Source organism: Geodermatophilus sp. SYSU D01105, assembly GCF_054050095.1.
Map to the genome: position 1 here is coordinate 1 of NZ_JBJGYR010000036.1, position 41,967 is coordinate 41,967.

The following is a 41,967-nucleotide window of genomic DNA, read 5'->3' on the forward strand; positions in this document are numbered from 1 at the left end:
GGGGGGGCGGTGATCCGCAGGTGGAGCAGCACCGCGCCGTTCCACCGGGGAACGACGACGGCGCGCGTCCCTGGTCGGGACACGCGCCGTCGTCGGGTGCGGGGTGTCTCAGTTCGGCGCGCCGTGCTCCGTCGCCGCGGAGCCGGTGCCGGCTACGTCGTCGTCCGCGCGGCCGACGTCGGCGCCGGACTCGGTGCCGGGGGCGCCGACCGGCGCCAGCGACCGGAGCAGGAGCTGGCTGACGTCGAGCACCTCGACGTGCTCGCCGGCCTCGCCGTTCTGCTTCTTGGTGGTCAGCGCGTCGGACAGCATCGTGATGCAGAACGGGCACGCGGTGGAGATGACGTCGGGGTCGAGGTCGAGCGCCTCCTCGGTGCGCTCCATGTTGATCCGCTTGCCGATCTTCTCCTCCATCCACATGCGGGCACCGCCGGCGCCGCAGCAGAACCCGCGGTCCTTGCAGCGGTGCATCTCCTGCGTGGAGAGGCCCTGGACGGAGTCGAGGATCTCCCGCGGCGGCGTGTAGACCTTGTTGTGCCGGCCGAGGAAGCACGGGTCGTGGTAGGTGACCTTGCGGTCGATCGGCGTGACCGGCGTGAGCCGGCCCTCCTCCACCAGCTGGCCGAGCAGCTGCGTGTGGTGCACGACCTCGTAGTGGCCGCCGACCTGGGGGTACTCGCGGCCCAGCGAGTTGAAGCAGTGCGGGCAGGTGGTGACGATCTTCCGCATCCCCGGCACGCGACCCTCGAAGACGCCGTCCAGGGTGGCGACGTTCTCCTGGGCGAGCATCTGGAAGACGAACTCGTTGCCCATGCGGCGGGCCGGGTCGCCCGAGCAGGTCTCCCCGGAGCCGAGGACGGCGAACTCCACGCCGGCGGTGTGCAGCAGCTCGGCGACGGCCTTGGTGACCTTCTTGGCCCGGTCGTCGATGGCGCCGGCGCAGCCGACCCAGAACAGGTACTCGACCTCGTAGGGCAGCGGCCCGTCGGCCATCCGGACCTCGAAGTCCATCTCCTTGATCCAGTCCTCGCGGGTGCCGGCCTGGACGCCCCACGGGTTGCCGCGGTTCTCCAGGTTGCGCAGCATCACGCCCGCCTCGGACGGGAAGTTGGACTCGATGAGCACCTGGTAGCGGCGCATGTCCTCGATGTGGTCGATGTGCTCGATGTCGACCGGGCACTGCTCGACGCAGGCGCCGCAGTTGGTGCAGCTCCACAGGACGTCGGGGTCGATGACCCCGCCCTCCTCCAGCGTGCCGACCAGGGGGCGGTGGGCCTGGGCGTCGTTGGTGCCCTCGATGCGGGCGTACCCGGAGGCCCAGACCTGCTCGTCGCTGGGCTTGAGGACGTCGTAGTCCGGCGCGGTCTCGCTCGCGGTCTTCTCACCCAGCAGGTACGGGGCCTTGGCGTACAGGTGGTCCCGCAGGTCCATGACCACCATCTTCGGGCTGAGCGGCTTGCCCGTGTTCCACGCCGGACACTGGCTCTGGCACCGCCCGCACTCGGTGCAGGTGGTGAAGTCGAGCATCCCCTTCCAGGTGAAGTCCTCGATCTTGCCGCGACCGAAGACCGCGTCCTCGTCGGGGTCCTCGAAGTCGATGAGCTCGCCGCCGGAGGTCATCGGCTGCAGCGGGCCGAGTGCCGGGGCCCCGCTGGTGCCCTCGCGCTTGAAGTAGATGTTGAAGAACGCGCTGAACCGGTGCCAGGCGACGCCCATGTTGAGCAGCCGGGAGACGACGACCAGCCAGACCAGCGAGGCGACGATCTTGACGAACGCGATGACGCTGACCAGGTCGGGGCTGCTCGGGAACAGCGTCGACAGCGCGCTGGACACCGGGTGGGACCACGTCGGGGCCTCGACCAGGCCGGCGGCGATCTTGGCCGCGCGGATGCCCAGGATGCAGAGGCCGACGATGAGGACGATCGCCTCGACGAAGTAGCCGCGGCCCTCGTTCGAGCCGGCGAAGCGGCTGGCCCGGCCCTGCCGGCGCGGGTGGTCGAGCTGGCGCCGGACGATCAGATAGAGGATGCCCAGCACGGTGCCGGCGCCGATGACGTCGACGAACAGGTTCCACAGGCTCCACTCGCCGATCAGCGGCAGGTGGAAGGCCGGGTCCCAGACCTCGCCGAAGGCCTCGACGAGGGTGAGGAACAGGCCGTAGAAGCCGACGAACACGAACCAGTGGGCGACGCCGATCGCCGACCACTTGAGCATCCGGGTGTGCCCCAACGACTCCACGACCAGCGTCTTGAGCCGCGGGCCGACGGGCCGGGTGCGCGTGTGGTCCGGCTGCCCGGTCTTGATGATGCGGATCATCGCGCGCACCGCCCGGTAGGCGAAGACGATCGCGACGACCAGGAAGATGACGCTGATCGTCCCGAGGACGACCTGCAAGGGGCCCATCGAATTCCCTCCCGGACGCCGATCGGCGTCCGTTGATCCCCGCCCGCCGGCGCGGCGGGAGGGCGCTCACCGCCGATCGCACGATAGCTGTCGGGACCGCAGGCTACTCGCCGGTAACCCGTGCCGTCGGGGACGCGCGGCGGGCGTCCCCACCCGACCGCGCGGCGTGGTCGCCGGCCTCGCGGTGTGCGGCGTGTCTCGCGACGGCGCGGCGTGGCCGGCCATCGCGTGGGCACGAGGCGGTCGGCGGTCGAGGGGCGCCTGGCGGTCGGGGGCGCCCGGCCGGGCACGGGCGAACTCGACGGGGGGTCCGGGAACACTTCTGCCGGAGGTGCCGTTAGGCTGGGCAGGAAAGTTGAGTGGACCCCGCGCAAGGCGGGACCTCGACTCCCAGGACACCACAGGAACACCCCGGTACACACGGAAGAGAGGCCAGCTCCATGGCTCGAGCGGTCGGTATCGACCTCGGCACCACCAACTCCGTCGTCACCGTCCTCGAGGGCGGCGAGCCGACGGTCATCGCCAACTCCGAGGGTTCGCGCACCACCCCGTCCGTCGTCGCCTTCGCCAAGAACGGCGAGGTCCTCGTCGGGCAGTCGGCCAAGAACCAGGCGGTCACCAACGTCGACCGCACCATCCGGTCGGTCAAGCGGCACATGGGCACCGACTGGAAGTCGCCGGAGATCGACGGCAAGCGCTACACGCCGCAGGAGATCAGCGCCCGCATCCTGCAGAAGCTCAAGCGGGACGCCGAGACCTACCTGGGCGAGCCGGTGACCGACGCGGTCATCACCGTCCCGGCCTACTTCGAGGACGCCCAGCGCCAGGCCACCAAGGAGGCCGGTGAGATCGCGGGCCTCAACGTCCTGCGCATCGTCAACGAGCCGACCGCGGCCGCGCTGGCCTACGGCCTGGACAAGGGCGAGACCGAGCAGACGATCCTCGTCTTCGACCTCGGTGGTGGCACCTTCGACGTCTCCCTGCTGGAGATCGGCGAGGGCGTCATCGAGGTGAAGGCCACCGCCGGTGACAACCACCTCGGCGGTGACGACTGGGACGAGCGGATCGTCAAGCACCTGGTGCAGACGTTCAACGCCTCCAACGGCATCGACCTGTCCAAGGACAAGCTGGCCATGCAGCGGCTCCGTGAGGCCGCCGAGAAGGCCAAGATCGAGCTGTCCGGCGCGCAGTCGACCAACGTCAACCTGCCCTACATCACCGCCGGCGCCGAGGGCCCGCTGCACCTCGACGTCACGATGACCCGCGCCGAGTTCCAGCGGCTGACGCAGGACCTGCTCGACCGCACCAAGGCGCCGTTCAACCAGGCGATCCGCGACGCGGGCATCTCGGTCGGCCAGATCGACCACGTCGTCCTCGTGGGTGGCTCCACCCGCATGCCGGCCGTCACCGAGCTGGTGCGCGAGCTGACCGGCGGCAAGGAGCCCAACAAGGGCGTCAACCCCGACGAGGTCGTCGCCATCGGCGCCGCCCTGCAGGCCGGCGTCCTCAAGGGCGAGGTCAAGGACGTCCTGCTGCTCGACGTCACCCCGCTGTCCCTGGGCATCGAGACCAAGGGCGGGATCATGACCAAGCTCATCGAGCGCAACACCACGATCCCGACCAAGCGCTCGGAGATCTTCACGACGGCCGACGACAACCAGCCGTCCGTGCAGATCCAGGTCTTCCAGGGCGAGCGCGAGATGGCCGCCTACAACAAGAAGCTCGGCATGTTCGAGCTGACCGGTCTGCCGCCGGCGCCGCGCGGCGTCCCGCAGATCGAGGTGGCCTTCGACATCGACGCGAACGGCATCGTGCACGTGTCCGCCAAGGACCTCGGCACGGGCAAGGAGCAGTCGATGACCATCACCGGTGGGTCGGCCCTCCCCAAGGACGACATCGAGCGGATGATGCGCGACGCCGAGGCCCACGCCGAGGAGGACAAGCGCCGCCGCGAGGAGGCCGAGACCCGCAACCTGGCCGAGTCGCTGCAGTACCAGACCGAGAAGTTCCTGGCCGAGAACGGCGAGAAGATCCCGGCCGACAAGAAGGAGGAGCTCGGCGAGGCCCTGACCGAGCTGCGCTCGGCCCTCGGTGGCTCCGACATCGCCGCGATCAAGGCCGCGCAGGAGAAGGTCGCCCGCGTCTCCCAGGAGGTCGGCGGGGCGCTCTACGCCCAGCAGGCCGAGGCGCAGAACGCGGCCGGTGCGGCGGGTGCCGACGCGGGAACCCCGGGTGAGCCCGGCACGTCCGGTACGACGACGGACGACGACGTCGTCGACGCCGAGATCGTCGACGAGGACAACGACCGCCGATGACCGACAGGGAAGAGGAGCCGCGGGTCGTCATCCGCGACAAGCGGCGCATCGACCCGATCAGCGGCACCGTGCGGGAGCCGGCCGGCGAGCAGCCGGCCGGCGCCCGCGCGGGCGCACCCGGACCGACCTCGACCGCGCCCGGCCCGGCGCAAGGGGAGCAGATGAGCGAGCAGGACACCGTCACCGGCCAGCAGCCGGTGGCGGACGACGAGGTCAGCCGCCAGCTGGCGGAGCGGACCGAGGACCTCCAGCGGGTGACCGCCGAGTACGCCAACTACCGCCGGCGGGTGGATCGCGACCGCCAGCTGGTGGTCGACCAGGCCGCCGAGCGGTTCGCCGCGCAGCTGTTCCCGATCGTCGACGACATCGAGCGGGCACGTGACCACGGCGACCTGACCGGCGCCTTCAAGGTGGTCGCCGACCGCGTCCTGGGGCTGCTCGACGGCCTGGGCGTGGAGGCGTTCGGGAAGGCGGGCGACCCCTTCGACCCGTCCCTGCACGAGGCGGTCATGCACGACACCTCGGCCGAGGTCGACGTCCCCACGGCGACGACGGTGCTGCGGCAGGGTTTCCGCCGCGGCGACCGCGTGCTGCGGACGGCGATGGTGGCGGTCACCGACCCGGAGGCCGCGGCCCCCGCGGCCTCGCCCGACGGGGCGGCGGGAGAGGCGGCCCCGGCCGGTCCGGGCGACGGCGCGTCGGCGTCCGACTGAGGCAGGAAGGGGGCGCCCGATGAGCACCCGGGACTTCATCGAGAAGGACTACTACGCCGCTCTCGGCGTCTCCCAGGACGCCGACGCGGCAGCGATCAAGAAGGCGTACCGCCAGCTGGCGCGCGACCTCCACCCGGACAAGAACCCCGGCAACACCGAGGCCGAGGCCCGCTTCAAGGACGTCTCCGAGGCCTACGACGTGCTGTCGGACCCGAAGCGCCGGGCCGAGTACGACGAGGCCCGGCGGCTGTTCGGCGCCGGCGGGGCGGGTGCGCGGGCCGGTTTCCCCGGGGGCTTCCCCGGCGGGAGTGGCGGTGGCCAGCCCTTCGACCTCGGCGACCTGCTCGGGAACGCGGGCGGCGCGCGGGCCGGTGGACTCGGCGACCTGTTCGGCGGGCTGTTCGGCGGCGGTGGGGGAGCGGGCTCGGCCCGGGCCCGCAGCCAGGCCGCGTCCGGCCCGGCCCGCGGCCAGGACGTCGAGACCGAGGCGACCCTGTCGTTCGAGGAGGCCGTCCTCGGCGTGACCGTGCCGCTGCGGATGCAGAGCCCGGGCACCTGCCCGACCTGCGCCGGCAGCGGCGCGCGCCCCGGCACCTCGCCGCGCACCTGCCCGGTGTGCCAGGGGGCCGGCGTCACCAGCCGCAGCCAGGGCGCGTTCGCGTTCTCCGAGCCCTGCCGCAACTGCCGGGGCACCGGCACGGTGATCGACGACCCCTGCCCGACCTGCGCCGGCAACGGCGTGACCACCCAGACCCGCACCATCACCGTGCGGATCCCGGCCGGGGTCAAGGACGGCCAGCGCATCCGGCTGGCCGGCAAGGGGGCCCCGGGGCGGCGCGGTGGGCCGGCCGGGGACCTGTTCGTCGTCGTTCACGTGTCCGAGCACGAGCTGTTCGGCCGCAAGGGCAACGACCTCACGCTCACCGTGCCGATCACCTTCTCCGAGGCGACCCTCGGGACGACGCTGACCGTGCCCACCCTCGACGGGAACGTCTCCCTGAAGGTGCCGCCGGGTACCGCCAGCGGTCAGACGCTGCGCGTCCGCGGTCGCGGCGTGCCCGGCAAGGGGCGGGCCGGTGACCTGCTGGTCACCGTCGAGGTGGCCGTGCCCAAGCGGCTGTCGCCGGCGGCCGAGGACGCGGTCAAGGTGCTCGACTCCGAGCTCGGCGACCCACGGCCGCGGATCACCGCCGCGGTGAAGGGCGGTGCCCGGTGAGCGCGCCGGCCGACGCGGGCCGCGAGCGGCAGGAGGCCGGCCGGGCGGTGTCCGAGGACGCGCCGGTCTTCGTCATCTCCGTCGCCGCCGAGCTCGCCGGCATGCACGCGCAGACCCTGCGCCAGTACGACCGGCTGGGCCTGGTCCGCCCGGGCCGCACGCCCGGTGGCGGACGGCGCTACAGCCCGCGCGACGTCGCCCTCCTGCGGGAGGTCCAGCGCCTCTCGCAGGAGGACGGCGTCAACCTGGCCGGCATCAAGCGGATCATCGACCTCGAGTCGCAGGTGGAGGCGCTGCAGCAGCGGGTGCAGGAGCTGGTCACCGAGCTCGAGGTGGCCGAGGCCCGGCGGATCGCCGCCGAGACCGCCGTCCAGGCCGGGTACGGCCGCGACCTGGTGCCGCTGCGGCCCTCGACCTCGGCGCTGGTCGTCTGGCGTCCCCGGGGGGAGAGGTGACCGAGCGTGCGAGGCTCGGTGACGACGAGCGTCAGCGAGGAGGTGCCGTGACCGCCGTGGACCCGCACGAGGCCATCGTGCGCGTGGAGCGCGAGATCGGCCTGCTGCTGCGCCGCTCCCGTGCCATCTCCGCCCGGCTCTCGCGCGAGCTGCACCCGGACCTGGACGGCGCGGCCTACGGCCTACTCGCCCTGCTGTACGACACCGGTCCGCTGCGCGCCAGTGACCTCGTCGCCCGGCTCGGGCTGGACAAGAGCACGGTCAGCCGTCAGGTCGCCTCGCTGGTCGGCCTGGGCCTGGTGACCCGCGAGGCCGACCCCGCCGACGGTCGCGCGCAGGTGCTGCGCACCTCGGAGGAGGGCACGGCGCGGCTGACCCGCATCCGGGAGGCCCGGCGCGCCCGCTGGGAGGCCGACCTCGCCCACTGGCCGACCGAGGACGTCGCCACCCTCGGTGAGCTGCTGGGCCGGCTCAACCGCCTGGGCGAGGCGCGCGACGGCGCCGAGGCGCTGGACCGGGAGAGCGCCGCCCAGTCCTGACCGCTCTGCGCCGGCGGGGTGTTCCCTGCGCCACAGGAAGTTGCAAGTTGCAACCAACGAGATGTATGGTTGCAGTCTGCACACACCTATGTGGCGAGGGAACCCGTGCCCATCACCTCCGAGACCCGTGACCGGCTGACCGCCGGCCTGGCTCGCGTCGTCCGCAACGGGCGGCGCCTGAGCGCCCGCGTCGCCGACGGCGTCTCCGGTGACCTGCCGTCCTACGGCTGGGCGCTGCTCGTGCCCCTGGAGCAGGACGGCGAGCAGCGCTGCAGCGCCCTGGCGGCGCGTGCGGGCATCGACGTCTCGGTGGCCAGCCGGCAGCTGGCCGTCCTGGAGCGCTCCGGCTACGTGGAGCGCCGTCCCGACCCGGCCGACGGCCGGGCGACCCTGCTGCACCTCACCGACGCCGGTGCTGCCGCCCTCGCGGGCACCCGCGCGGTGCGCGCCCAGTGGGCCACGACCGCGCTGGCCGACTGGGACGAGCGCGACGCCCGGCAGCTGAGCGGGTTCCTCGAGCGCCTCGCCGCCGACCTCGAGCGGTCGGCGGCCGCGGCCTCCCGCCGGGCCGTGTCGTGACCGGCCCCGTCCCCGCCACCGGCGGCGCGCCGTCGCTGCCCCACCTCCAACCGTCCAGGAGAACCGTGACCAGCACCCTCGACCGCCCCGCCGTCGAGACCGCCCCCGCCGAGCAGCAGGGGCGGATGTCCCACCGGCAGATCCTCGAGGCGCTCTCGGGGATGTTGCTGGCGATGTTCGTGGCGTTCCTGTCCTCGACCGTCGTCTCCAACGCCCTGCCGACGATCATCACCGACCTGCGCGGCACCCAGGGGCAGTACACCTGGGTGGTCACGGCGACCCTGCTGGCGAGCACCGCCAGCACGCCGATCTGGGGCAAGCTCGGCGACCTGTTCAGCAAGAAGCTGCTCATCCAGATCTCGATCGTGGTCTTCATCGCCGGCTCGATGCTGGCCGGCCTGGCCCAGTCGGTGGACACGCTCATCGCCTGGCGTGTCCTGCAGGGGCTCGGGCTCGGCGGCATCCAGGCGCTGGTGCAGATCGCGATGGCCGCGATGATCAGCCCCCGCGAGCGTGGCCGGTACTCCGGCCTCATCGGCGCGGTGATGGCCGTGGCGACCGTCGGCGGCCCGCTCATCGGCGGCGTCCTGGTCGACACCGACTGGCTGGGCTGGCGGTCGGTGTTCTACGTCGGCGTGCCGTTCGCGGCCGTCGCGCTGGTCCTGCTCCAGCGGACGCTGCACCTGCCGGTCACCAAGCGCGCGGTCCGCATCGACCATCTGGGCGCGACCTTCCTGACCGCCGGCGTCTCCGCGCTGCTCATCTGGGTCACCCTGGCCGGCGGCACCTTCGCCTGGTGGTCGGTCGAGACGGCGCTGTTCGTGGGCGGCGGGGTGCTGGCGATCGCGGCCTTCGTCGTCACCGAGCTGCGGGCCGCGGAGCCGATCGTCCCGCTGCGGCTGTTCCGCGACCGGACGACGACCCTGGCGATCGTCGCCAGCATCGCGATCGGTGTGGCGATGTTCGGCTCGTCGGTCTTCCTCGGGCAGTACCTGCAGATCTCCCGCGGCTACTCGCCCACGGCCGCCGGCCTGCTCACCATCCCGATGGTGGCCGGGCTGCTGCTCTCCTCGACCGTCTCGGGCATCCTCATCACCCGCTCCGGCCGGTGGAAGCGCTTCCTGGTCGCCGGCTCGCTGCTGGTGGTCGCCGGGTTCGGGCTGCTCGCCACCATCGACCACGAGACCGACATGGTGCTCCTGGGCGTCTTCCTCTTCGTGCTCGGCGTCGGCATCGGCATGACGATGCAGAACCTCGTGCTGGCGGTGCAGAACACCGTCGCGGCCCGCGACCTCGGTGCGGCCAGCTCGGCGGTGGCCTTCTTCCGCAGCCTCGGCGGCACGATCGGTGTCTCGGTCCTCGGTGCGGTGCTCAGCACCCGCGTCGGTGACCTGATCGCCCAGGGCCTGACCGGCGTCCCCGGTGCCGCGCCCGCCGCCGCGTCCGGGGAGGTGGGCCTGGCCGACCTCGCCGACGCCCCGCCGGCGATCCGGACGCTGATCCAGGTCTCCTACGGCGACGCGACCGGCCGGATCTTCCTCATCTCCGCCGTCCTCGCGGTGGTGGCGGTGCTGGCCATCCTCCTCATCCGCGAGGTGGCGCTGCGCACCGAGAGCGGTGACGAGCGGCTGCGCGCCGGCCGCTGACCCGCGTACGACGAGCGGCGGCCCGTCCCCCCGGGGACGGGCCGCCGTCGTCCGTGGACCTCCAGGGTCCTGCCTCAGCTCTCCAGGGCGGCGTCCAGCGTCATCTCCTCCACGCCGGCCAGGGCCTTGCTCACCGGGCAGCCGACCTTGGCCGCCTGGGCGGCCTTCTCGAAGCCGGCGGCGTCGAGGCCGTCGACCTCGCCGCGCACGGTCAGCCGGATGGTCGTGATGGTCGGCGCGCCGTCCTTCTGGCCGAGCGTGACGTCGGCCGACACCTCGAGGGACTGCGGCGTGCCGCCGGCCTTGCCGATCTCGTTGGACAGCGCCATCGCGAAGCAGGCCGAGTGGGCCGCGGCGATGAGCTCCTCCGGACTGGTGGTGCCCCCGGCCTCCTCGGCCGTGCGCTTCGGGAACGACACCTCGTAGGTGCCGACCTTCGAGCTGGACAGCTCGACCTGACCGGACCCCTCCTGCAGGGTGCCGTTCCACGCGGTGCGGGCAGTGCGGGTGGGCATGCGATCTCCTCCGTCTCGTGCTCCTACGGAGGTCGCCCTACCCCGGTCGGTTGCGCGCAACCTCCGCGGACGTCGTGTCAGTCGCGGGTGACCCGCTCGGTGACCAGCTGCAGCTTGGCCCGGAGGTCGGCGAACTCCTCGCGGTCGAGGTCGAGGGCGCAGATGATCTCCCCCGAGATGGCCTCGGCCTCGTCACGCAGCTCCCGGCCCGCGTCGGTGAGCGCGATCGAGACCGAGCGCTCGTCCTCCACGCGCCGGTGGCGGGTCACCAGGCCGGCGGCCGTGAGCCGCTTGAGCAGCGGGGAGAGCGTGCCGCTGTCCAGGGACAGGCGTGCGCCGAGCTGCCCGACGGTCTGGTTGTCGGTCTCCCAGAGCAGCATCATGACGAGGTACTGGGGGTAGGTCAGCCCGATCGCGTCGAGGAGCGGACGGTAGCGCGCCGTCATCGCCCGGGAGGCGGCGTAGAGCGCGAAGCACAGCTGGTCCTCGAGGACAGCGCTCGGTGCCGGCAGTCGGGTCACGCCCCGCAGTCTAGGCCGCCCTCCGGGGGCGCTACCGGGGGTTGCCCCTGTGACGTCCTCGATCGGGCGAGGTCGTCCGGCTCTTGCGGCGAGGACACGCAGCGAGGTTGAGTGGAACAGACTCAACTCCACGTACGTTGGACGAGGCGACAACCCCGGCCGGATCCCCGGCCGCTCCCGGAGAGGACCGTCCCCACCGACCATGCAGAGCAAGCTCACCACCCGTTCGCAGGAGGCGATCGCGGCCGCGCAGCGGCTGGCGGTCGACCGCGGTCAGGCGGCCCTGGAGCCGCTGCACCTGCTCGTCGCCCTCCTCGAGCAGACCGACGGCGTCGCCGGCCCCCTGCTCAAGGCCGTGGGAGCCGACGCTGCCGACGTCCGCGCGAAGGCCGAGGCCGCGATCCGGCGGATGCCCAGCGTCAGCGGTGCGACCGTGCCGGCCCCCTCGCCGTCGCGCGAGCTGCTGCGCGTGCTCAACGCCGCCGGCGAGCAGGCCAGTGCCCTCGGCGACGAGTACGTCTCCACCGAGCACCTCCTGGTCGGCCTCGCGGAGGTCGAGGGGGAGGCCGCCGCGGTGCTGAAGAGCGCCGGCGCCACCCGCGACGCGCTCCTAGCCGCCTTCCGCACCGTGCGCGGCAACCGCAAGGTCACCACCGCCGACCCGGAGAGCACCTTCCAGGCGCTGGAGAAGTACGCCGTCGACCTCACCCAGCGCGCCCGCGAGGGCAAGATCGACCCGGTCGTCGGCCGCGACACCGAGATCCGCCGGGTGGTCCAGGTGCTGTCCCGGCGCACCAAGAACAACCCGGTGCTCATCGGCGAGCCGGGCGTCGGCAAGACCGCGATCGTCGAGGGCCTCGCCCAGCGCATCGTGGCCGGCGACGTCCCGGAGAGCCTCAAGGGCAAGCGGCTCATGGCGCTGGACCTGGCGAGCATGGTCGCCGGCGCCAAGTACCGCGGTGAGTTCGAGGAGCGGCTGAAGGCCGTCCTGCAGGAGATCACCGAGTCCGAGGGCGAGGTCATCACCTTCATCGACGAGCTGCACACCATCGTCGGTGCGGGCGCGACCGGCGACTCCGCGATGGACGCCGGCAACATGATTAAGCCGATGCTGGCCCGCGGCGAGCTGCGGATGGTCGGCGCGACGACGCTCGACGAGTACCGCGAGCACATCGAGAAGGACCCCGCGCTCGAGCGGCGCTTCCAGCAGGTCTTCGTCGGCGAGCCCAGCGTCGAGGACACCATCGGCATCCTCCGTGGCCTCAAGGAGCGCTACGAGGTGCACCACGGTGTCCGGATCACCGACGCCGCGATCGTGGCCGCCGCGACCCTGTCGGACCGGTACGTCACAGCCCGGTTCCTCCCGGACAAGGCCATCGACCTGGTCGACGAGGCCGCGAGCCGGCTGCGCATGGAGATCGACAGCCGGCCGGTCGAGGTCGACGAGGTCGAGCGCGCCGTCCGCCGGCTGGAGATCGAGGAGATGGCGCTGGCCAAGGAGGACGACCCCTCCTCGGTCGAGCGGCTGGTCGCCCTGCGGGCGGACCTGGCCGACAAGCGCGAGCAGCTCGCCGAGCTGACCGCGCGCTGGCAGCAGGACAAGAACGCGATCGTCCGCATCCAGCAGATCAAGGAGGAGCTCGAGCGCGCCCGGCAGGAGGCCGAGCGGGCCGAGCGGGACGGCGAGCTGGCCACGGTCGCCGAGCTGCGCTACGGCCGGCTCCCGCAGCTGGAGAAGGCGCTCACCGAGGCCGAGGCCTCGGTGGAGACCGGTGACTCCATGCTCAAGGAGGAGGTCGGCCCCGACGACATCGCCGAGGTCGTCCAGTCCTGGACCGGCATCCCCGCGGGCCGGCTGCTCGAGGGCGAGACCCAGAAGCTGCTGCGCATGGAGGACGAGCTCGGCCGGCGGGTCGTCGGTCAGCCCGACGCCGTCCGGGCGGTCTCCGATGCCGTGCGTCGCGCGCGCTCCGGCGTGTCCGACCCCGACCGGCCCACCGGGTCGTTCCTGTTCCTCGGCCCCACCGGCGTGGGCAAGACCGAGCTGGCCAAGGCGCTGGCGGAGTTCCTGTTCGACGACGAGCGGGCGATGGTCCGCATCGACATGAGCGAGTACTCCGAGAAGCACTCGGTGGCCCGGCTGGTCGGCGCCCCGCCCGGCTACGTCGGCTACGAGGCCGGCGGGCAGCTCACCGAGGCGGTGCGGCGGCGGCCCTACACCGTCGTCCTGCTCGACGAGGTGGAGAAGGCCCACCCGGACGTCTTCGACGTCCTGCTGCAGGTCCTCGACGACGGCCGGCTCACCGACGGCCAGGGCCGGACGGTGGACTTCCGCAACACCATCCTGATCCTGACGTCGAACCTGGGGTCGCAGATCATCGCCGACCAGTCGCTCCCCGAGGAGCGGCGCCGGGAGGGCGTCCTCGACGTCGTGCGGGTGCACTTCAAGCCGGAGTTCCTCAACCGGCTCGACGACGTCGTGGTCTTCCGCGCGCTGGGCAGCGAGGAGCTGGCCGGCATCGTCGACATCCAGGTCGGCGTGCTCGCCCGCCGGCTGGCGGCGCGCCGGCTGACCCTGCGGGTCACCGACGCCGCCCGGGAGTGGCTGGCCATCAACGGGTTCGACCCGGTCTACGGCGCCCGGCCGCTGCGCCGGCTGGTCCAGTCGGCCATCGGCGACCAGTTGGCCAAGGCGCTGCTGTCCGGCGAGATCCGGGACGGCGACGAGGTCGTCGTCGACGCGCCGGAGGACCTCTCCGTCGACGGGCTGACCGTCTCCCGCGGCTGAGAGGACCCCGTCCTCCTCACCGCTCGCAAGCTCGCGGCGAGCCTCTGGACGGGGCCGCCGTGGCAGCTGCAGGGGGCCGACTGGGCCCGTCGTCCCTCCCCGGGACGGCGGGCCCGAGGCCATCCCGGGCCTCCTCGCGTCGTCGGGGTGCCGCGCCGCCCGGCGGGGCGTTCGTCGCGATCGGGTGTCGATCCGGGGCGGGCGCTGGCCCGGGCGCCGCGGCGTGGGTGATCATCGCGCCGACGTCGAACGGGACAGGAGCGCACGCGATGACCTCAGGGCAGGGCGGTCAGGACCCGCAGCAGGGGTGGCAGACGCCGCCGCAGGGCTGGCAGCCCCCGCCGCCGCAGGGCTGGCAGGCGCCACCGCCCGGGCAGTACGGCTACACGCCCGCGCCGTCCGCACCGGGCTGGGAGCCGCCCCCGGCCCCGGAGCGGCCCACGACGGTGCGCGTGGGGATCGGCGCCTTCCTGGCCACGCTGATCCTCGGCGTCATCTCCTCGCTGGTGCAGTTCTCCGACCTCGACGGGCTGGTCGCCGAGACGGTGGCGGTGGCGAACGACCCAGCCCTGACCGAGGACGTCGTCCGGGCCAGCCTGGTCGTCGGCGCGGTGATCGGGCTGCTGCTGGTGGCGCTGGAGGCGCTGTTCATCTGGTTCGCCTGGAACGGGCGCAACTGGGCCCGCGTGGTGCTCTGGGTGCTCGGCGGGCTCAGCGTGCTGTTCGGCCTGACCGCGCTCGGCGGGGCCGCGGGCGGCGTCGCCGGCTCCGGCTTCCTCGACTCCCTGTCGGTGTTCACGCTGCTGCTCACCGTCGTCGGGATCGTCGCGCTGGCGATGAAGCCGTCCAACGAGTGGTACGCCGCGGTGGGCCGGCGCCGGGCCGCGGGCCTGCGCTGACCGTCGCGGGCCTGCGCTGCGGGGCCGGCCGGGCGGCACGGACAGGCGTGGTGCCCGGCGGGTCGCGGGGAGGCGGGGATGATGACGGGCGTCGAGGACGAAGGAGCTCCATCCCCGTGAAGCGCACCCCCTCCCGCAGCGCCGCCCTGCTCGCCGCCGTCGCGGCACTGGCGCTCCCGCTGGGCGCCTGCGGCTCCGACGACCCCACCCCCGGGAGCGACTCCGCCGCCGAGGGGGCCCCGGCCCCCGCGACGACGACGTCGGCCCCGGCCGTCACCGGGCCGATCGGGGCCGGCTGCGCGACGTTCCCCACCGAGGGCGAGGGCAGCATCCCGGGGATGGCCGACGACCCGCTGGCCACCGCGGCCAGCCACACCCCGCAGCTGTCGCACCTGACGTTCTTCGTCCAGACCGCCACGCTGGTCGACTCGCTGAACACCACCGAGGACGTCACCGTGCTGGCCCCGGCCAACCCGGCGTTCGAGGCGGTGCCCCGGGAGGTCCTCGACGCCCTGATCGGCGACACGGCGCGGCTGACCGCGGTGCTCACCCACCACGTCATCGCCGGCCGGCTCGGCCCCGAGGAGCTGGCGGGGACCCACCCGACGCTGGCCGGCGACGAGGTGACCATCCAGGGGTCGGGGCAGGACTTCACGATCGCCGCGGACCAGACCCTGGTGGGCGCGTCGGACGCCACGGTCACCTGCGGCAACCTGCAGACGGCGAACGCGACCGTGTACGTCCTCGACCAGGTGCTCGCCCCGGCCGCCTGAGGACCGGTGCCGGGCCTGCGAGGGGTGGGCGGAGCGGGTCCTTCTAGGGTCGGGCGCATGACGGCTCCCGCGAGCACCCCCGACCGCGACCGGCTGCTCGAGCTCATCGTCGAGCTCGCCGTGGTGCACGGGAGGGTCACCCTGTCCTCCGGGCGCGAGGCCGACTGGTACATCGACATGCGCCGGCTCACCCTCCACCACGAGGGCGCGCCGCTGGTCGGGCGGGTGATGCGCCAGCTGACCGGCGACCTGCGCTACGACGCCGTCGGCGGGCTCACCCTCGGCGCGGACCCGGTCGCGACGGCGATGCTGCACGCCGCGGCCGCCGGTGAGGGCTTCCTCGACGCGTTCGTCGTCCGCAAGGCCGGCAAGGCGCACGGGCTGCAGCGGCGGATCGAGGGCCCGGACGTCGACGGGCGCGCCGTCCTCGTGGTGGAGGACGTCTCCACCACCGGCTCCAGCCCGCTGACCGCGGTCGAGGCGCTCCGGGAGGCCGGGGCCGAGCCGGTGGCGGTCGCGGTGATCGTCGACCGCGGCGGGCGGGCCGCGGTCGAGGCGGCCGGCCTGGAGTACCGCGCCGCGTACACCCTCACCGACCTGGGCCTGTAGGAGGACCCCGTCCTCCCCACCCTCCGCCGGCTCGGGGCGCGACCCGGGACGGGAGCGGCGGGGAGCCTCGGACGGGGCCGGCCGGGTCGGGCCTCCGACCTGGGCTCCCCGGTGCCGACGGTCACATAGGGTGTGACCATGACCACGGTGACGACGGCGTGGGTGGCCGAGCTGGCCGACGCCCTGGGCAACGACAGCGTCCTGACCGACCCCGACGTCACCGCCTCCTACGCGCGCGACCAGGCCATGCTCGCCGAGGCCGGCACCCCCGCCGCGGTGGTCTTCCCCCGCACCACCGCCGAGGTCGCCGCGGTCATGCGGGTCGCGAGCCGGCACGGGGTGCCCGTCGTCCCCCGCGGGGCGGGATCGGGCCTGGCCGGGGCCAGCAACGCCGTCGACGGGGCGATCACGCTGGTGATGACCCGCATGGACGCCGTCCTGGAGGTGTCCCCGGCCGACCGGCTGGCCGTCGTCCAGCCCGGCGTGGTCAACAAGCAGTTGCGCGACGCCGTGGCCGGCTCCGGGCTGTTCTACCCGCCGGACCCCTCCAGCTACGACTGGTGCACGATCGGCGGCAACCTCTCCACCAACTCCGGTGGGCTGTGCTGCGTCAAGTACGGCGTCACCACCGACTACGTGCTCGGCCTCGAGGTCGTGCTCGCCGACGGGCGGGTGCTGCGCACCGGGCGGCGCACCGTGAAGGGCGTCGCCGGCTACGACCTGGCCCGGCTGTTCGTCGGCTCGGAGGGCACCCTCGGCGTCATCACCGAGGCGACCCTGGCGCTGCGCCCGGCCCCGCAGCGGCCGGTCACCCTGGCCGCCACCTTCGGCACCACCGCGCAGACCGGCCAGGTCGTCGAGCAGGTGGTCACCAGCGGCCTGGTGCCCAGCCTGCTGGAGGTCATGGACAACACCTGCATCTGCGCCGTCGACGACCTGCTGCGTGCCGACCTCGACCGCGACGCGCACGCGCTGCTGGTGGCGCAGTCCGACACCGGCGGGGAGGCCGCCGCCCGGGAGATCGAGGCCCTCGCCCAGCTGTGCCGGGACGCCGGGGCCGACTTCGTGCACACCACCGACGACCCCGCCGAGGGCGACCTGCTGCTGGCCGCCCGCCGCATGGCCCTGCCGGCCCTGGAGCGGCTGGGCACCACGCTGATCGACGACGTCGCGGTGCCGCGGTCGCGGATCGCGGCGTTCATCGACGGCTGCGACGCCATCGCGGGCGAGCGGGGGCTCACCGTCGGCGTCGTCGGGCACGCCGGTGACGGCAACATGCACCCCACCATCTGCTTCGACCCGGTCGACGCCGACGAGCGCGACCGGGCGTTCGCCGCGTTCGACGACATCCTCGAGCTCGGCCTCTCCCTGGGCGGCACGATCACCGGCGAGCACGGCGTCGGCTCGCTGAAGGTCGACTGGCTGGAGCGGGAGGTCGGCCCGGTGTCGCTGGAGGTGCACCGGTCGATCAAGGGCGCTCTCGACCCCGACGGGCTGCTCAACCCCGGCAAGGTGCTGCGCCGCCTGCCAGCCTGAGGCCATGAGCGCAGAACGGCTGCTCGTCGTCGGAGGGGACGCCGCGGGGATGTCCGCGGCCGCGCAGGCCCGACGGCTGCGCGGTGCCGCCGACCTCGCCGTCACCGTCCTCGAGCAGGGGTCCGACGTCTCCTACTCCGCGTGCGGCATCCCCTACTGGGTCGGCGACGTGGTGCCCGACCGGGACCGGCTGATCGCCCGCACGCCGCACGAGTTCGCCGCGCAGGACATCGACGTCCGCACCGGCACGCGGGCCGAGGCGATCGACCTCGACGCCGGCACGGTGCGGACCAGCACCGGCGAGGTCCTCGGCTACGACTCCCTGGTCGTGGCCACCGGCGGCCGGCCGCTGCGGCCACCGGTCCCGGGCCTGGACGCCGCCGGCGTGCACGGCGTCCACCGGCTGGCCGACGGCGCCGACATCCGGGCCGCGCTCGCGGCCGGGGCCCGCCGGGCGGTCGTCCTGGGTGGTGGCTACATCGGCCTGGAGATGGCCGACGTGCTGCACGCCCGCGGGCTGTCGGTGACCGTCGTGCTCGCCGACCCGCTGCCGATGGGCCTGCTGGACGCCGACATGGGCGAGCGGGTCTGCAAGGCGATGGGCGACATGGGCATCGACGTGCAGACCGAGCAGCCGGTGCGGGAGATCGAGGCCGACGCCGACGGAGTGGCCCGGGCGGTGCGCACCGACGCCGGCAGCTACCCCTGCGACCTCGTCGTCCTGGGCCTGGGCATGGGCCCGGAGGTGGCGCTGGCCCGGGACGCCGGCCTGCGGCTGGGCCCGACGGGGGCGATCGACGTCGAGCGCACGCAGCGCAGCCGCTCGCACCCGCAGGTGTTCGCCGCGGGGGACTGCGCGCAGACGTTCTCGCGGCTCACCGGCGACCCGGTGCACGTCGCGCTCGGCACGCACGCCAACAAGCAGGGCCGGGTCGCGGGCTCGGTGATCGGCGGCCGGCCGGCTCGGTTCGAGGGCGTCCTGGGCACCGCGCTCACGGCGATCGGCAGCCTCGAGATCGGCCGCACCGGCCTGTGCACCACCCAGGCCGAGCGGGCCGGCTACGACGTCCGGACCGAGACGATCGAGAGCACGACCCGCGCCGGCTACTTCCCCGGCGCCGAGCCGATCGCCGTGAAGCTGGTCAGCGACCGCGACTCGGGGCGGCTCCTCGGCGCGCAGGTCGTCGGCGGCGCCGGCAGCGGCAAGCGGATCGACGTCCTGGCGACGGCGATCTGGGCCGGCCTGACCGCCGAGGAGTTCGCCGGCTCCGACCTCTCCTACGCGCCGCCGTTCTCCCCGGTCCACGACCCGGTCCTGGTGGCCGCCCGGGTGGCCAGCCGGGCGGAGCGGGGATGACGACCGGTGGGGAGGTGCGGGGTGCGGACTGGTACGGCGAGGACCTCTCCGGTCACGAGCACACCGGCGTCCTCCTCAGCGGCGTCGACCTGTCCGAGACCACCGGTGAGGGGGCGGCCTTCACCGACTGCGTGTTCCGCGACTGCCGGTTCAACCTGGCCCGCTACACCGGCGCGGCGTTCCTGAACTGCACCTTCACCGGCTGCTCGTTCTTCGACGCCACCCTCACCGACTGCAAGCTGGTCGGCTCGCGGTTCGAGCGGTGCACCTTCGACCTGCTCACCGCGACCGGCGGCGACTGGTCGTTCGTCGCCCTGCCGGAGGCCGACCTCCGCCGCGCCGGCCTGCACGGCGTCCGGATGCGCGAGGCCGACCTGACCGGCGTCTCCGCCGCCGGCGCGACGCTGACGCAGCTGGACCTCTCCGCCGCCGACCTGTCCGGCGCCGACCTGTCCGGCGCGGACCTGCGCGGCAGCGACCTGTCCGCGCTCGACCCCCGGCGCGCCGAGCTGGCCGGTGCGCGGGTCGACGTCGTCGGTGCGGTCACGCTGGTGACCGCGCTGGGCCTGCGCGTGGAGCCTGCCGAGTAGCGGGTGTCGCCGCGTGGAGCGGCGGCGGGATACTGGCCGCCGAGCAAGCGCCGTCCCCGACGCAGAGGAGTGCCTCGCATGCCCATCGCGACCCCAGAGGTCTACGCCGACATGATCAGCCGGGCCAAGGAGGGCGGTTTCGCCTACCCGGCGATCAACTGCACCTCCTCGGAGACGGTCAACGCGGCCCTGCGCGGCTTCGCCGACGCCGGCAGCGACGGCATCATCCAGTTCTCCACCGGCGGCGCGGAGTTCGCCTCGGGCACCCGCGTGAAGGAGATGGTGACCGGCGCGGTCGCCCTGGCCGAGTTCGCGCACGTCGTCGCCGAGAAGTACCCGGTCAACGTCGCGCTGCACACCGACCACTGCCCCAAGGAGAAGCTCGACGCCTACGTACGCCCGCTGATCGCCCTCTCCCAGGACCGGGTGGACGCCGGGCAGGCGCCGCTGTTCCAGTCCCACATGTGGGACGGCTCGGCGATCGACCTGCAGGAGAACCTGGAGATCGCCGAGGAGCTGATCGACAAGGCCGCCGCGGCCAAGATCGTCCTCGAGCTGGAGATCGGCGTCGTCGGCGGCGAGGAGGACGGCGTCGCGCACGACATCAACGAGAAGCTCTACACCGCCCCCGGGGACTTCGTCGCCACCGCCAAGGCGCTCGGCCTCGGTGAGCGCGGCGTCTACCTGCTCGCGGCCACCTTCGGCAACGTGCACGGGGTCTACAAGCCCGGCAACGTCAAGCTGCGCCCGGAGGTCCTCAAGCAGGGCCAGGACGTCGTCAGCCAGGAGTTCGGCCTGGGCGAGGGCGCCAAGCCGTTCAACTTCGTCTTCCACGGCGGCTCGGGCTCGCTGCAGTCGGAGATCCGCGAGGCGCTGTCCTACGGCGTGGTGAAGATGAACGTCGACACCGACACCCAGTACGCGTTCACCCGCCCCGTCGCCGGTCACATGTTCACCAACTACGACGGCGTCCTGAAGGTCGACGGGGAGGTCGGCAACAAGAAGACCTACGACCCGCGCACCTACATGAAGCTCGCCGAGACCAACATGGCCGCCCGCGTCGTCGAGGCGTGCGAGGACCTGCTGTCGGCCGGCCAGTCGCAGAGCGCATGACGCACTCACACGTCAACCTGCTCGGCGAGCCCCCGGCCACGCTGCTGCCGGCCAACCCCGAGGCCGACGCCGAGCTGGCCGCGGGCACGCCGGCGGCCGAGGTGGCGTCGCGCCACCCCACGGTGAGTGCGGCGTGGGCGGCGCTGGCCGAGGAGGCGCTCGACCGCCCGGAGCGGCAGCTCCGCGACACCATCGAGGCCTACGCCTACGCCCGTACCGGCTACCACCGCGGGCTGGACGCGCTGCGCCGCAACGGCTGGAAGGGCCACGGCCCGGTGCCGTGGTCGCACGAGCCCAACCGGGGGTACCTGCGCTGCGTGACGGCGCTGGCGCGGGCCGCGGAGGCCATCGGCGAGACCGCGGAGCAGGAGCGGCTCACCGAGCTGCTGCGCGACAGCGACCCCACCCTGGCTCCCTGACCCCGAGGCCCCGGGGGCGGCGACCGCCGTCGCCGCCGCCGGGGACGGGTCGCTCAGCCGCGCAGCAGCTGCCAGGCCAGGCGGACGATCAGCACACCGACGACGACCAGGAAGACGACGCGGACGAAGCGGCTGCCGGCGCCGACGGCGGTCCGGGCGCCGAGGTAGCCGCCGGCCAGGTTGGCCACGCCCATGACCAGGCCCAGCGCCCACAGCACCGACCCGTCGATCGCGAAGACGACCAGCGCGCCGACGTTGGTGGCCAGGTTGACGACCTTGGCGGTCGCGCTCGCCTCGAGGAACGCGAAGCCCAGCAGCCCGACCAGGGCGAAGACCAGGAACGCGCCCGTGCCGGGGCCGGCGATGCCGTCGTAGAAGCCGATCACCGCCCCCACCACGCCGGCGGCCACCGTGTGCCGGTGGCCGCTGAACCGCAGCCGGGTGACGTCCCCGACGGCGGGCCGCACCAGGGTGTAGACGGCCACCACCACCAGGGCCACCAGCACGACCGGCTCGAGCACGCCGTCGGGAACCGCGGCGGCCGACAGCGCGCCCCCCGCGGACCCGATCGCCGCCACCGCGGCCATGGGCAGCGCCGTCGCCAGCCCCGGCCGCACCCGCCGGTAGTAGGTGGCCGCGCTCGTCGCCGTGCCCATGGCGCTGGAGATCTTGTTCGTGGCCAGCGCCTGGACGGTCTCCATGCCGGGCACCAGCAGCAGCGCGGGCAGCTGGACCAGCCCGCCGCCGCCGACCACCGCGTCGACCCACCCGGCGGCGAAGGCGGCGAGCACCAGGAGGACGAGGGTGACCGCCCCCAGCGAGCCGAGGGTGGTCGCGGTCATGCGGTCGGGCTCCCTGGTCGCACGGGGTGGGCCGGCCCGGTCGCGGGCAGCCCCCGCAGCCTCTCACCCGCCGCGGGAGGTCCGGCGGCGCGGAGCCGGGGCGTCGTCGGGTAGACCGGTCCCCGTGACCGGAGAGCACTCGCCGAAGGCCGTCATCGACCGGCTGCGGCCGTTGCTGCTGGCCGTCCACCGGGCGCTGTCCGCCGGCGTCGCGGTGAGCGCGGCCATCCACGCCGAGCGCGGCTGGAACCCCTCGGCCGACCGGCACCTCGACCACCAGCTGGTCCGGCGCGAGGCGATGGAGCGGCTCAAGCCCTGGGGCGCCCGGCCCGAGGACGAGGAGCTCCCCGACCCCCTCGTGGCGCTGCAGCTGGAGCTCGCCGACACCGGCACCGACAACCTCGGCCTGCCCATGAGCGGGCTGATCCTGCGCACACCGGCCGACGTCGTCCGGGTCTGGCGGTCCGACGACGGGGAGCTGCCCGCCGCCGCCACCGACGGTCTGCGTGCCTTCTACCGGCAGGCGCCCAGCCGCCAGCTGCAGCTGCACCTCGACGACCGGCCCGACGAGCCCCGCCCGGCGCCCGGCCACCTGGCGCTGCTGTGGGCCGACGCCGGAGCGGTCCTCACCCGGTTCGACCTGGTCCGGCCCGGTGGACACGTCGGCCGGCGGGTGCAGGTCGACTGGCACGTCGACCTGCTGCAGCGGCTGGTCCACCCGGCCTGACCGCCCCGGGCCGGCGTCGCTCCAGCCCCCGACGGCCGCGCGCTCCCGGACGGGCCGCGGGGCGGGCGCCCCGTGCCGCCGGGCGCCCAGGGCCAGCGCGACGCCCGCCACCCGGGCGAGCAGGCCCGCCCTCCACGGCCGGCTCCATCCAGGACACCGTGGTCCCGTCGTCGTAGCCCTGCAGGGCCGGGGGCCCGACCCCAGACCTGGGGACGCGGGCGAGTCGTCGAAACCCGTGTCACGGTGCGTGATCGATCGACGTGCGGATTCTCGATCCGGCGCTACGCTCTGTTCCCGCGTCCCAGTCGGGACGCCCGTTCCCGGAGGTGTTGCATGGCGACTCTTCTCTGGATCCTCGCCGTCGTCCTCGTCGTCGCCGGCATCGTCGCGATAGTCCGGCGGCAGCTGCTGTGGGGCATCGTGCTCATCGTGGTCGGCCTGCTCGTCGGGCCGGGCGGGGTGAGCGTCTTCACCTGAGCGAGGGCCCCGTCCCCCTCGCTCCGCTCGGCGCGGGCCTCGGGACGGGGCGACTAGCGGTCGTCGAGCTCGGGGTGCAGCTGACGCAGCCGCGAGGTGAGCGAGTTCAGCTCGTCGCCCCCGGCCATCAGGCGCGTGAGGACGTCAGCGTCGACGTCCTCACGCGTCAGGTCGCCGGCCACGTGGCCGTGCGCCAGCAGCAGGAAGCGGTCGCCGATCAGGTGCGCGTACCGCGGGTTGCTGGTCACCGCCACGATGGCCAGCCCCTGCGCGCGGGCCGACAGCACCGCCTGCCCGACCAGGGTGTGCTGGCCGATCGTCATCGGCGCGGTGGGCTCGTCGATGACCAGGACCCGGGCACCGAAGTGCAGTGCCCGCGCGATCGCCAGGCTCTGCCGCTCGCCGGCGCGCAGAGCGGCCGCCGGCAGGTCGGGGTCGATCCCGATGACGCCGACCCGGGTCATCGCCCGCACCGTGGCCTCGCGCGCGGCGGCGAGGTCCAGCCGGCGCAGCGGCCACGTCCCTCGGGTGGGCTCGACGCCGAGGAAGAAGTTCCGCCACACCGAGAGCAGGGGCGCGACCGCGAGGTCCTGCCAGACGGTCGCGATGCCGGCCGCCCGGGCCGCCCGGGGGGAGCGGAAGCGCACCGGCCGGCCGTCGAACAGCAGCTCGCCCTCGTCGGGCCGGAGGAGCCCGGAGAGCACCGAGACCAGCGTGGACTTCCCCGACCCGTTCTCGCCGAGCACGCAGGTGATCTCCCCCGACCGGAAGGCCGCGGTCACCCGGGCCAGCGCCGCGACGCTGCCGTGGTGCACGCTGAGCGCGCGCAGCTGCAGCACCGCGGGGGACGGCACGTCCTCGGTCACGACCGGGGCACCGCCCGCAACCGCTCCCGGACGACGCTGTTGGCCAGCAGCGCCACGAGCAGCAGGACGCCGAGGAACGCCTCGAACCAGCGCGGGTCCCAGCCGGCCAGGGCGACCCCCTGCTCGGCGACGGCGTAGACCAGCGCCCCGATGGCCGCACCCACCGCCGAGCCGTAGCCACCGGTCAGCAGGCAGCCCCCGATCACCGCGACGACCACGAAGTCGACCGCCGACCCCAGCCCGGTGGTGGCCTGGACGCCGCCGAGCCGGACCACGCCGAGGGTGCCGATGAGCCAGCCGGCCGCCGCGGTGCAGCAGTAGAGGACGATCGTCGTCCGCCGGTCGGGGACGCCGAGTTCCCGCGCCGCCCGCCGGGCACCTCCGACGGCGAACACCGCGTTGCCGAAGCGGGTCCGCCAGAGCACCCACGCCGCCCACGCGGTCAGCAGCAGCCACCACAGGACCGCGATCCGGAAGCGGCCGTCCCCCAGCTGGGCCGTCGAGCCGAAGACCGCCGTCACCGACGACCAGCCCGGGGCGGCGCCGACCCCCTCGATGCGCACCGAGCCGGTGAGCGCCCGCGTACCGGCCAGCGCGACCCCCTGCAGCACGAGGAAGGTCGCCAGCGTCACCAGGAAGCTCGGCAGCCGGGTCGCGACCACCAGCCAGCCGTTGACCAGACCGACCAGCAGCGCGGCGGCCAGCGAGGCGACCAGCGCCGGCCAGGCGTCCCAGCCGGCCTGGACGATGAGCAGTCCGGTGAGCAGCGCGCCGCCCACGGCCACCATGCCGATGGACAGGTCGAAGTGGCCGGAGACGAGCAGCATCGCCACCGCGACCCCGCCGATGCCCAGCAGCGCCGCGGAGTCCAGCACGCTGGCCAGCCCACCGCTGCTGAGCAGGCCCGGGGCCAGCGGGCCGAAGAACAGCAGCACGACGACCAGCCCGGCGAACGCCGCGAGGCTGGGGCGGGCGAAGACCCGGTCGATGAGCCGCCGTCCGCGGGCAGGGGCCAGCGTGGCCGGTGAGGGGCCGAACGAGGGCAGACCGTGCGCGGTCACGATCGCGGGCGGGACGTCGGCAGCGGGGCCTCCTGCTGGCGGGGGTGTCCCCAGTGTCCACGATGGGAGGCACCGACCCCGCCGATCCCGCGCTCCGCTCGGGCGGGACCCGGCGGAGCGGGGCACGGGGGTCCTCTCAGGGGCGCAGGCGCCAGCGGACGCGGTCGTCGGCGTACCAGGTCCACCGGCTGACCGGGCGCGGGTAGACGACGCCGTCCCGGGTGACGCGGGCGGGGTCGCAGGCGATCTGCACCGCCCGGCCGGTGGTGCGCCGGGTCGGTCGCAGCGGCAGCGTCATCACCACCACCGCGAGGGTGTCCACGGCCCGCCAGTCGGGCCGGACGTCGATGCGGGTGATCTCGCCGTCGGCCACCTTGACCTCGTCGTTGTGGGCCTGCGCCCCCAGCCGCCGGCCGAGGAACCCGCGCCGGTCGTCGCCGGCCGCCTCCACCCGGCCGTGGTGCAGCAGCACCCCGCCGTGGTCGTCGCGCACCAGGCCCAGCTCCCGCTCGTTCCCGGTGCCCACACCCAGCGCCCGGGCCAGCCCGGTGGACGGCGGGTCGTCGGCCGGCTCCCACGACACCGGGACCGCGGCGGTGCGGCCGGCCTTGTGCAGCGTCGCCAGCACCGCCGCCAGCGCGGGCACCGGGCCGCGGACCAGCAGCGCGTCGGCCTCGGTGGCCGGCGCGACCGCCTCCCGCGACGGTGCCTGCCCGGGCTCCAGGCCGCGCAGGTCGAACTCGACGAGCGACATGCGGATACCCTGCCACCTGCCAGCCGGTCATCCGCCGGTGCCGATGACTCGAGGGGATCTGAGCTACCGATGCCGGCTGTCGTGCTGATCGGCGCCCAGTGGGGCGACGAGGGCAAGGGGAAGGCCACCGACCTGCTCGGGGGTCGCGTGCCCTACGTGGTGCGCTACCAGGGGGGCAACAACGCCGGCCACACCGTGATCACCCCCGACGGGGAGCGGTACGCGCTGCACCTGATCCCGTCGGGGATCCTCACCCCCGGCTGCACCCCGGTCATCGGCAACGGCGTCGTCGTCGACCCCGAGGTGCTCATCGGGGAGCTCGCCGGCCTCGAGGAGCGCGGTGTGGACACCTCGCGACTGGTGATCTCCGCCGACGCGCACCTGATCATGCCCCACCACCGGGCGCTGGACCGGGTCACCGAGCGGTTCCTCGGCAAGCGCAAGATCGGCACGACCGGCCGCGGCATCGGTCCCGCCTACGGCGACAAGGTGGCCCGCACCGGCATCCGGGTGGCCGACCTGCTGGACCTGTCGATCCTGCGGCAGAAGCTCGAGGGCACCCTGGTCGAGAAGAACCAGGTCCTGGTCAAGGTCTACAACCGCAAGGCGATCGACGTCGACGAGGTCGTCGAGGAGTACGCCGGGTACGCCGAGCAGCTCAAGGACCGCATCGCCGACACCCGGCTGCTCCTCGGCCGTGCGCTCGACGCGGGCGAGTGGGTGCTGCTGGAGGGCTCCCAGGGCACGCTGCTGGACGTCGACCACGGCACGTATCCGTTCGTGACGTCGTCCAACCCGACCGCGGGCGGCGCGGCGACCGGCTCGGGCATCGGGCCGACCCGCATCCAGCGGGTGGTCGGCATCCTCAAGGCCTACACGACCCGGGTCGGCTCGGGGCCGTTCCCGACCGAGCTGTTCGACGCCAACGGCGACTACCTGCGCACGCAGGGCGGCGAGGTGGGCGTCACCACCGGCCGCGACCGCCGCTGCGGCTGGTTCGACGCCGTCATCGCGCGGTACGCCAGCCGGGTCAACGGCATCACCGACTACTTCCTCACCAAGCTCGACGTCCTGTCGGGGCTGGGGACGGTGCCGGTCTGCGTCGCCTACGACGTCGACGGCGTCCGGCACGACGAGATGCCGATGACCCAGACCGACTTCCACCACGCCACGCCGGTCTACGAGGAGATGCCGGGCTGGTCCGAGGACATCCGGCACTGCCGGACCTTCGCGGAGCTGCCGGCCAACGCGCAGGCCTACGTGCGCCGGCTGGAGGAGCTCTCGGGCGCCCGGATCAGCGTCATCGGCGTCGGGCCGGGCCGCGACGAGAACGTCGTCATCCACGACCTCATCGGGTGAAGCGGAGTGTGGGGGTGCAGGGATCCCTGCACCCCCACACTCCGCTACGGCCGGCGGAGAGGGGCCAGCGCGGCGGACTGCAGCTCGGCGCGGGCCCGGACGGCGACCTCGGGGGCGTCGGTGATCAGCCCGTCGACGCCGAGAGCCAGCAGCAGGCGCGCCTCGGTCTGGGCGTCGCCCGGCCCGATCGGGTCGGTGCCCCGGCGCAGGTGGCGGGGCAGGAAGGCGTTCTCCGGCCGCAGCGTCCACGGGACGACGAGCAGCCCGGCGCGGTGGGCCTGGGCCACGAGGTCGGAGACGCCGGTCAGCGCCTGGTCGGCGTCCCGCAGCAGGATGCGGTGCCGGCTCGGCGCGATCCCCTGGGCGTAGGTGCTGACCTCGCGCAGGCCCGCCGGGGTGACCAGCCGGTCGTCGGAGGCGTCGTCGTCCACCAGCTGCAGCATCGTGGGACCCCCGGAACCGAGGTCGGCGCGCAGCCGGCGCAGCGCCGCGGCGTCGAAGGACTGCACCACGACCGTCCCGTCGGGCGTGGCCGCCCCGAGGCGGCGCAGCTCGGCGGCGACCAGGTCGGTCATCGGCAGGCCCTGTGCCTCGAACCAGCTGGGCTTCTTCAGCTCGGCCAGCACGCGGACCTGCCGCTCGGCGGTCGAGCGGCGGCGGGCGATCTCGACGACCTCGGCGAGGGTGAGGACGCCGAAGCGACCGTCGTAGGTGGTGTTGAGCGGCCGCAGTGCCGGCATGCGCTCGATGGCGCGCAGGGTGCGCAGCTCCTCGAGGGTGAAGTCCTCGGTGAACCAGCCGACGCGCTCGCGACCGTCCACCTCGCGGGTGGTCCGCCGCTCGGCGAACTCCGGCCGGCCGGCGACGTCGGTGGAGTGGGAGAGCTCGTTCTCGTGCCGGACGACGAGCGCCCCGTCGCGGCTCACGACGACGTCGGGCTCGATGAGGTCGGCACCCAGGTCGATGGCCAGCTCGTAGCTCGCCGCGGTGTGCTCGGGACGGTAGGTCGGGGCACCACGGTGCCCCACGACGACGGGACGGCGGAGGCCGGTCGCCGGACGGGTTGCCAGCGACTCGATCGCGTGCATGTCCTCTACAACACCGCAGGCACCTGAACAGAACGCGAACGCCGCCCGGTGGTTCGCTGACAATTCGGACGACAGCGTCCTGACCTGCGCGGGACCATGCCGCCGTGACCGAACTCTCACTCCTGGGCTGGACGCCGGACCGGGTGGCCGAGCTGCCGCCCGACACCGTCCCCGGCCGCGTGGCCCGGGTCGACCGCGGCCGGCTCACCGTCCTCACCGCGGGCGGGGAGGTGCGCGCCGTCCTCGCGGCCACGCTGCACGAGCACGGCGGGGCGACCGTGGGGGACTGGGTGGCCCTGCGCGGGGAGCTCGCCGTGGCGGTGCTGCCCCGGCGGACGGCGTTCAGCCGCGTCGTGGCGGGCCGGGCGTCGGCCGAGCAGGTGGTCGCGGCGAACCTGGACACGGTCCTGGTGGTCGACGCCCTGGCCGGGGCGCCGCGGCTCCGGCGCCTCGAGCGGTACCTGGCCGTGGCGTGGGGCAGCGGGGCCACGCCGGTCGTCGTCCTCACCAAGGCCGACCTGTGCGACGACGTCCCCGCCGCGGTGCGCGCCGTGGCCGAGGACGTGCTCGGCGTCGAGGTCCGGGCCGTCAGCGCGGTGACCGGTGCGGGCGTCGAGGAGGTCCGCGCGCTCGTCGGCCCGGGGCGGACGGCGGCGATGGTGGGCCCCTCCGGTGTCGGCAAGTCCAGCCTGGCCAACGCGCTGCTCGGGCGCCCGCTGATCGCCACCGGCGCGGTGCGGGAGAGCGACGGGCGGGGCCGGCACACCACGACCGCCCGCGAGCTGCACCTGCTGCCCGGCGGGGGCCTGCTGGTCGACACCCCCGGCATGCGCGAGCTCGGCCTGGTCGACGACGAGGGCATCGACACCGCCTACGCCGACGTCACCGAGCTCGCCGCCGGCTGCCGGTTCCGCGACTGCGGGCACCGCGGCGAGCCCGGCTGCGCGGTCGCCGCCGCCATCGCCGACGGCCGGCTCGACCCCGCCCGGTACACCGCCTGGCGCAAGCTGCAGGCCGAGGCCCGCCGGCAGGAGCTGCGGGCCGACGCCCGGGCGCGGGCCGCCGAGCACGCCCGCGTCCGCGCGCTGCACCGGGCGATGCGGGCCCAGCCCAACCGGCTGCGCTGACCCCCGAGGTGGGTAGGGTCGCCGTCCGTGCGCGTGCTCGTCATCGGCTCCGGAGCCCGGGAGCACGCCCTGTGCGTCGCTCTGCAGAACGACCCGGCGGTGACCGCCCTGGCCTGCGCGCCGGGCAACGCCGGCACGCGGGCGGTCGCCGACGCCCTGCCGGTCGACGTCGCCGACCCGGTCGCGGTCGCCGCGGCCGCCACCGGCTGGGGGGCTGACCTCGTCGTCGTCGGGCCGGAGGTGCCGCTGGTGGCGGGCGCCGCCGACGCCGTCCGCGACGCCGGCATCGCCTGCTTCGGCCCGTCGGCGCAGGCCGCGCAGATCGAGGGCAGCAAGTCCTTCGCCAAGCACGTCATGGCCGCCGCCGGCGTGCCCACCGCCCGCTCCTGGCCGGTCGGCGGCCCCGCCGAGCTGGAAACCGCGCTCGACGAGGCCGGCTCGCCCTACGTGGTCAAGGACGACGGGCTGGCCGCCGGCAAGGGTGTCGTCGTCACTCCCGACCGGGACGCCGCCCTCGCCCACGGCCGTCGCGTGCTCGACGCCGGCGGGGCCGTGCTGGTCGAGGAGTACCTCGACGGGCCCGAGGTGTCGCTGTTCGCCGTCACCGACGGGACGACGGTCCTGCCGCTGCTGCCGGCGCAGGACGCCAAGCGCCGCGACGACGGCGACGCCGGGCCCAACACCGGCGGGATGGGCGCCTACGCCCCGCTGCCGTGGGCACCGCCCGGCCTGGTCGACGAGGTGCTGGCCACCGTGCTGCAGCCGACGGTCGACGAGATGCGCCGCCGCGGGGAGCCGTTCGCGGGCCTGCTCTACGCGGGCCTGGCGCTGACCTCGCGCGGTGTGCGGGTGGTGGAGTTCAACGCCCGCTTCGGCGACCCGGAGACGCAGGTGGTGCTGCCGCTGCTGGAGACCCCGCTGGGCGGGCTGCTGCACGCCGCGGCGACCGGCACGCTGGCCGACCACCCGCCGCTGCGCTGGCGTCCCGGCGCCGCGGTCACCGTGGTGGTGGCCGCGGAGGGCTACCCGGAGCGGCCGCGCACGGGCGACCCGGTCACCGGGGCCGACGCGGAGGGGGTGCTGCACGCGGGGACCGCTCTCGACGCGGACGGGACGGTCCGGTCCGCCGGGGGGCGGGTGCTGGCGGTGACCGCCGTCGGCGAGGACCTGGCCGCGGCCCGGCAGCGGGCCTACGAGCGGGTGGCCGCCGTCCGGCTGGCCGGCGCGCACTGGCGCACCGACATCGCGCTGGCCGCGGTCGAGGGCAGGATCACCGCGCGCTGAGCGGTCAGGAGGTCGGGTCCGGCCCCGTCCAGGGCCGGCCCCCTGCAGGGCCCCGCCGGCTGATCACTCGGCGGTGACCACCCGGCGCGCCCGCTCGGGACGCGGTTCGGGTGGTCGCGGCCCGTCGTGCCGACGGGCCAGGTAGGTGCCGGCGACGTTGGCGCAGGCCACCAGGGGCACGGCGATCAGCGCTCCGAAGATGCCGGCGACGAGCAGGCCGGCGGCGATGGCGAGGACGACGGCCAGCGGGTGCACCCGCACCGCCCGGCCCAGCAGCAGGGGCTGCAGGACGTGCCCCTCCAGCTGCATGACCAGCACCACGATGGCCAGCGCGATCAGCGCGGTGATCGGCCCCTTGGTCACCAGGGCCACGAGCACCGCCACAGACCCCGCCAGGAACGACCCGATGATCGGGATGAAGGCGCCCAGGAACACCAGCGCGGCCAGCGGGATGACGAAGTCCACGCGCAGCACCGCCAGTCCGATGCCGATGCCGATGGCGTCGACCAGGGCGACCGCCACCGTGGCCCGGACGTAGGAGATGAGCGTGCGCCACGAGCGGCGGGCGGCCTCGTCGATGTAGGCGCGGGCGCCGGCCGGGGAGAGGCCGACCAGCCACAGCCAGATGGACCGGCCGTCCTTGAGGAAGAAGAACAGCGTGAACAGCGCCAGGACGATGCCGGTGAAGACCTCCCCGACGGTGGCCGCGGTGGTCAGCGCCCCCGAGGTCAGGGTGTCGCGGTTGGACACCAGCGCGTCCTGCGCGGCGGTCAGGGCCTCGTCGATCTGGCGTTCCGACACCGGGAAGCTGTCGACGACGAAGTCGCGGATCTGCGTGAGCCCCCGGCTGACCTGGTCGGCGAGGTCGGGGAAGCCGGCGATGAACTGGTTGACGACCAGCGTGATGATCCCGGCCACCACGCCCAGGCCGACGATGAGCATGGCCAGGGCGGCGAGCGACCGCGGCCACCCGTGCCGGACCAGCGCGGCGGCACCCGGCTGCAGCAGGGCCGCCAGCAGCAGTGCCACGAAGACCGGGACCACGACGACGGCGACGTAGGCGGCCGCGTACAGCAGCGCCCAGAGGCCGGCCAGGACGACGATCAGCCGCCAGGACCAGGAGGCGGCGACGCGCAGCGCCGTCGGGACGGCGTCGTCGGTGGCACGCCGGCCGGTACCGGTGAGACGGCGGGCGTTCGGGCCGGTGCGGTGCGTGCGCGCTCCTCCCGGGGGGCCGCTGACCCCACCGGGGCCGATCGGGCCGTCCAGGTCGGGGGCGCCCGGTTCCGGGCTGCCCAGCGGCGGCTCGTCGTCCTCGCCCGGCTCGGGTGCGGGGTCGGCGGGGAGGTCGTCGTGGACCAGGATCGCCCGGTCGTCGTCCCGCTCCGGCCAACCGTGGGGATCGGCCTCCGCGGCGGCGCGGATGCGTTCGCGCGCCCGGGTGACCAGGGAACTCGCCCGTCGCAGCATCGACACCTCCGGCGGGCAGTAGGGGCGGTACATGATCACGCTAGCCCTACGGGAGACTGTTCCCGTGGTGCGACGAGCTGACCGGGTGCGGGCGGTACCCGCATGATCGAGCGGTACACCCTCCCCGAGATGGGGCGGGTCTGGAGCGACCAGCACAAGTACGAGCTGTGGTGCCGGGTCGAGACCCTGGTGCTCGAGGCGCACGCCGCGGCCGGGCGGGTGCCCGCGGACGTGGTGGAGCCGGTGCGCAACGCCCCGCCGCCGACGCCCGAGCGGGTCGCCGAGATCGAGGAGACGACGCAGCACGACGTCATCGCCTTCCTCACCGCGTGGGCCGACAACACCACGCCCCGGTCGGCCGCGGCCTACGTGCACCACGGCATGACGTCGTCGGACCTGCTCGACACCGCGCTCGCCGTCCAGCTGACCGAGGCCACCGACCTGCTGCTGGCCCGTCTCGACCGGCTGGTGGCGGTCCTGCGCGACCACGCGCTGGCCCACCGGCACACCATCAAGGTCGGCCGCACCCACGGGGTGCACGCCGAGCCCGACGTCTGGGGCCACCGGGTCGCCGACATCGCCTTCGCCGCCGCCCGCTCCCGTGACCGGCTGCGGGCCGCCCGCGAGCGGGTCGGGGTGGTGGCGATCTCCGGCGCCGTCGGCACCTACTCCCTGATCGACCCGTCGGTCGAGGTCGCCGTGGCCGACGCCCTCGGGCTGCAGCCGGCCGACGCGTCGACCCAGGTGGTGCTGCGCGACTCGGTCAGCGAGTGGGTCGCCGCCCTGGCGATCATCGCGACGGTCTGCGAGACGGTCGCGCTCGAGGTGCGGCACGGGCAGCGCACCGAGGTGCGCGAGCTCTCGGAGGCCTTCGGCTCCGGCCAGAAGGGCTCGAGCGCGATGCCGCACAAGAAGAACCCGATCCGCTCCGAGCGCATCGCCGGGCTGGCCCGCGTGGTGCGCGCCGCCGTCGTCCCGGTGATGGAGGGCATCCCGCTGTGGCACGAGCGGGACATCTCGCACTCCTCCACCGAGCGGGTGTTCCTCCCCGACGCCGCCATCACCACCGACTACCTGCTGCACCTGACCACCGGCCTGGTGGAGAACCTCGTCGTGGACGCCGACCGGATGCGCGCCAACCTGGAGTCCACCGGCGGGCTGATCTACACGTCGTCCGTGCTGCTCGAGGTGGTCGAGGGCGGCCTGTCGCGCGAGGACGCCTACGCGCTGGTGCAGTCCGCGGCGATGGAGACGTGGAACACCCGGACGCCGTTCCGGGAGACGCTGCGGGCGCGGGCGAAGGCCGCCGGGGTGACCCTGGACGAGGAGCGGCTCGACGAGATCTGCCGGCCGGAGCGGTACGTGACGAACCTGGACCCGCTGTTCGAGCGCGTGGCTGCCCTGACGTGACCGTCGACCTGCCCCTGGTCGCCCGCGGCAAGGTGCGGGAGGTCTACGACGCCGGCGACGATCGGCTGCTGCTGGTCGCCTCCGACCGGATCTCGGCCTACGACCACGTGCTGCCCACGCCGATCCCCGACAAGGGGCGGGTGCTGACGGCGCTGTCGGTCTGGTGGTTCGAGCAGCTGGCCCCGGTGCTGGAGTCCTTCGGCGCCGCGCACCACCTGCTCTCGGCCACGGACGTGCCGGCTGCCGTCGCGGGGAGGGCGATGCTGGTGCGCCGGCTGTCGATGCTGCCGGTCGAGTGCGTGGCCCGCGGGTACCTGTCGGGGTCGGGCACCGCCGAGTACCGGCGCACCGGGTCCATCCGTGACGTCGCCCTGCCGGCGGGCCTCGTGGAGGGCTCACGGCTGCCCGAGCCGGTGTTCACGCCCTCCACCAAGGCCGAGCTCGGGGAGCACGACGAGGCGATCGACTTCGCCGCGGTGGAGGCGGCCGTGGGAGCCGAGCGCGCCGCCGAGCTGCGGGAGCTGACGCTCGCCCTGTACCGGCGCGGCGCGGAGCTGGCGCAGCAGGCCGGGATCGTCCTCGCCGACACCAAGTTCGAGTTCGGCCTGGACCGCAGCGGGCGGCTGACCCTCGGCGACGAGGTGCTCACCCCGGACTCGTCGCGGTTCTGGCCGGCGATCACCTGGTCACCGGGCGCGGCGCAGCCGTCGTTCGACAAGCAGTACGTGCGCGACTGGCTGACGTCCTCCGGCTGGGACCGCGTCTCCCCGCCGCCGGAGCTGCCCGCCGACGTGGTGGCCGCGACCCGCGAGCGCTACGTGACCGCCTACGAGAAGCTCACCGGCACTCCCTTCTCCTGATGCGGACACACTCGGGCATCGCGTACCGCTCCGGCGGTTCCGGGGACGACCTGCTCGTCCTGCTCCACGGCCTCGGCGCCACGGGCGCGGTGTGGGACCGGCTGCTCCCGCTGGTCGAGCGCGACTGGCGGGGCTCGTGGGCGGTGCCGGACCTGCGCGGCCACGGCCGGTCGGTCGCCGAGCCGCCGTACGGGTACGCCGTGCACGCCGCCGACGTGGCGGGGCTGGCCGTGGCCCTCGGCGCCGCGCGGGTGACCGTGCTCGGGCACTCCTTCGGCGGGGTGGTCGGGGCGGTCCTCGCCGGCGGCTGGTACGGCGTCGACGTCGAGCGGGTGGTCGCCGTCGGCGTCAAGATCGACTGGACCGACGAGGAGGTGGCCCGCGCCCGGTCGCTCGCCGTCCGCCCGCCCACGGTGCTGCCCACCGTGGCCGAGGCCGCCGAGCGGCACCTGCGGCTGGCCGGGCTCTCCGGGCTGGTCGCGCCCGACGATGCGGTCGCGCTGGCCGGCGTCCGGGAGACCGACGGCGGGTACACCCCCGCGCTGGACCTGCGGGCGTTCGGGGCGGTGGGCCCGTCGGTCGAGGAGGTGCTGTCGCGGGCGGTCGCGCCGCTGCGGCTGGCGGCGGGGTCGGCCGACCCGATGGTGGGGCTGGCCGCGATGCGGCGGGTGGACCCGGGCGCGGTGCTGGTCGAGGGCGCCGGCCACAACGCCCACTGGGAGGCCCCCGACGCCGTGTGGTCGCTGCTCGCGGGCTGATCCGGCCCGCTGCTCGCCGAGTCATGCGCACTCGTGGCGCTGCGGGCTCGATGGCCACGAGTTCGCATGACTCGGTGGAGCTGTGGACAGCGCCCGCGGCCACAGGACTGGTCGCGGCACGCTCCCGCGGTGCCTCCACCCCGTGTCCCGTCCAGGGTCCTCCGGCCGACCGACCGACGTCGCGCCCGTGCCGAGGGCGTCACCGACTGGCACCTGCGGCACCGGGAGGTCCTGCGCTCGTCCCGGGACACCTACCTGCCCCGTCCGGTCGCGGACGACGTGCGGGCACGGGTGGCCGCGGTCCTGCTCGGCGCGCCCGCATCGGCCGTGGTCAGCCACCTCACCGCCGCAGCGCTCTGGGGGCTGGAGGTGCCGCTCGTGCCGGACGACGGCCGGGTGCACCTCACCGTCCCGCCCGGAACCCGCATCCGGCACCGCGCCGACCGCCGGGTGCACACCGCGGCACTGCCGGGTCGGCAGCTCGCCCGCCGGGCCGGGGTGGACGTCACCTCGCCCGGGCGGACCTGGCTCGACCTGGCTGCCACGCTGCCCGCGGCCGCGCTGCTGGCGGTCAGCGACCAGATGCCGGCCCGCCACTACCCACGGGACGCGTTCGACCGCCTCCTCGAGGCCGGCCGCGGGGCTCGGGGAGTCCGCACCGCCCGGCGGGTGCTGCGGGTGGCGGACCGGCGGGCGGGGTCGCCGATGGAGTCGGTCCTGCGCTGGCTCATCCTCGAGGCGGGACTCCCGGCGCCCGACCTGCAGCACGTCGTCCGCGATGCGGCCGGCGCCTTTCTCGGGCGGGTCGACCTGGCCTGGCCGGACCGGCGCGTACTGGTGGAGTTCGACGGCGACGTGCACCGCGAGCGGCGGGTGTTCGTGAGCGACGTCCGGCGACAGAACGGGCTGGTCCTCGCCGGCTGGACGATCCTGCGCTTCACGTCGGCCGACGTGCTGGGGCGACCCGAGCAGGTGCTCGCGACCCTGCGGACGGCGCTCACGGGGCGCTGACCGGCGTCGAGTCATGCGAACTCGTGGCGATGCGGGCCCGATGGCCACGACTTCGCATGACTCGGCGGAGAGCTGAACCGGAGCAACAGCCGAGAGCCGAACCGGAGCAGCAGGGGGATCGACCTGGAGCAGCACGGCGCCGACCGAGACCAGCATCACGCGCACCCCGGCCGGTGGGCTGCGCCACCCCGGTACCCTCGTCCGCGTGCCCCAGGTGGTCGTCGACGTCGTCCTGAAGCCGGAGATCTCCGACCCCCAGGGTCAGGCGGTGCTGGGAGCGCTGGGCCGGCTCGGCCACGACAGCGTGACCAGCGTCCGCCAGGGCAAGCACTTCGTGCTCGAGGTCGAGGGCACCCCCGACCGCGCCGAGCTGCAGCAGATCGCCGAGACGCTGCTGGCCAACCCGGTCATCGAGGACGTCGAGCTCCACCTGTCGACCGACTGAGAGAGAACCTCCCCGTGCGCATCGGTGTCATCACCTTCCCGGGCTCCCTGGACGACGTCGACGCAGCGCGCGCAGTGCGGCTCGCCGGTGGCGAGCCGGTCGCGCTCTGGCACGCGTCGCACGACCTCGCGGACGTCGACGCCGTCGTCCTCCCCGGTGGGTTCTCCTACGGGGACTACCTGCGGGCCGGCGCCATCGCCGCGCGGGCGCCGCTGATGCAGGACGTCGTCGACCGTGCACGCACGGGCATGCCGGTCCTCGGCATCTGCAACGGCTTCCAGGTGCTCTGCGAGGCCGGCCTGCTCCCGGGCGCGCTGACCCGCAACAGCCACCTGCACTTCCGCAACCGCGACCAGGCGCTGCGCATCGAGCGCGTCGACACCGCGTGGACGGCGTCCTACGAGACCGGACAGCGGATCGTCGTCCCGGTGAAGAACGGCGAGGGCCGCTACGTCGCCGCGCCCGCCGACCTCGAGCGGATCGAGGGCGAGGGCCGGGTCGCCGTCCGGTACGTCGAGGGCAACCCGAACGGCAGCTCGAACGACATCGCCGGGGTCACCAGCGAGGACGGCCGGGTCGTGGGGCTCATGCCGCACCCCGAGCACGCGGTCGAGGACCTCACCGGGCCGTCCACCGACGGCCTTGGCTTCTTCACCTCCGTCCTGAAGGCGGTCGTGAGCGCATGAGCGAGTCGGCGACGCAGGGCCTCTCCGACCTGGACACCGGGCCCGGTCCGCTGCGGCACCAGCTCGACACCGTCGAGCTCGCGGCCCGGACGGCGGACGTCGAGCAGCCCTACCGCGAGCTCGGCCTCAAGGCCGACGAGTACGCCCGCATCACCGAGATCCTCGGCCGCCGGCCCACCACCGCCGAGCTGGCCATGTACTCGGTGATGTGGAGCGAGCACTGCTCCTACAAGTCCTCCAAGGTGCACCTGCGCCGCTTCGGCGACCTGCCCCGCAGCGAGGCGCTGCTGGTCGGCATCGGCGAGAACGCCGGTGTGGTGGACGTCGGCGACGGCTACGCGGTGACCTTCAAGGTCGAGTCGCACAACCACCCGAGCTACGTCGAGCCCTACCAGGGCGCGGCGACCGGGGTGGGCGGCATCGTCCGGGACATCCTGACCATGGGCGCGCGCCCGGTGGCGGTCATGGACTCGCTGCGGTTCGGCCGCGCCGACGCCCCCGACACCGCGCGCGTGCTGCCCGGGGTCGTCGCCGGCGTGGGCGGCTACGGCAACTGCCTCGGACTGCCCAACATCGGCGGCGAGCTGCTGTTCGACGACTGCTACGCCGGCAACCCGCTGGTCAACGCGCTGTGCGTCGGCGTCATGAGGCACGAGGACGTCCGGCTGGCCAAGGCCGAGGGTGTGGGCAACAAGGTCATCCTCTTCGGCGCCCGCACCGGTGGTGACGGCATCGGCGGCGTCAGCGTGCTGGCCAGCGAGACCTTCGACGAGGAGGGGCCGGCCAAGCGCCCGAGCGTGCAGGTGGGCGACCCGTTCACCGAGAAGCTGCTCATCGAGGCCTGCCTGGAGATCTTCGCCGCCGACCTCGTCACCGGCATCCAGGACCTCGGCGGCGCCGGCCTGTCCTGCGCGACGTCCGAGCTGGCCAGCGCCGGTACCGGCGGCATGCACATCGACCTCGACCGGGTGCCGCTGCGCGACAGCACGCTCACCCCGGCCGAGATCCTGATGAGCGAGTCGCAGGAGCGCATGTGCGCGATCGTCGAGCCGGAGAAGGTCGAGGACTTCCTCGCCGTCTGCCGCAAGTGGGACGTGCTGGCCACCGTCATCGGTGAGGTCACCGCCGGCGACCGGCTCACCGTCGACTGGCACGGCGAGCGCATCGTCGACGTCCCGCCGCGCACCGTGGCGCACGAGGGCCCGGTGTACGAGCGGCCGATGCGGCGCCCGGCCGACCTCGACCGCCTGCAGGCCGACGACCCGGCCGCGCTGCCCCGCCCGGAGACCGCCGACGAGCTCGTCGCCCACTGGCTGGCCGTCGTCGCGAGCCCCGACGGCGCCGAGAAGACCTGGGTCACCGAGCAGTACGACCGCTACGTGCGGGGCAACACCGTGCTCGCCCAGCCCGACGACGCCGGTGTGGTCCGCATCGACGAGCAGACGCACCGCGGCATCGCGCTGGCCCTCGACGGCAACGGCCGCTACGCCCGGCTGGACCCCTACACCGGCACGCAGCTCAACCTGGCCGAGGCCTACCGCAACGTCGCCGTCTCCGGCGCGCGGCCGCTGGCGGTCACCAACTGCCTCAACTTCGGCTCGCCCGAGGAGCCGGAGGTCATGTGGCAGTTCGCCGAGGCCGTCCGCGGTCTGGCCGACGCCTGCCGCGACCTCGGCCTGCCGGTCACCGGGGGCAACGTCAGCCTCTACAACCAGACCGGCGACGTCGCGATCAACCCGACCCCGGTCATCGGCGTCCTCGGGGTGCACGAGGACGTGCGGAAGCGGGTGCCCACCGGCTGGCGGACGGCGGGGGAGACGGTCCTCCTGCTCGGCGAGACCAAGCCGGAGTTCGGCGGCTCGGCGTGGGCGTCGGTCGTCCACGGCCACCTCGGCGGCCGCCCGCCGGCCGTGGACCTCGAGGCCGAGCGGTCGCTGGGCGAGTTGCTCGCCGCGCTCGGCCGGGAGGGCCTGGTCAGCTCCGCCCACGACCTGGCCGACGGCGGCCTGGCCCAGGCGCTCGCCGAGTCGGCCCTGCGGTACGGCGTCGGCGCCCGGCTGGCCCTGGCCGGTGACGCCTTCACCGCGCTGTTCAGCGAGTCCGGCGCCCGCGCGGTCGTGACCACGAGCGACCCCGAGGCAGTGCGGGCCACCGCCGAGTGGGCCGGCGTCGGCGTCACCGAGCTCGGGACGACCGGCGGCGACGCGCTCGCCGTGGACGGGGTGGCCGAGCTGCCGCTGGCCGAGCTGCGGGCCGCCTGGAGCGCGACGCTGCCGGCGCTGTTCGGCACCCCCGAGGCCACGGTGGGCCGCGCGCCGGCGGGGACCGTCCCGACCAGCTGATGGCCGCGCCCATCTCCGCCGAGGAGCTGCGGGCGGCGGTCGAGCCGGTGCTGGGCTGGCTGGCCGGGGAGGACGAGCCGCCCGGTCGCTCCGTCGTCGGTGCCGCGGTGAGGACCAGCGCCCGCTGGCTGGCCCAGCAGGTGCCCGGCCGGTCGGTGGAGCTGCGGGTGCCGCCGCACGTCGCCGTCCAGTGCGTCCCGGGGCCGCGGCACACCCGCGGCACGCCGCCCAACGTGGTGGAGACCGATGCCGCGACCTGGCTGCGGCTGGCCATCGGCCGGCTGGACTGGGCCACCGCCGTCGCCGAGGGCCGCGTCAGTGCCAGCGGCAACCGCGCCGACCTCTCCCCACACCTTCCGTTGCGGCCCGTCAGCCGCGGCACCTGAGGGCAGACCGCAGCGCCACGAGCCGTCCCGAGCACGACAGCGCCCCCCGTCCGGACCGCGGACGGGGGGCGCTGTCGTCGTGGAGGCGCGGCTCAGCCGGTGAACAGGGTGAGGGCGGTCTTGACCGTCTGGTAGAGCCCGTAGGCCAGCGGGACGCCGACCAGCGTCCAGGCGAAGGCGATCAGCCCCACGGGGGTGTGGGTCTGCGGCTGGCCGTCGGCGGACTGCTTCGGCAGCGGCGTGCTCATCGGGCGGTGCTCCGTTCGCGGGTCGGGGTGGTGGCGGCGTCCCGGTGCGGCTCGTGCCACTTGCTGGCCACCGGGCGCACCAGCAGGTTGGCGACGAACCCGACCGCGAGCAGCCCGACCATGATGAAGAGGGCCGGGCGGTAGTTGGACGCGACGAGCGAGCCGGGTTCGCCCTGGGTGTCGAGCACGCTGTTGACGATCAGCGGCCCGGCGACGCCGGCGGCCGACCACGCGGTGAGCAGCCGGCCGTGGATGGCACCCACCTGGTAGGTGCCGAACAGGTCGCGCAGGTAGGCCGGGACGGTGGCGAACCCGCCGCCGTAGAAGGAGATGATCACCGCGGCCAGCAGCACGAACAGCCAGGTGGCGCTGCTGCCGATGGTGGCCAGCAGCACGTACATGACCAGGCCGACGCCCAGGTAGACCATGTAGATCGGCTTGCGGCCGATGAAGTCCGAGGTCGAGGACCACACGAACCGGCCGGCCATGTTGAACAGCGACAGGACGCCGACGAAGCCGGCGGCGGCGGTCGCGGCGACGGTCGAGGTGTCCCCGCTGCGGAAGAAGTCCTGGATCATCGGGCTGGCCTGCTCGAGGATCCCGATCCCCGCGGTGACGTTGCAGAACAGCACGACCCACAGCAGCCAGAACTGCGGCGTCCTGATCGCGTTGTTGGCCGACACGCTCTCGGTGGTGACCAGCGCCTTCTGCTTGACCGTCGACGGGTCGAAGCCCGCGGGCTTCCAGCCCTCGGCGGGCACCCGCACGATGAAGGCGCCGAACATCATGAAGACCAGGTAGGCCGCGGCGAAGGTGAAGAACAGCGCCGCGACGGCGCCGCCGTTGGGCACCGAGCCGGCGGTGCCCGGGTCGTACCCGGGGTCGTACCAGCTCATCAGCTGCCGGGAGAGCGGCGAGGCGATCAGTGCACCGCCGCCGAAGCCCATGATCGCCATGCCGGTGGCCAGGCCGGGCCGGTCGGGGAACCACTTGATCAGGGTGGAGACCGGCGAGATGTAGCCGATGCCCAGGCCGATGCCCCCGATGACGCCGTAGCCCAGGTACAGCAGCCACAGCTGGCGGGTCTCGATGCCGAGGCCACCCACGAGGAAGCCGGTGACCCAGAAGCACGCCGACACGAACATCGCCGCGCGGGGCCCGTTGCGGTCCACCCACGTGCCGAAGAGCGCGGCGGAGAGGCCGAGCATGACGATCGCGATCGAGAAGACGATGCCGATCGCCGTCTGGGACGTGCCGAAGTCCTCGACCAGCGCGGTCTTGTAGACGCTGGTGGCGTAGGCCTGCCCGATGCACAGGTGGACCGCCAGCGCCGCCGGCGGGATCAGCCACCGGTTGAAGCCGGGGCGGGCCACGATGCGCTCGCGGGCCAGGAAGCTCGGTACTGCCACGGGCGGACCTCCGGTTCGTGGGTGCCGGGTCGCCCCCGGCGGACGGGTCAGTGCCCCAGGTCACGGACCAGCGGGAACGCTACGTCTCGGCGGGACGCACCGCGCGGTGAGCGTGACCGAATCGTTGCGAGTTCAAGGACCCCGGCCGGGGTGCTCCCGCATGCCGGGAGCGGACGTGGACCCGCCCGGGCTCCGTTCTAGGCTCCCCGCATGGCCTATGAGGTGAAGGGCGTCGTCGCCCGCAGCAAGGGTGCTCCGGTCACCGTCGAGACGATCATCGTGCCCGACCCCGGCCCGGGTGAGGCGGTCGTCGACATCCAGGCGTGCGGGGTCTGCCACACCGACCTGCACTACCGCGAGGGCGGGATCAA

Annotated in this window: 40 protein-coding genes; 29 read left to right on the top strand and 11 right to left on the bottom strand. The window is 74.1% G+C overall.

Annotated elements, in window-relative coordinates; all coding sequences use genetic code 11:
* Positions 1-108: 108 nt before the first annotated feature.
* Complete coding sequence (locus ACI79I_RS23090; RefSeq protein ID WP_456994686.1) at positions 109-2,403, bottom strand: heterodisulfide reductase-related iron-sulfur binding cluster; 2,295 nt, start codon at positions 2,401-2,403, stop codon at positions 109-111.
* A gap of 440 nt (positions 2,404-2,843) precedes the next feature.
* Between ACI79I_RS23090 and dnaK the strand changes: the two genes are divergently transcribed.
* From dnaK to ACI79I_RS23125, 7 genes are all read left to right on the top strand, one after another.
* Positions 2,844-4,718 carry a molecular chaperone DnaK gene (dnaK, locus tag ACI79I_RS23095; protein ID WP_456994688.1) on the top strand — a complete coding sequence of 625 codons (1,875 nt, stop codon included), beginning with the start codon at positions 2,844-2,846 and terminating at the stop codon, positions 4,716-4,718.
* Positions 4,715-5,431, top strand: coding sequence for a nucleotide exchange factor GrpE (grpE, locus tag ACI79I_RS23100; RefSeq protein WP_456994690.1), 717 nt, complete (start codon positions 4,715-4,717; stop codon positions 5,429-5,431). The genes dnaK and grpE overlap by 4 nt, the downstream gene beginning before the upstream one ends.
* A gap of 19 nt (positions 5,432-5,450) precedes the next feature.
* Entirely contained in the window at positions 5,451-6,647 is a 1,197-nt protein-coding gene (gene dnaJ, locus ACI79I_RS23105) for a molecular chaperone DnaJ (protein WP_456994692.1), read from the top strand.
* On the top strand, positions 6,644-7,102 hold the full coding sequence (locus ACI79I_RS23110) for a heat shock protein transcriptional repressor HspR (RefSeq protein WP_456994694.1): 459 nt from the start codon (positions 6,644-6,646) through the stop codon (positions 7,100-7,102). The genes dnaJ and ACI79I_RS23110 overlap by 4 nt, the downstream gene beginning before the upstream one ends.
* A 47-nt stretch (positions 7,103-7,149) precedes the next feature.
* A complete protein-coding gene (locus ACI79I_RS23115) occupies positions 7,150-7,641 on the top strand; it encodes a MarR family winged helix-turn-helix transcriptional regulator (protein WP_456994696.1) in 492 nt (163 codons plus the stop codon).
* Between the two features lie 105 nt (positions 7,642-7,746).
* Positions 7,747-8,220 (top strand): MarR family winged helix-turn-helix transcriptional regulator, encoded by a 474-nt coding sequence (locus ACI79I_RS23120; protein WP_456994698.1) that lies wholly within the window; start codon positions 7,747-7,749, stop codon positions 8,218-8,220.
* Positions 8,221-8,285: 65 nt separating this feature from the next.
* A complete protein-coding gene (locus tag ACI79I_RS23125; RefSeq protein ID WP_456994700.1) occupies positions 8,286-9,866 on the top strand; it encodes an MDR family MFS transporter in 1,581 nt (526 codons plus the stop codon).
* A 74-nt stretch (positions 9,867-9,940) separates the two neighbouring features.
* On the opposite strand, the gene ACI79I_RS23130 is transcribed toward ACI79I_RS23125, so the two are convergent.
* Together ACI79I_RS23130 and ACI79I_RS23135 are read right to left on the bottom strand one after the other, a co-directional pair.
* Positions 9,941-10,381, bottom strand: a complete 441-nt coding sequence (locus tag ACI79I_RS23130) for an OsmC family peroxiredoxin (protein ID WP_456994702.1) — start codon at positions 10,379-10,381, stop codon at positions 9,941-9,943.
* Positions 10,382-10,458: 77 nt separating this feature from the next.
* Positions 10,459-10,902 carry a MarR family winged helix-turn-helix transcriptional regulator gene (locus tag ACI79I_RS23135; RefSeq protein WP_456994704.1) on the bottom strand — a complete coding sequence of 148 codons (444 nt, stop codon included), beginning with the start codon at positions 10,900-10,902 and terminating at the stop codon, positions 10,459-10,461.
* A 202-nt stretch (positions 10,903-11,104) separates the two neighbouring features.
* Between ACI79I_RS23135 and clpB the strand changes: the two genes are divergently transcribed.
* From clpB to ACI79I_RS23180, 9 genes are all read left to right on the top strand, one after another.
* A complete protein-coding gene (gene clpB, locus ACI79I_RS23140) occupies positions 11,105-13,690 on the top strand; it encodes an ATP-dependent chaperone ClpB (protein ID WP_456994706.1) in 2,586 nt (861 codons plus the stop codon).
* Between the two features lie 269 nt (positions 13,691-13,959).
* Positions 13,960-14,589 carry a hypothetical protein gene (locus ACI79I_RS23145; RefSeq protein ID WP_456994708.1) on the top strand — a complete coding sequence of 210 codons (630 nt, stop codon included), beginning with the start codon at positions 13,960-13,962 and terminating at the stop codon, positions 14,587-14,589.
* A gap of 116 nt (positions 14,590-14,705) precedes the next feature.
* A complete protein-coding gene (locus ACI79I_RS23150) occupies positions 14,706-15,362 on the top strand; it encodes a fasciclin domain-containing protein (protein WP_456994710.1) in 657 nt (218 codons plus the stop codon).
* 57 nt (positions 15,363-15,419) lie between these two features.
* On the top strand, positions 15,420-15,971 hold the full coding sequence (gene pyrE / locus ACI79I_RS23155; protein WP_456994712.1) for an orotate phosphoribosyltransferase: 552 nt from the start codon (positions 15,420-15,422) through the stop codon (positions 15,969-15,971).
* Positions 15,972-16,109: 138 nt separating this feature from the next.
* On the top strand, positions 16,110-17,507 hold the full coding sequence (locus ACI79I_RS23160; protein ID WP_456994714.1) for an FAD-binding oxidoreductase: 1,398 nt from the start codon (positions 16,110-16,112) through the stop codon (positions 17,505-17,507).
* Between the two features lie 4 nt (positions 17,508-17,511).
* Entirely contained in the window at positions 17,512-18,864 is a 1,353-nt protein-coding gene (locus ACI79I_RS23165) for an FAD-dependent oxidoreductase (RefSeq protein WP_456994716.1), read from the top strand.
* Positions 18,861-19,454, top strand: coding sequence for a pentapeptide repeat-containing protein (locus tag ACI79I_RS23170; protein ID WP_456994718.1), 594 nt, complete (start codon positions 18,861-18,863; stop codon positions 19,452-19,454). The genes ACI79I_RS23165 and ACI79I_RS23170 overlap by 4 nt, the downstream gene beginning before the upstream one ends.
* Before the next feature lie 78 nt (positions 19,455-19,532).
* On the top strand, positions 19,533-20,567 hold the full coding sequence (fbaA, locus tag ACI79I_RS23175) for a class II fructose-bisphosphate aldolase (RefSeq protein WP_456994720.1): 1,035 nt from the start codon (positions 19,533-19,535) through the stop codon (positions 20,565-20,567).
* Positions 20,564-20,986: a DUF3151 domain-containing protein gene (locus ACI79I_RS23180; RefSeq protein ID WP_456994722.1), complete on the top strand. Its 423-nt coding sequence runs from the start codon at positions 20,564-20,566 to the stop codon at positions 20,984-20,986. The genes fbaA and ACI79I_RS23180 overlap by 4 nt, the downstream gene beginning before the upstream one ends.
* Positions 20,987-21,039: 53 nt before the next feature.
* On the opposite strand, the gene ACI79I_RS23185 is transcribed toward ACI79I_RS23180, so the two are convergent.
* Positions 21,040-21,828 carry a TSUP family transporter gene (locus ACI79I_RS23185; RefSeq protein WP_456994724.1) on the bottom strand — a complete coding sequence of 263 codons (789 nt, stop codon included), beginning with the start codon at positions 21,826-21,828 and terminating at the stop codon, positions 21,040-21,042.
* Positions 21,829-21,952: 124 nt separating this feature from the next.
* On the opposite strand from ACI79I_RS23185, the gene ACI79I_RS23190 reads away from it, so the two are divergent.
* Both ACI79I_RS23190 and ACI79I_RS23195 read left to right on the top strand, forming a co-directional pair.
* Complete coding sequence (locus ACI79I_RS23190) at positions 21,953-22,555, top strand: hypothetical protein (RefSeq protein ID WP_456994726.1); 603 nt, start codon at positions 21,953-21,955, stop codon at positions 22,553-22,555.
* Between the two features lie 333 nt (positions 22,556-22,888).
* Complete coding sequence (locus tag ACI79I_RS23195; RefSeq protein WP_012950741.1) at positions 22,889-23,032, top strand: GPGG-motif small membrane protein; 144 nt, start codon at positions 22,889-22,891, stop codon at positions 23,030-23,032.
* 53 nt (positions 23,033-23,085) lie between these two features.
* Here the strand turns inward: ACI79I_RS23195 and ACI79I_RS23200 are convergent, their stop codons facing one another.
* The 3 genes from ACI79I_RS23200 to ACI79I_RS23210 all read right to left on the bottom strand — a co-directional run bounded on the left by ACI79I_RS23200 (position 23,086) and on the right by ACI79I_RS23210 (position 25,713).
* Positions 23,086-23,898 (bottom strand): ATP-binding cassette domain-containing protein, encoded by an 813-nt coding sequence (locus ACI79I_RS23200; RefSeq protein ID WP_456994728.1) that lies wholly within the window; start codon positions 23,896-23,898, stop codon positions 23,086-23,088.
* Positions 23,895-24,959, bottom strand: coding sequence for an ABC transporter permease (locus ACI79I_RS23205; protein WP_456994730.1), 1,065 nt, complete (start codon positions 24,957-24,959; stop codon positions 23,895-23,897). The genes ACI79I_RS23200 and ACI79I_RS23205 overlap by 4 nt, the downstream gene beginning before the upstream one ends.
* A gap of 136 nt (positions 24,960-25,095) precedes the next feature.
* Complete coding sequence (locus tag ACI79I_RS23210) at positions 25,096-25,713, bottom strand: hypothetical protein (RefSeq protein WP_456994732.1); 618 nt, start codon at positions 25,711-25,713, stop codon at positions 25,096-25,098.
* Between the two features lie 69 nt (positions 25,714-25,782).
* Between ACI79I_RS23210 and ACI79I_RS23215 the strand changes: the two genes are divergently transcribed.
* A complete protein-coding gene (locus tag ACI79I_RS23215; protein ID WP_456994734.1) occupies positions 25,783-27,072 on the top strand; it encodes an adenylosuccinate synthase in 1,290 nt (429 codons plus the stop codon).
* A 44-nt stretch (positions 27,073-27,116) separates the two neighbouring features.
* On the opposite strand, the gene ACI79I_RS23220 is transcribed toward ACI79I_RS23215, so the two are convergent.
* Positions 27,117-28,160, bottom strand: coding sequence for a glycerophosphodiester phosphodiesterase family protein (locus ACI79I_RS23220; RefSeq protein ID WP_456994736.1), 1,044 nt, complete (start codon positions 28,158-28,160; stop codon positions 27,117-27,119).
* 104 nt (positions 28,161-28,264) lie between these two features.
* Here ACI79I_RS23220 and rsgA point away from each other — a divergent pair, with 104 nt between their 5' ends.
* Both rsgA and purD read left to right on the top strand, forming a co-directional pair.
* Complete coding sequence (gene rsgA / locus ACI79I_RS23225) at positions 28,265-29,287, top strand: ribosome small subunit-dependent GTPase A (protein WP_456994738.1); 1,023 nt, start codon at positions 28,265-28,267, stop codon at positions 29,285-29,287.
* Positions 29,288-29,314: 27 nt separating this feature from the next.
* Positions 29,315-30,571, top strand: a complete 1,257-nt coding sequence (gene purD / locus ACI79I_RS23230; RefSeq protein WP_456994740.1) for a phosphoribosylamine--glycine ligase — start codon at positions 29,315-29,317, stop codon at positions 30,569-30,571.
* 63 nt (positions 30,572-30,634) lie between these two features.
* On the opposite strand, the gene ACI79I_RS23235 is transcribed toward purD, so the two are convergent.
* Entirely contained in the window at positions 30,635-32,074 is a 1,440-nt protein-coding gene (locus ACI79I_RS23235; RefSeq protein WP_456994760.1) for an AI-2E family transporter, read from the bottom strand.
* 69 nt (positions 32,075-32,143) lie between these two features.
* Here ACI79I_RS23235 and purB point away from each other — a divergent pair, with 69 nt between their 5' ends.
* The 8 genes from purB to ACI79I_RS23275 all read left to right on the top strand — a co-directional run bounded on the left by purB (position 32,144) and on the right by ACI79I_RS23275 (position 39,939).
* Positions 32,144-33,451 (top strand): adenylosuccinate lyase, encoded by a 1,308-nt coding sequence (purB, locus tag ACI79I_RS23240; protein WP_456994742.1) that lies wholly within the window; start codon positions 32,144-32,146, stop codon positions 33,449-33,451.
* A complete protein-coding gene (locus ACI79I_RS23245; RefSeq protein WP_456994744.1) occupies positions 33,448-34,311 on the top strand; it encodes a phosphoribosylaminoimidazolesuccinocarboxamide synthase in 864 nt (287 codons plus the stop codon). Before purB ends, ACI79I_RS23245 begins: the two co-directional genes overlap by 4 nt.
* Positions 34,311-35,069, top strand: a complete 759-nt coding sequence (locus tag ACI79I_RS23250) for an alpha/beta fold hydrolase (RefSeq protein ID WP_456994746.1) — start codon at positions 34,311-34,313, stop codon at positions 35,067-35,069. The genes ACI79I_RS23245 and ACI79I_RS23250 overlap by 1 nt, the downstream gene beginning before the upstream one ends.
* A 129-nt stretch (positions 35,070-35,198) precedes the next feature.
* Positions 35,199-36,080, top strand: coding sequence for a DUF559 domain-containing protein (locus tag ACI79I_RS23255; RefSeq protein WP_456994748.1), 882 nt, complete (start codon positions 35,199-35,201; stop codon positions 36,078-36,080).
* A gap of 205 nt (positions 36,081-36,285) precedes the next feature.
* The gene (gene purS, locus ACI79I_RS23260) at positions 36,286-36,525 is read left to right on the top strand and encodes a phosphoribosylformylglycinamidine synthase subunit PurS (protein WP_456948418.1); all 240 of its coding nucleotides are present in this window, start codon (positions 36,286-36,288) and stop codon (positions 36,523-36,525) included.
* 14 nt (positions 36,526-36,539) lie between these two features.
* Complete coding sequence (gene purQ, locus ACI79I_RS23265; protein ID WP_456994750.1) at positions 36,540-37,211, top strand: phosphoribosylformylglycinamidine synthase subunit PurQ; 672 nt, start codon at positions 36,540-36,542, stop codon at positions 37,209-37,211.
* A complete protein-coding gene (gene purL, locus ACI79I_RS23270) occupies positions 37,208-39,553 on the top strand; it encodes a phosphoribosylformylglycinamidine synthase subunit PurL (RefSeq protein ID WP_456994752.1) in 2,346 nt (781 codons plus the stop codon). Before purQ ends, purL begins: the two co-directional genes overlap by 4 nt.
* Positions 39,553-39,939, top strand: a complete 387-nt coding sequence (locus ACI79I_RS23275) for a sterol carrier family protein (protein ID WP_456994754.1) — start codon at positions 39,553-39,555, stop codon at positions 39,937-39,939. Before purL ends, ACI79I_RS23275 begins: the two co-directional genes overlap by 1 nt.
* 92 nt (positions 39,940-40,031) lie before the next feature.
* On the opposite strand, the gene ACI79I_RS23280 is transcribed toward ACI79I_RS23275, so the two are convergent.
* Both ACI79I_RS23280 and ACI79I_RS23285 read right to left on the bottom strand, forming a co-directional pair.
* On the bottom strand, positions 40,032-40,187 hold the full coding sequence (locus tag ACI79I_RS23280) for an MFS transporter small subunit (RefSeq protein ID WP_456994756.1): 156 nt from the start codon (positions 40,185-40,187) through the stop codon (positions 40,032-40,034).
* Complete coding sequence (locus ACI79I_RS23285; RefSeq protein ID WP_456994758.1) at positions 40,184-41,596, bottom strand: L-lactate MFS transporter; 1,413 nt, start codon at positions 41,594-41,596, stop codon at positions 40,184-40,186. Before ACI79I_RS23285 ends, ACI79I_RS23280 begins: the two co-directional genes overlap by 4 nt.
* Positions 41,597-41,967: the final 371 nt, after the last annotated feature.

Coding starts and splice junctions, on each gene's coding strand:
- ACI79I_RS23170 (WP_456994718.1), top strand. CDS start 18,861: ATGACGACCGGTGGGGAGGTGCGGGGTGCGGACTGGTACGGCGAGGAC.
- fbaA (WP_456994720.1), top strand. CDS start 19,533: ATGCCCATCGCGACCCCAGAGGTCTACGCCGACATGATCAGCCGGGCC.
- purL (WP_456994752.1), top strand. CDS start 37,208: ATGAGCGAGTCGGCGACGCAGGGCCTCTCCGACCTGGACACCGGGCCC.
- grpE (WP_456994690.1), top strand. CDS start 4,715: ATGACCGACAGGGAAGAGGAGCCGCGGGTCGTCATCCGCGACAAGCGG.
- ACI79I_RS23180 (WP_456994722.1), top strand. CDS start 20,564: ATGACGCACTCACACGTCAACCTGCTCGGCGAGCCCCCGGCCACGCTG.
- ACI79I_RS23185 (WP_456994724.1), bottom strand. CDS start 21,828: ATGACCGCGACCACCCTCGGCTCGCTGGGGGCGGTCACCCTCGTCCTC.
- ACI79I_RS23275 (WP_456994754.1), top strand. CDS start 39,553: ATGGCCGCGCCCATCTCCGCCGAGGAGCTGCGGGCGGCGGTCGAGCCG.
- ACI79I_RS23090 (WP_456994686.1), bottom strand. CDS start 2,403: ATGGGCCCCTTGCAGGTCGTCCTCGGGACGATCAGCGTCATCTTCCTG.
- ACI79I_RS23250 (WP_456994746.1), top strand. CDS start 34,311: ATGCGGACACACTCGGGCATCGCGTACCGCTCCGGCGGTTCCGGGGAC.
- ACI79I_RS23160 (WP_456994714.1), top strand. CDS start 16,110: ATGACCACGGTGACGACGGCGTGGGTGGCCGAGCTGGCCGACGCCCTG.
- ACI79I_RS23165 (WP_456994716.1), top strand. CDS start 17,512: ATGAGCGCAGAACGGCTGCTCGTCGTCGGAGGGGACGCCGCGGGGATG.
- dnaK (WP_456994688.1), top strand. CDS start 2,844: ATGGCTCGAGCGGTCGGTATCGACCTCGGCACCACCAACTCCGTCGTC.
- ACI79I_RS23145 (WP_456994708.1), top strand. CDS start 13,960: ATGACCTCAGGGCAGGGCGGTCAGGACCCGCAGCAGGGGTGGCAGACG.
- pyrE (WP_456994712.1), top strand. CDS start 15,420: ATGACGGCTCCCGCGAGCACCCCCGACCGCGACCGGCTGCTCGAGCTC.
- ACI79I_RS23280 (WP_456994756.1), bottom strand. CDS start 40,187: ATGAGCACGCCGCTGCCGAAGCAGTCCGCCGACGGCCAGCCGCAGACC.
- dnaJ (WP_456994692.1), top strand. CDS start 5,451: ATGAGCACCCGGGACTTCATCGAGAAGGACTACTACGCCGCTCTCGGC.
- ACI79I_RS23220 (WP_456994736.1), bottom strand. CDS start 28,160: ATGCACGCGATCGAGTCGCTGGCAACCCGTCCGGCGACCGGCCTCCGC.
- ACI79I_RS23130 (WP_456994702.1), bottom strand. CDS start 10,381: ATGCCCACCCGCACTGCCCGCACCGCGTGGAACGGCACCCTGCAGGAG.
- ACI79I_RS23235 (WP_456994760.1), bottom strand. CDS start 32,074: ATGTACCGCCCCTACTGCCCGCCGGAGGTGTCGATGCTGCGACGGGCG.
- clpB (WP_456994706.1), top strand. CDS start 11,105: ATGCAGAGCAAGCTCACCACCCGTTCGCAGGAGGCGATCGCGGCCGCG.
- ACI79I_RS23215 (WP_456994734.1), top strand. CDS start 25,783: ATGCCGGCTGTCGTGCTGATCGGCGCCCAGTGGGGCGACGAGGGCAAG.
- purB (WP_456994742.1), top strand. CDS start 32,144: ATGATCGAGCGGTACACCCTCCCCGAGATGGGGCGGGTCTGGAGCGAC.
- ACI79I_RS23210 (WP_456994732.1), bottom strand. CDS start 25,713: ATGTCGCTCGTCGAGTTCGACCTGCGCGGCCTGGAGCCCGGGCAGGCA.
- ACI79I_RS23195 (WP_012950741.1), top strand. CDS start 22,889: ATGGCGACTCTTCTCTGGATCCTCGCCGTCGTCCTCGTCGTCGCCGGC.